This window comes from Clostridium sp. AM46-21 (assembly GCF_003480025.1).
GTDB lineage: Bacteria > Bacillota > Clostridia > Lachnospirales > Lachnospiraceae > Coprococcus > Coprococcus ammoniilyticus.
Window position 1 is genome coordinate 1 of the sequence record NZ_QUIB01000020.1, and the last position, 57,671, is coordinate 57,671.

Here is a 57,671-nt window from a genome sequence, read left to right on the forward strand (position 1 = left end):
TCCGTTCATCTGCGGTGCCATGCCCTGTGGCGGCATTCCGTTCATCTGTGGATTGTAGCCTTGTGGTGGCATTCCATTCATCTGTGGATTGTACATACCCTGTGGTGGCATTCCGTTCATCTGCGGATTATACATACCCTGTGGTGGTGTCTGCTGATACTGATTGCCACTGTTCATGATACGGTGTTCCTGTTCTTCTACTTCTCTGTATTCCTTCTCCAGAGCTGCAATATTCTCTAATCCCTTTGCAGCACTGTCAAACAGATGCTTGATCTCCTCCGGTGCTTCTTCCTTGTTCAGGTTGTAATAATATCTTCCGATCTCTGTATAGATTCTGTCAAGATTGGAATTCTCAGATGAGATCTTGCCTTTTATCTTTGTCTTCTGTGCAGCACACTTTGTGCTGTCAACTGCCTGATTAGCTAATGACTTTGTCTTTTCAAATGCATTCTGAAAAAAATTACCTGCCATTGTCAAATGACCTCCTTATGTTAATCATCAATATATTTGTTCAATGTCTCAACAACATCGTTCAGATTATATGGTTTTGCTATGTAATCATCCAGTTTATTCTCAAGAATACGTTCCTTATCACCAAACATGGCTCTTGCTGTTACTGCGATAATTGGAAGTCTCTTTCTCTTCTCTTTCTGCTCGATCTCACGGATCTCCTGTGTAGCTGCGATACCATCCATAACAGGCATCTGTACATCAAATAACGCTGCATCGTAAATCTTCTGCTTGAAGAGTTCAACTGCTTTCTGACCATTCTCTGCAATATCGTAAGAGAAGCCTGCCATACCAAGTAACTTACCGATTACCTGCTGATTAACCGGTTCATCCTCAGCTACAAGGATTCTTGCCTTGCTGTGTGCATTGATTGAAAATACAGCCGGTTCTTCTTCCTGCTCAATCTCTACTGATGCATCATCCGATGCCTTTACAACCTTCATAGGTACTTCTACGATGAACGTAGAACCAATGTCTTCCTTACTCTGAACCTGAATGTTGCCACCCATCAGTTCAACGATCTGCTTTGTGATTACAAGGCCAAGGCCGGATCCACCATATCTTCTTGTATCAGAAGAATCAACCTGGCTGAAACGGATAAACAGCTTGCTCATGTTAGCCTCTGAAATACCAATACCGGTATCTGCAACTGCCATACGGATCTTAACCTTATTTTCCCCTTCCATATCCATGGATGCGATCTTAACACGTACACTTCCCTCTGACGTAAACTTGATCGCGTTTGATAACAGGCAGTTTAATACCTGCTGAATTCTCTGTCCATCGCCCTTTACCAGCTTTGGAATATTGTTTCCAAATGAACAGTCGAGCTGTAACCCCTTATTATTTGCAAGTGGTACCTGAGCAGCAACCGTCTCCTCGATCGCCTGTTTGATATCAAATGTTTCTTCTTTGATCTTGTACTTTCCTGCTTCCAGCTTACTGATATCAAGGATATCATTGATCAGTCGGAGCAGTGTATCCGCACAGTTCTTTGCTGTTACAAGGTTATCTCTGTAATCTGCCTGAAGATCATCAGCCATCAGTGTAAGCTGGAGCATACCCAGAATACCATTGATAGGTGTACGGATCTCATGGCTCATATTTGCAAGGAACTCAGCCTGTGTCTTATAGGCTGCATTCGCATCAACAATTGCCTTGGACAATTTGTTCTCTGTATCTTTCTGATCTGTGATATCAATAACCACCATGTTAATGTAATCTGCTTCTGACTTATACATTACGGTGTTAAATACCTTCTGAAGAGATTCCATTGTGATCTCAACATCCATCAGATCTCCTTCTTTTGTTCCGGAGTTATTATATGCCGTAAACCAGGCATTGATATCCTGAAGGACCTCGATCTTGCTTTCTTTCAGGTTCTTGCCGGTGTAATCACTGACATCCAGCTTGAAATACTCACCAAAGATCTCGTTTGCATCTACGATCTGATAACTGACACCATTTACAGGATCATCTATGATCTTTGCCTGTGCAAAACCGATTGGCAGGTTCATAAATAACTTTTTATATTTATCTCCCTTTCCGCCACTTCCACTCGTACCGTCACCACAGATGATGAATACTCCTCCAAATGTTACAACTGCAGCAAGTATTCCAACGATCAGAGCACCCACTCCTACACCTGCAACACCTAAGATACCTGCCAGAAGACCAAGTACCGCACCGGCTGCTGCGACCGGTTTCCAACCCAACTCCTTAATTTTCTCCATTGATGCACCTCTATTTCTACTTTTTTGAATCTAATACTTTGACTCCACATGTTATTATATTATAAATGAATGTTAAGGTCAACGAGATGATAAAAAAACCTATAGATTTTTCATAAAATCTATAGGCCTTTTTTGATATTTTTTACTAGATATCACTAATGCACTGATTACACTATCTCCAGGAATCTGGCAGATATAAACAAATTTCAAGGTTCCATATGCCCTGTTTTTTATATATGTTATACATCTGTCAATTCCCGGCTCACAAAAGCGTACGCATTATGGTTATAATGCCTGTTTTTTATTTTGGATCGTTATCAAATACATCCTTCAAGATCTCATCTACATGCTTATAATAATCATCATCTAAAGTCTCCGGTTCTGTCTGCTCCACCGCTTCATCTACTGACAGGCTCCGGTCGTCCGGTTCTGGCAGATCACTTGTTGCATCCGACTCCGTTTCATTTATGCCGGCACTCTGTGTTCTGCGTTTTCTCCTGCCTGATGTTTTCTCCGCGTTCCGGTTCTGAAGCTGTCTTCTTCCACACAGGAAGCCAAACAGCAGCCAGCATGCAAAGGTAAGGATCAGTCCAAGTTTCAGACCAGGTGGAAAATATTTGAATTCGATCACATGATCACCCGCAGCAAGCTTCAATGCAATAAATGCATTTCCAACCTTGTCAATCTCATATTTTTCGCCATCGACATATGCTGTCCATCCGGCATCATATGGGATCGATGTGAACAGCAGTCCCGGATATGAGATCGTAATATAACCCTTCACATATCCATCTTCCATCTTTCCGATAAGAAGCTGCTGGCTCTGCAGGATATCATATGCCTGAAGGAAGGATTCCCAGTTCATATCTGCAACGATCAGCCGGGCAGTTCCTGTATTTGCCTGGGTATCGCGGAAACAATACTCAACCGTTACCTTCTGTCCCTTTACCAGATGTCCGACATGATAGGTCTGATTCTGAAGTCTTTCATAATTCTTCTCTTCATTGTCAATATAGATACGAACCTTGTTGATACCGGAGCAATTCGCCATGATATAAATATCATTCGTCTCATCCGTAATATCAAAGCTCAACTGGAAGTTACAGGTGCTGCTATCGGTACGCTTGTATGAATAATACTCACTCAGATCTCCCTGACGCGTTACCTCACAGTTATCACTGTATGTGGATACCTCCGGATATAATTCAGAGAATACTCCCGGCACACCGGTAGACAGCTTCACAAACTGGTTCAGCGTCTCAAACATATTTCCGATATCGCCATCATAATCCAACAGATCATTATTGACCATATAACCAAGGCTCAATGCATACGGATTCTCGTATAACCGTATACCATCCACCTCATTTACATAATTCACATCAAAATAATTATACTCGCCATCCCTCTGAAGCAGATATTTTATACCAAGCAGGGAATTGGATACTGTATTTCCACCATCAAACAGAAACTCATTTGCTCCTGTGTAATATCCCAGATCATGCATCATATCAACCAGATCTGCAGATACTGTCGAGCCAAACAGACAGACGCTTTTCAGATTATAAAAGGTCGGTTCGTCTACGATCTTTGTATTCATCATCTCTACCCGGTATGGCTTATCCTTGCAGTCCAGATAATCAATTGCATTCCGGATCTCCGATTCCAGACCAAAATACTGACTGATATCTACATAACCATTGCTGTCATATCCCTTAATTCCATTGATCGTTGTCTCAACCAGACAGACAATCAGAAGCACATAGGATATGATCCGTTTCCACATACCCTTCGTCAATGTGAAGCCGACCATGCATACTGCGTATGCTGTTATAAAGATCTCTGTCCATAACAAGGTTTCCTTTTCCAGTGTACACTTCTTTGTCGCCAGGATCAGGAATGCATATCCACAGGCAATTCCAAGCATAACTGACAGGATATCCTTCTTCTGAGCTTCATCAGCACTTCACAGCACATGGCAAGCAGCAGGAAAATGAACAGAAATGAAAAACGATTCGGGATTCCATACTGATCATGGAAGCCATGCCAGATATAATTCAAAAGCTGGTTGTTAAAACTTGCAAATATAACTACAAGTATGATCACATTTTTAACCTTATCCCACAACTTGATCCTACGGTTCAGCAGATATACAAACAGCAGAACAAAACAGATCGTTCCACAGTATATATTCAGCCCGCCGTCAAATTGCTGGTTCTTGATTGGCTTTGTCAGATAAAAAAGCTGTTTGATCTGATCCCAGATGCTTCCATACCATTCTGCTTTCGGAAATACACGATTTGCCGAAGCGGTTGTATTCAGTCCAAGGTACGCCGGGATCAGAAGAAATGCTGCCATTCCGGCCGCCAATAAGGAACAGCCCGCTAAACGGAAACCATCCGTAAAGAATTTCTTTATGCTCTTATGATTGGTCAGCAGGAATTCCATAACGAGGAAAATACAGATCATGAAACAAATATAATAATTACACATCAATCCATAGAACAGGGACAGCACATATAACTTATAATTCCCGGTTTCTGTCATCCGTTCAAAGCCCGCCATAATAAGCGGAAGGATCAGGATGCAATCCATCCACATTAAGTTCCAGGAATAACCGATAATATAATTGCTTAATGCATATGCCGTTGAAAAGATCAGAATCACTGCCTGATATTTCCCCTGTTCCTTACATTTTTCCCGCATATAATAAGCAAATGACATACCGGATAAAATGATCTTGATTCCGATAAACAAGCTCATCACAATATAGATATGCTCCTGCTTGAACAATACCACAAGGAAATTGATCGGGCAGGCAATATAATAGGCAATGATCGACAGCATATTGCTTCCAAGACCGATATCCCAGGTATAAAACAGACTTCCTTCATTTTGAAGCTTATCATAATAATCAGAAAAAAACGGAAGGTACTGATGCAGGCTGTCCACCATGGTCAGACTGTTCCCGCCAAATGGTCCGATCTTTTCTGCTATCCATACTCCCAGCAGGAAACAAGCCGGAAGCAGTCCGGCAAGAAGAATAATATAGTTTTTCTTCATAAACAACCGTATAGACGGCTTTTTTTTCTTAAAGACGAAACATTTGCCAAATACATAATTGATCACAACTACAAAGAACTGAATAATGATCTTGGATAAGAATTCATTACAGCGGAAGGAATCACATAACAGATTCGTTCCAACTACTTCGACCAGCATGGCAAGAAGCCTGGTTCCGACAAAGGATATAAATTCCCGGCTTAAAGTCACGGCATCCTTCTTACTACTCTCCGTAAATACAAAAAACTTATTTGCAAAAAATGCAAACAGGATCGCCAGCGATATCGCTATGACATTCGCTCCGCTTCTGGATAAGCCGGTGAACATCCGCAGAAGATAAAATGAAACAATATTTACAACTGTCGTGGCTACACCCGCTATTACATATCTTACAATCTCTTTTTTTAATAACTTCTTTATTGTGTCCATAACTATAACTCTCTTATATCAGTGCAGCCGAACAGATACCCCTGCCGGCTGCATGTTCATGTGTGTGTATTCTTTTTTATTTTGTATTACCCAGACCTGACAGCAGATAGATCAATGGAGAATTCCAGTAGATTGTTATCTCATTACAGGAAAATGACTGTGCATTGTCTGCATAGCGGCTCTCCGGTGCTTTGCCCAGAAGAACAGCCTTCGCATATGGATCTTCCAGATTACTGTCTGCTCCGCCAACTAACATACCCGGCATTGCTACATCTAATACCTGAGATGGTCTGTGGTGTGGATGAAGCGGAGTTCTTGTACCAAAGCCTGTTACATAACAATAGCCGACTGCATTCCTTCCAAGCAGGTAATCTCTCTGATAGGAAGCATATTTTACATAGTCTGCATCTGGCTTCAGCTTGTTTGCCATCAGAAGTAACATTCCCTTATTTGCAATGTTCATATTACTTCCCCATGCAAATGTCTTAGTTGGTGATACCCATACGCCAAAACCATTGTCTTTGATCTGTTCTACCGTCTTATCTACTTCATTGAAGAACAGTTCGTTTGCCTTAGCTGAACCGCCGTCATACTTAATATAATCGTACAGGGCATAATATCCGACATCTGCCCATCCAAGTCCGTAGTTTACAATATCGTCGCCCTCAATGATCGCATCGGCTGCTTTCTTATAGGAATCATCTCCGGTTGCTGCATACAATTCTACTGCTGCCCAGATTGCTTCATCACGGAAAATGGTATCCGGATATTCACCGGTTACAATATCATCCGGATTGGAGAATCCGTGCGCATCCATGTTGCCACTCAGATATTCGTATGCTTTCTTTGATGCTTCCAGACATTTTGCTGCAAAATCTGCATCGTATTCTTTATATAGAACAGACGCCTTTGCCATAACAGCTGTAAAATCTCCGGTGGCTGTATTTGAGATCGGACATGCGATCAACTGTGCTGTTTCTTTCTCCGGCATAACCGTCTCAGGAAATACATCACAGGTTACCTTGTGATATACACCACCATTGTCATCCTGCATTTTAAGCATCCAGTCCAGTTCATATCTTGCTTCATCTAAGATATCCGGAACACCGTTTCCGCTTTCCGGAATACCAATATCATCTGCCTTGTATTCATTATCCTCGTATGTCATAAACAGATCCTGTACCGTCTTGGCACCGGATACAACATAACGGCCATAATCTCCGGCATCATGCCAGCCGCCTGTCACATCGATCTTCTTATCAGTCCCGTATACAACCGCTTCTCCTGTATGGCAGGCAGGATGTGCAAATTCGCCTGCAATGCTGCTGTCAAGTTCTACTCCACAACGCTGGTTATACAGCATCAGTACAACATCCTTATACAGGTCACCATAGATATCATCACCGATCTTGAACTCTGCGGATTCTTCTCCATCATCTGTCTTGATCTTATAGGTTCCTGCATCCTTTACGGATGAGAAATCTGCCTGCTTGCAGAACATCTCTGATGGTGGATCGTAGGTAGCTTCTTCCGGCAGATCTGCTGAATATACGGACTTGTTTGATGTTACATCTATTACTTCAAATGACTTTGCATTTTTTTCGATCACAGTAGCAACCTTGGAATCGCCGGTCAGATAACCAACCTGGTTCACATTGATAGCCATAGGATCCGGTGTTGCTTCTACCTGCTGTGCGCCGGAAGCATCAACTGCCTCTAATAAGATATTATCAAAATAAATATTATGCTCTGCTTCGTCTCCGGTCATACCTTCCTGCTTTCCCATATTAAAGCAAAGACGAGGTGCAGGATCGGAATCCTCTTCCATCGTAAACTGTGCTGTAATGTGCTGCGTCTCCGGTCCGATCGTGATCACATCACTGGTATATGCATGATAATCTCCGCCATTGATCTGTAATCTCCATTCGATCGTACGCTCAATGTCGCATCTTACATCAAAGGAATATTCATAAACGCATCCCTGATACAGACGAAAGCCATCGTAATAGATCTGGTTTGCATAATCCGCACTTCCTGTCTTTTTGATGTTGATGTGAAGCTCTCCATCCTCATTGGTCATTTCTTCATTTCCACCATTCGTATAGGTGTGGAAACCATCCGTATCCTTATCATCAAAATTGATATTGATGACTTTATCACCATCTGAAACACCCAGTGCCTCTGTTGTTGGCTCCTCTGTTTCCTCTTCGGTTGCCTTCTCCGTTGTCGTTTCTTCTTCCTCAGTGGACTCGGCTTCCGTCGTAACCTCTGTCGTCTCAGCGGTCGTTCCATCTGCATCTTTCTTTGTACCACTGCAGCCTGCAAGCAGTGACATGGTCATCGCCGCAGTCAGACAAAGAACAGCAACTTTTTTCATTTTTCTCATGTTTTATTATCCCTCCATATTTTCTTTATGTACGATACCTTCTCAACTGTACATATATTTATAACACGTCGCCTCCCGGCTCCATATGTCTTTCACTTTTATACCATAACAATTAGCCAGCTCTTACTGCTCCGGATATCGCACGACATCCTGATACCGCATATGTCCGCCAAAGATATCAAGTGCGCTTCCGATTGTAAAATCAACCCGGTTTCTGCCAAGCAGCTTCAGTTTATCCAGATCCTCAAAGGACGCGATCCCGCCTGCATAGGTCACAGGGATCCTGCCCCAGTTTCCAAGCAGCTCGGCAATATGTGTCTCGATTCCGGACGCCTTACCTTCCACATCCACCGCATGGATCAAATATTCATCGCAGTAACCGGCAAGCATATCCAGTGTTCCTTCCGTCATTTTTACCTTTGTGAACTTCTGCCAGCGATCTGTCACAATATAATAACCATCCTCGCATCGTCTGCAGCTCAGATCCAGTACCAGATGATTCTTGCCAACTGCCCGTCGGATGGCTTCCAGATTGTCATAGTTGATCTCTCCATTTTTAAATACATACGATGTAACAATCACATGGGATGCCCCCATGTCAAGAAACCGTCCGGCATTTTCCGCATTGATACCGCCACCGATCTGCAAGCCTCCCGGATATTCCGTAAGTGCCAGCTCTGCCTGATAGCAATCCTCCTCATAATACTCGCTTCCCGCCGGATTCAACAGGATAATATGTCCACCCTGTATACCCGCATCCTTATACATCCGGGCAAATGCTGCGCCATCGTACTCAGATACAAAATTCTCTTTTGCAGCATTTCCTTCATCCTGAAGGCTGCTGCCAACGATCTGTTTCACTTTTCCATTATGTATATCGATGCATGGACGAAATTTCATATTTTCTCCCAGGCAATATGCCTTTTTTCATTTTTATATCGTTACAATGTCTGCAAATACAAAGTGTCCGCAGACATTGTTTATTCTAACACAGAACCTTCTATAATCCAAGTGTCATATAAAAACCTGCGGCAGTTGTCCATCTCATGCAGACTCAGATCATGACTCATAACTTACACAAATAGAAAAGGCCGATGCAAGCTCATCGACCTTCTCCTATACATATCACTCCGACATAGACCTGTTCCACGCCAGCCTCCTGTAATGCTTCCGTACATGCCTGCACTGTCGCACCTGTCGTATAAATATCATCTATTAATAAGACCGTCTTCCATTCCGCCGGAAGTGCCCGGACCTCTAATGCCTGTTTTATATTATTTGCACGTTCAAGCGGTGATAATTCCTTCTGTGGTGTCGTATCCGACACACGGAGCAGATGTCCGTTATCTACCGGAATATCCAGTCTCCGTCCTACCACATCTGCCAACAGCTCCGCCTGATTATATCCCCGTTTCCGTAATTTACTTCTGTGAACCGGTACGGGCAAAATGATCTGCAGCCGTTCTGCAAGTCCCGCTTTCCGGATCCGTTCTGCAACAAGACTTCCATAATATTCCACATATTCCCGTTTATTGTGATATTTGATCGCGAGCACACTGGATGCGACCGGTTCCACATACCGGAAGACCGGATATGCCCGTTCAAAGCTCCGGGTATGCGTCCTGCAGTCTGCACAGTATTCCAACTCCTCGTCATCCAGACTTTTTCCACATTTCATACATGTGGGTTCTGTCACATATGGCAGCAACTCATGTTTTCCGCAGATTCCTTTTGCACCATACGGCATAACCTCATCACAGATCGGGCATCGTCTTGGAAATACCAGATCTATCATTGCCCGGTTCCATTTGTTCTGTATCTGCATATATAGCCCCCTTTATTGCTTTTCCTGTTATATCATGTGCTTCGCACATTCAATGCATTCGGAAATTATCCCTCTCCTGATTTATGCCAGTTCTACCAGTCGTTCTGCAAATGTCGTATACCGCTTCTGTTCGTCGATATTATCAATCATCGTCTTAACCAGACCTATATTGCCTACGATCACAACACCCTTTCTTGCCCTTGTAACTGCCGTATAGAGCAGATTCCTGTTCAGCAGCTTTGCCGGACCTGTAAGAAGCGGAATCACCACGACCGGATACTCACTTCCCTGTGATTTGTGTATTGTGATAGCATATGCATGTTCCAGTTCATCAAGCTGGGAGTAAAGGTAATCTACCAGTCTTCCATCATCATATTCGACAACAATCTTCTGATCAAACTCATCAATCTCTTTTACAAAACCGACATCCCCATTGAATACACCTACCCCCTCTTCCTTCACGAAGCGTCCTTTTGCATCCATGATCTTCCATTCCAGCTTGTAATTGTTCTTGATCTGCATGACCTTGTCGCCCTTACGGAATACAACGTCATTTTTCTCTTTCTCCGGTATGCTTCTGTTCGGTGGGTTCAGGATCTCCTGCAGCCGTTTATTCAGATTCTCAACACCCAGCTCATACTTCCGCATCGGAGTAAGCACCTGAATGTTCATCGGATCGACCTGGAAGAACCCAGGCAGACTGTCTAAGATCAGATGTTTCAATTCTGCGATAATATCCTGTGATCCCTGTCTTGGTATGTAGAAGAAATCCCGGCTTTTATTATTGATCGCAAGCTGTTTTCCCGCATTGATCAGATGGGCGTTCGTGATAATGTCACTGTTCTCGCCCTGTCGGAATATCTTATCCAACACTGTTACGGAAAATACTTCCGAACGAATGATGTCCTTTAATACATTTCCCGGTCCGACAGATGGAAGCTGGTTGGAATCCCCTACCAGCACCAGTCTGGTTCCCGGCATGATCGCCTGCAGTAAACTGTAAAACAGGCTGCTGTCTACCATCGACATCTCATCTATGATAATTACATCCGCTTCTAACGGATTGTTTGAATTTCTTGCAAATGTATAGGTGGAACTGTTTCCTTCTTCATCAATCCCGCCACCGGACAGTTCCAGAAGCCGGTGGATCGTCTGTGCCGTATATCCGGTTGCCTCGGTGATCCTCTTTGCCGCGCGTCCGGTCGGTGCTGCAAGCAACAGTTCCAGATTCAATTTCTCAAACATCTTGATCATGGCATTGATCGTTGTTGTTTTACCCGTACCCGGTCCACCTGTGATCACTGCCACGCCGTTATTGACTGCATTCTTGATCGCAAGTTTCTGCTTTTCTTCCAGTGTAATCTTCTCTACTTCCTCGATCTGTGCAAGCATCTTATCCAGTGGACGATCCTCTGATGTGAAATCCAGATCGATATCTGACAATATTCTTGCTGAATTCAGCTCAATATAATAATTTGCCGCAGCATAGACCGCAATTACAGCTCCGTCAAGCTCCTTTACGATCGCCTTGCCTGCCATCTGAAGCTCTATAATCTGGCTTCCGATCTCATTTTCCAGTTCTTCATTATATGGCACATTGTCATCCACCAGAAGTGAATACGTCTTTGCCACCAGCATCTGCTTCGGAAGATACATATGCCCAAGCTGGCTCGCATTTAACAATGTATATAACAATGCTGCCTGATACGAAAATCCGAATCACTGCTGATCCCCATTCGTTCAGCGATCTCATCCGCCGTCTTAAAACCGACACCACTGATATCCTCAGCGATCTTATATGGATTTGACCGGATGATTTTATACATCTCCTGACCGTATTCATTGAAGATCTTCACTGCCAGATTGATCGATATTCCATATCCGGTCAGAAAAATGATCGCATCCTGCATCTCTTTCTTTTCATTATAAGAGACTGCGATCTCTCTTGCTTTCCGCTCCGAGATACCCTTGACCTCTGCCAGTCGTTCCGGCTCTTCTTCAATGATACGCAGAGAATCCATCTTAAATTTCTTTACGATACGTTTTGCAAGTGCCTCACCGACACCTTTAATGATACCAGAACCCAGATATCGTTCTACACTTACCATATCGTCCGGCATCTTGATTTCATAGGATGTAAATTTGAATTGGAGATCATACTGGGGATGATTGACATATTCCCCTTCTGCAGATATGTAGATTCCTTCACTGATACCGTGAAGGGTTCCGACAAAAATGTCTTCGCCGTCTTCACCTTCTACAGTGAAAACGGCGTAGCCATTGTCGTCATTTTTATAGATAACTTTTTCAACATAACCTTCTTTTATCACAACAAGTCTCCTGCGTTACTCTGTCTTACTGTTGAGTAATTCGATATATTTTCCTGTTCCGATAGCAACTGCACGAAGTGGATCTTCTGCAGTCATGGTTGTAATTCCTGTCTTTTCTTCCAGAAGCTCTTCCAGTCCATGGAGCAATGCTCCACCACCGGTCAATACGATACCTCTGTCTGCAATGTCTGCTGCCAGCTCAGGAGGTGTCCGTTCCAGAACGGAATGAACGGCTTCACAGATCTGGGATGCAGGCTCACGCAGCGCTTCTTCTGTCTCATCTGATGTTACTGTTACTGTCTTTGGAAGTCCGGTTACCAGATTCCTGCCACGGATATCCAGTGTGATGTTCTCTGGTCTTCTGAAACAGGTTCCGATCTTGATCTTAATCTCCTCTGCGGTTCTCTCACCGATCAGAAGATTGTGCTTCTTTCTCATAAAACGCACGATTGCTTCATCAAAATCATCTCCGGCAACCTTAATGGAAGCACTTACAACCGGGCCGCCAAGGGAAATAACGGCAATATCTGAAGTTCCGCCACCGATATCGACGATCATATTACCACATGGTCTGTAGATATCAATTCCTGCGCCGATTGCTGCTGCCACCGGTTCTTCTATAATCGATACATCTCTTGCACCTGCTGCATAAGTTGCATCTTCTACTGCTTTCTTCTCCACCTCCGTTACCTGCGAAGGCACACATACACTGATACGTGGACGTCTTCCAAAGTAACTTCTTCCCACTGCTTTCTGGACAAAATACTTTAACATCTTTTCTGTTATTGTGTAGTCTGATATAACACCCTGACGAAGTGGGCGGATCGCTACGATATTTCCCGGTGTTCTTCCAAGCATCAGTCTGGCTTCTTCACCGATCGCTACTATTTTATTTGTATCTCTGTCATAGGCAACTACGGACGGCTCTTTTAATACAACGCCCTTGCCTTTTACATATACCAATATACTGGCGGTACCTAAATCTATACCGATATCTGAACTTGCCATGATTGGTCCCCTTTCTGGTTACTGTTAATCCTGTACATCCCTTAATATTACAAGAGATGCCTTTCTTCCGTCAAGCCATTTCATGCTGACTTCGGATAAATCCATGATCTTATCGAACTGTCTGATATAACTTCTCCAGCTCACTTCTTTCCGTTCGGTCAGAAATGGCTTCTGCACCGTTGATACACCTTTAAATGTATCATTCAGATCACGGATCAGTGTCTTACTATCTTTTCCTGTAAAATCATATCCAAGCATATCGTTTAACGGCTGATTGGAGAACAATACCTCTCCGGTCTCTTCATCACGGATAAAGATGCCGATCTTGATATGGTTATATGTATCTACCAGAAGCTTATTTACCATTCGAATGTTGCCATCACCCTCTATTCTGGCAAGGATACCCTGAATGACGTTTCGAATATCCTCGAAAATTCAATATCATCCTCTGACCATATCTTATCTGTATGATTGTTCGCCATAACAATACAACCGCTGATGATATTATTGATCTCTATGCTGAGTGCGACAAAACTCGTTACACCGATCTGCTCCATATTGCTCTGGAAGTTCTTAAAGTTATGGTTCTTATCTGCTACAATGCAGTCGTAAGAACGTTCCTTGCTGTGTGCAAAGAATTTCTTGCCCCGCTGCCATTCTTCCACATATTCTTCTGCAGACATGTTCTTTTCTCTTGACCAGATATGACTGCACATATACTCTTGATCTTCGTTCAGGGAATAGATCGCCATAACATCGATTCCCAGATAATCACTGGTTCTTTCCAAAATATTGCTGATTGTCTTATTATCATCACTGTCCATGGAACTGAGTGCTTCTGTCAGAATCTTCTGTCTCTGGATCTTCTCTTCTAACAACATCTCAACAGATTTGCTCCGTTCTGCTTCTTTGGACAGGACCTTGTCATTATATGCATATTCTGAGAAGATATTGCACATATTCCACTGGATCTTATAGACCTTCTTCATCTTTGTAACATCTGCTGTATCATATCCGCACAGGATCCAGGTTGCAATGTGTTTCTCTCCAATCTTAATCGGGGCTCCGCAGATAATACTTCCATCTATACCGTCATCCATCTCCATAATGACCGGAACATTGTTCTGAAGGATCACCTCATTTAACTTCACAATGATACTCTTATACTGAGGTTTTTCAAAAAGATCATAAAAGCTTCCCATATGCAGAGACGGTCCTGCCGGTTCTACAAGCTGATCTCCCGCCGGAGATACAACCGTTGAATATAGCCCGCTTAAGCTTGCAAATGCTTTTACAATACTGTTCCATTTGTCTTTATCGATACTCTCGCTCGTATATTCATTCTCATCTACAGTCGTGTTCATAATGTAAGAAAGCTTGTCTTCATACTCTTTCTTAGCCTCCTCTACACTGTTCTGCAGCTTCTTGTTTTCTGTAATATCTGTTATAAAGAACTCAATCGTATAAGAAGAATCCCCTGCCTGTGTGATACTGTTCTGGGAACGAACCCATCTGACATTTCCATAATCATCTACGATACGATACTCGTCCTCATAATCGGATCCACCACTCTTTAACACATTCTTCGCATTCTGAATAACTCTTGCGCGATCCTGTGGATGAATATAGTCTTCTGTCAGTTTATTTCCCGCCATAAGTGCATCCACATTCATTCCAAGTAATCTGGCATTCGGTGTAATGTATTTCAATGTGCTGTGTCCTCTGCTAATGGATTTTACCATCACAAGACTCTTGATCTTGTTCATAACAGATAATATATATTCACCTTTTTCCCCATCATAGGAATGCTTTTTTTCTTTTACAAATAATAATTCAATGCCATCAGCACATCCATCCGGCGACTTTACGATGTGACAGTTCAGCATCATAGTAGTGATTGCACTCTCTGCCGATACAAAACGTACCTTCATCTCAAAATCCGTATGTCCTGTATTCTCCGCCTTATAGAGATTCCCGATCAGAATATCATAGTCATTCTTAACTATAATATCGCGAATCCCTACTGCTCCACTGTAAAAGTCACCTTCTTTATATCCGAATTCCGTTATATTCTTTGTTACATAACGAGTCTGCCATCTGCTGTCCGGCTTGTAGAGATACAGTGCCAGAATGCCCGCATGGTTAATGATACGTTCCAGACTCATACTTCCGATTGCTACATCGGAGCGCAGTTCAAACAGTACCATATATGCCTTTTTCCCGTTATATTCAAACTGATTGACAAATCCACTTACAACCAGTCTTTTTTTCTTATTTATATTCAGCAGAAGCCGATGCCAGATAATCGTTTTCTTCTCATTTAAAATTGGCCAGAACTCATCACTGGACATAAACTTATCCGGCTCCATCGTGATCGAATCGATCTGGTTGCCGACCAGTTTTACTGCCGCATTATTGATACTTAAAACTTCTCCATCCTCGCAGAATACAACTGCGGGATATTCAATATGGCTCAGAAAATCTGAATAATTGCTGATTTTGCCTATCTCCAAATGTATCCCTCTTTTCTCTTATGTAACCCCATAGACACATAAAACTTTTCCATGTCAGCCATAGAAAAGTTTCATGTATGCTAAATATCGCTGTTAATATTATTCCTCTGTTTTGTCGTCTTCCGTTCCGGCAGCTTCTTTATCATCCTCGGATGACACCATTGAAGTTGCTTCACTCTTCAGACCTGTAAATGCCTTATCTGCAATATCCTTTGTTACACAACATGCATCTACAACACCATCTAAGGCAGCCAGAAGTTCTCCCATATATTTGCTGACTGCATCACATTCCTTCTTTACATTCTTTCTGAGAACGTATGCTTCGCTGGTCGCTTTGTTTGTAATAGCTTCTGCTTCCTTCTGTGCATTTTCCTTCTGGGTTCTGCACTCATAATCTGTCTTTGCACTTAAAGCTTCTGCAGCTTCATGTGCTTTATTTCTTGTACGCTCGCTGTCGTTGTAAGCCTGTTCCTTCAGACTTGCGCAAGTTGCTTCCGTCTCATCATACATCTGCTTACACTTTGCATTTGTCTCTGTCTCAAGTGCATTGCAACGATCGGTTGTATCCTTCTCCATTGCTTCACACTTTGCAGTCATCTCTGCATGCTGTGCCTCACACTCTTTATTCGTCTGGGCGATCAGCGCATCTGCGCTCTCTCTTGCCTCTAAGAGTGTTCTTGAAATGGATTCATATCTTCCTGCGGATTCGAATTCCTTCTGCTTATAAGCGTTTACCTGCTCCTTCAGAGATTCAATCTCGCTTTCATATTCTGCATTCTTTGCTTTTAAGCCATCAATTGTCTTATTTGACTCTGTCAGATTTACTTCTCTCATAGTCTTAAGGCTTAATACGGCTTCGCTGAGCTTGTTTACATTTGCCTTTAACTCATTGACTTCCTTTTCATGATCAGCCTTTAACTCTTCAATATAATAATCAACTGAATTCTTATCATATCCACCAAATGTTACTGTCTTAAATGATGCTTCTGTCTTTACTTCTTCCTCATCAAAATTATTGTCTTTTGCCACGATGATCCCTCCAAAATAATCTATTATTTAAGCATCTTCCTGTCGTCAGGGCGATCATTGCGCCTGCCATCGTCGTCTATTTCTGTGTGTTATACTTATGCATTCCAGTACAGATGCTCATTTTCTGTAAGCACTAATTGAAATGATTATAACACACCCTTATAGTTTTGCACAATTATTTTTTCTTAATTTAGTTACAAAGCACATATTTTGTGCTATATTGGACAAGGAAATCAAACCGAACTGTTAGGAGGAATTTTTATTACTATGAAACACACAAGAAAATGCCTGACCACTGCATTTATGATCCTGATCTGTCTTTTTGCTTTTACCGGCTGTGGTCAGAAAAAAGTTACCGCATACCAATCGTATGTAAAAAATCTTCTCGATGTTAATTATAAAGGTGATTACACCAATTATGTGAAACAGAATAAAGGAAATGAAACCGATGCACTTGCACTGTATCAGGACTGCCTTTCCAATCTCGCAAACCAATTGATCACACATTATAATCTGAATACCAACCAGTCTGTTGAAGTAAACCAGACTTTTACCACTGTTGCTGCCGCTATTTACAATGATGCACGATATGAAGTATCGGAAAGCTATAAAGAAAACGGGGACTACTATGTGGATGTAACCATATATCCACTGGCAATCCTTGACCAGTCCTACGATGAAATTATTGCTTATATTGAAGCCTTTAATAAAGACGTAGACGACGGTGTCTATAATGACGTTAAGAAAGAGGAATATGATAAAAAGTTTGCAAACGGTATTGCATCGATCCTTTCTTCTCATACCGAAAAACCACAGTACAAGGATCCTGTAGTCATCAAGGCACTTATCAACGATGACGGTGAATACTACAGCATCTCATCCGACAGTCTGAAGGAGATCGACCAGGCAATGATCGCCACTGAGACCGCTGACGCTACGGAAGCCGACACTTCCAAGGAATAAACGGGCGAAAGACAACAGCACCAATTTTTCATCTAAAAAAAGAACAATACCCTTTCACTACGCAGAACACTCTCGTTCTATTTCTCACGTAGCGGTACTAAACTCCCACCTAACGGTGGTTCGTTAAGGACCGACGTTCGTAACTGAGACCTTAGCGAGGCTCGCCGAGGTTAGTTCGAAGTTATACAGAGTAAAAAGGTCTGCTACATGAAAGATATTGTTCTTTTTTCTATCTATACATACTACACGCTGTTGTCTTTCTGCCTATTGATAAAATACTTACAGAATAGTTATATGAAAAGGCTTCGTCTGTCAGAAACAGGACGAAGCCTTTTGGTTTATTTCTCGCGGAATGTGAATTCCTCGTTTGCAAGTTTGAATTTGCTGCCATCGATCAGCATCATGTCTGTACCGCTGTTGATGATCTTGCCACCAAGATAGGTGTGGTTGGTTGATTTGTTATCACGCAGATAATAAACACCATTGACGTTGATGATATATGCATGACGACGGCTGACAGAATTGTTGTCTGTTACCTGATAATCAACACCCTGTGCAGACTTACCGATACAGAAGATCGGTTTGTCGATCTTAATCCGCTCACCGGTTCTGGTTCTTACGATAACAGGACCCGGTTTGCTCTTGGATGCATTCGTCAAAACAGTCGTTGATGTAATGTCTGAATCATCATCAAATCCGATATCATTACCGGAATAATCCTTAACTTCCTTTGCCAGTTTAAAACTTGGAATTGATACAACGGTTGTCTGTAATGGAACTTCCGTATCTTCTATTGCCTCTGCTTTCTGCGGTCTGACAATGAAATGCTGCTCATCCTCCGGATGAACATTGTTGTCGTTCTTCATATCTGTGATCATCTTGTAGAACTCTGACAGATAGAAAGATGGATTATGATCAAAGAATTTGATCAGTTCATATCCACAGTCTGAAGCTTTCTTATTCGCAAAGTCAAGCTTGTTTACCAGATCTCTGACAAACTTCTCCATATTGCATTTTTCCATCGGTTTATCGATTGGAAGGAATACAAGCTGAACACTCATATCTTCCAGATTCAGATACATGTATCCAATATTCAGGATAACCTTACCGAGTGGCATATCATTCGCCTTCAGGTACATCAACTGGTCAGCTATGCTGAACATAATATCCACCAGTTCGTCCCTGTGAATCTTCTTTGTAATAAACTGATTCATCGTAATCATGGCCGGAATCGAATATGTAAGCGCTCTCTGTCCGTCAATATACTCTTCATGGCAAAAGCTGTTGTTTCCTACAAATGATGTATTGTACAGCTCGACTTCATTATGAAGGATCTGGACATCATCTTCAATCTTAAAATATAATTTGTACTCATCGCACAAATATGTCTTCTCTGTGCTCATAATAACACCCTCCGCAATTATTCTCCAGCCACTCAAGTCCCATTTACTCTACAGTAACAGACTTGGCAAGATTACGCGGTTTATCTACATCCAGCCCTTTTGCATCTGATGTATAATATGCGATCAACTGCAAAATAACAGCCGCTGCAAATACAGTAAATAAACTATCCTGCTTAGGTATTCTTATATGCTTATCACATATCTGGGTGTCAGTAACTTCGTCACCCATACTAATTAGAATAACATATGCTCCCCTGGCTTTTACTTCCCTTATATTTGAAACCATCTTCTCGTATACAGCCGGCTGTGTCGCTAACGCGATAACCGGTACATTCTCTGTGATCAGAGCGATCGTACCATGTTTTAATTCACCTGCTGCGTAAGCCTCCGCATGAACATAGGATATCTCCTTCAACTTCAGAGCCCCCTCCAGTGAAAGAGTATAATCCATTCCCCTTCCGATAAAGAATGCATCCGGAGCCATCTTTATATAATTAGCAACAGTCTTGACTTCATCTGCCTGAAGCAGGGTTTCTTCTATTACCGGAATTGTTCCCAACAGTTTGCTGATAAATTCCTTTGCCTGCTCTTCTGAATAAATTCCTTTTACAAGTCCAAGCCTGCAGCCGATTAAATACATTGCCGCCATCTGAACCGAATATGCCTTTGTACTTGCAACTGCAATCTCCGGTCCGGCATGTGTATATAACACATAATCACTTTCTCTTGCGATCGTAGACCCTTTTACATTTACGATCGAAATAACCTTGGAACCACATCTTTTTGCCAGACGCATTGCTTCCAATGTGTCAATTGTCTCTCCCGACTGGGAAGTTACGATAACCAATGTCTTCTCATTGATCAGTGGTTCTTTATAACGGAATTCTGATGCGATCTCCACATTTACCGGTATACGAAGCTCTGATTCGATCATTGCTTTTCCTACGATTCCGGCATGCATAGCAGTTCCGCATGCAATGACTGTGATATTTTCACAATTTTTAAATACTTCATCATCAATCCCGTCTTCTGTAAAATCAGGGAGTGAATTCACAATTCTTGGTGTGATCGTATTTCTCAGGGATTCCGGCTGCTCATAAATCTCTTTTAACATGAAATGTGGAAATCCACCTTTCTGAGCGGCTGTAATATCCCATGTAATCTCTAACATCTGTGGTTTTACTTCATTGCCTTTCAGATCCTCAACCCGGATTCCTTCCTGTGTCATTGTAAGGATATGATATTCCGGCACAACAAAATAATCTTTTGAGAATGAAATGATCGCTGTCAGGTCTGACGCAATGATAGATCCTTCTTCGCTGTGTGCTGCTACCATCGGGCTGACATTTCTTACTGCATATATGATTCCAGGTCTGTCTGCAAACATAATGCAAAGCGCAAATGAACCCGCAATTATCTTAACCGCCTTCCGAATCGCTGCGATCGGATCACCATCATACAAAGTATCCAGCAGGGCTGCCACAACTTCAGAATCTGTTTCTGATACAAGCTTATCTGCCAGTCCATACTCTCTTATGATGTCACTGTAATTCTCAATGATACCATTGTGGATAAGAGCAACATTTCCACATCTGTGCGGATGCGCATTCGCATCTGTAACTCCACCATGTGTTGCCCATCTTGTATGTCCGATACCGCAAGTCGATGAATAATCTCCATCCTTACACAGTTCCCTGAGTTCGCTGACTCTTCCTGCCTTCTTCCGGATCGTTAATGTATCATCGTCATTTAAAAGTGCAATACCCGCACTGTCATAGCCTCTGTACTCTAACCGCTCCAGTCCATCGATCAGGATATCCTTCGCCGGCTTTCTGCCTGTAAAACCTATGATTCCACACATATATTCAATTATCTCCTTTCGGCTTATGATGCATATTTCTTTTTCTGTTCGTATATCTGTCTTTATCGTCCGCCAGATATTTTACTGCATCATCAAATTATCCGGTCATGCTGCTTTGTTTTGGAATCTCTTCCATATTTGGCATGCATGTGCGCATCCGGACTCTGCGTAGAGGCATCCGCCGAATTTTCGATAACCTCTATCCTCGTCACCCTTTTCGTCGTTGATCCAAAGGGACATGGCGCTAAGATTTCTAAATCTTTCAAAATCTGCTTTCCTCCATACTATAAGCAGACATTAAAATTTTATCATAGACCACCCAATAAATCAACGACTTCATATCTGTAGGGCTGCGTTTTCTATTAATTAGCTGATGAATGAACCACCTGGCAGATTCTTCTCGGTTGTAAGAAGGGACAGATTGCCCTCTGCATCCTCTGCACACAGCAGCATACCTTCTGATACAACTCCTGCAAGCTTGCATGGCTTCAGGTTTACGATCGCAACAACGCGCTTTCCAACCATTTCTTCCGGTGAATAGGAGCCTTTAATTCCCGATACGATCTGTTTCACATTGTTCTCACCGAATTTAACCTGAGAACATAAAAGTTTTCTGGAATTCTGTACTTCCTCACATGCAATGATCTCGCCGATCATCAACTGCATCTTCTCAAATTCTTCGATCGTGATCTGCTGTTTATTCAGAACAGACGGATCATTGTTAAGTGCAGCGACCTTAGCTTCTGCCTGTTTCATTTTCTTCTTTTCTTCGGAATTCTCTTTTTCTTCCTTCTGCTTCTTTGCTTTCTCGTAGATAGTTTCTTCTACCGGAGGTGCAAACTTGGCAACTTCTGCCATAACTTCCTTTACGTCCAGTCTTGCGAACAGGATCTCAGGAGTTTCTGTTACCTTGTTTCCGGATGGATAAAGTCCGAATCTTCCAAGCTCTGTTACCTTTCTCTTTGCAGCATTTAACTGGTTTAGGATCTTAACAGAGGTATCCGGCATATATGGCTCCAGAAGGGACGCACCGATCACGATGCTCTCAACCAGATTATATAATACGGTATTCAGACGATCCTGCTTTGTTTCATCTTTTGCAAGTGCCCAAGGCATGGTCTCGTCGATATATTTGTTGCATCTCTTGAATAAGGTGAAGATCTCTGAGATTGCATCTGCAACCTTTAACTTATCCATGCATTCTGCGACCTTGATACGGCAGTTTAATACGACATTCTTCAGATCTTCATCTACTTCTTCTATTACTCCGGTATTCGTAACTACGCCGCCAAAGTATTTGTTTGACATAGAGATCGTACGATTTACCAGATTTCCAAGTGTGTTTGCAAGCTCGGAATTGATTCTTTCTACAACCAGCTCCCATGAAATGATTCCGTCATTCTCAAACGGCATCTCATGCAGAACGAAGAAACGGACTGCATCCACACCAAACAGGCGGACCATATCATCTGCATACATTACATTTCCCTTGGACTTACTCATCTTACCGTCATTCTGGATCAGCCATGGATGTCCGAAGATCTGCTTTGGAAGCGGTACTCCAAGCGCCATCAGCATGATCGGCCAGTAGATCGTATGGAATCTTAAGATATCTTTTCCGATCAGATGTAAGTCAGCAGGCCAGTATTTTTTATATAATTCATCGTTATTACCGTCTACATCGTATCCAAGACCTGTAATATAGTTTGATAATGCATCGATCCATACATAGATAACATGCTTGTCATCAAAATCAACCGGGATACCCCATTTAAAGGATGTTCTGGATACGCACAGATCCTGAAGTCCCGGCTTGATGAAGTTATTGATCATCTCGTTCTTTCTGGACTCCGGCTGAATAAAATCAGGATTCTGCTCAATGTGCTTCATCAGTCTGTCCTGATATTTGCTGAGTTTGAAGAAATATGCTTCCTCTTTTGCTTCCTGTACCGGTCTTCCGCAGTCCGGACATTTGCCGTCTACAAGCTGTGAATCTGTAAAGAAGGATTCACATGGAGTACAATATTTTCCTACATATTCTCCCTTATATATGTCACCCTGATCGTACAGCTTCTTAAAAATCTTCTGAACCTGTCTCTCATGGTCTGCATCTGTTGTTCTGATAAATTTGTCGTAAGATGTGTTCATCAGATCCCAGATATTCTTAATCTCGCCTGAAATCTCGTCAACGAATTCCTTTGGAGTCTGCATGTTCTCAAAAGCCTTATTCTCGATCTTCTGACCATGTTCATCGGTTCCGGTCTGGAATCTTACATCATATCCTGCGAATCTCTTGTACCTTGCAATGCTGTCAGCCAACACAATCTCGTAGGTGTTGCCTATATGAGGTTTACCTGATGCATATGCAATGGCGGTTGTAATATAATACGGTTTTTTTGCCATTTCAAAAACCCTCCTTGATAAAACTACAAACACGAATGAAATGTCTGCGCTATTTTTTCTGGCAATCTTATGTGCTCAGATAACAAAAATTATATGCCTTTTTTGTGCAAATTGTCAACAGATTCCATTTGTTTTTATACAGTTTTTGCAACCTTCATCTCTAAATAAAATTATGTCTTTTTTTTCGGATTTCTTTTATGCTATAGTATGTCCGAACAGTGCGATCATGTAATACCGCACGACACATCTGTGGATCTGCCGTCATCTGTTACTGTTTAAAATTATACTTTTATTATTGAGGTTATTCTGTCATGAAAAATTTTTTAACGAAAACACCTGTTGTTATCACACTTGCACTCATCTGCTGTGCCTTATGGGGAAGCGCCTTTCCCTGCATCAAGATCGGCTACCGGATGTTTTCAATCGGCGGAAATGATACCGCATCCCAGATTCTGTTCGCCGGCATCCGTTTTCTGCTCGCCGGACTTATGGTTATCCTTATCTGCAGCTTCATATATAAAAAGCCTTTGATCCCACATAACAGGACAACGGTCAAACGTATCTTTATCCTGTCATTGTTCCAGACTATCCTGCAATACGTCTTCTTTTACATCGGTTTGGCAAATACGACCGGAAGCAAGGCAGCGATCATTGAAGCGACAAACGTCTTTCTGGCGATTCTTGTATCGGGTCTGTTATTTAAAATGGAAAAGGTTACATCCAAAAAGATGCTTGGATGTCTGATTGGATTTATCGGAGTTGTTATCATCAATCTGGGAAATGGTGTAGACGCGCATTTCTCTCTCACCGGAGAAGGCTTCATCCTGTTATCAACAGTGGCTTATGCTTTCTCTTCAGTTATCATCAAATATTTTTCCGATAAGGAGAATCCGGTTCTGCTCAGCGGCTGGCAGTTCTTTGTCGGCGGCTTCGTGATGATCCTTTGCGGACTTGCCGGAGGCGGACATATCGCAGGAGACTCCGCTCCTGCTGTCCTGCTTCTGCTCTATATGGCGTTCATCTCGGCCTGCGCCTATACATTATGGAGTCTGCTGTTAGCGCACAACCCGGTATCCCGGATCGCCGTCTACGGCTTCTCGAATCCGGTCTTTGGCGTACTGTTATCAGCTCTGCTTCTGCATGAAACATCTGCCTTAAACATCCGCTGTCTGGTCGCACTTGTTCTTGTCTGTGCCGGCATCATCCTTGCAAATAAAGAAAAAGCCGTATAAAAATACCATCTTTCATTCAACAAAACCTTACACTAAAACTTTTATAATGCTATGTTCTGTCAAATAAAAGATGGTATTTTATAAATTTTTTTATAAATTTCTCACAACGCCGAATATCAGCGCCGCCATGATCAGTATATAGATTAAAACCGTGTCCGCTGAACCCAGCCGATATGCGTCTCCTTTTATGTAGTTCAAATCTCCCCTGACTATCAGATATATGATACATGGTCCTGCAATGTACAAAAACGGATTATAGGAAAAGGATGTCCGTATCTCTCCTTTTAATAAAGACAGGCATGCTCTGGTTATCCCACAACCGGGGCACTGCCATCCGGTCAGTGTCCGGAATATGCAGGGTACTGCCAGACCGGTCAGTCTGACAAATACCGCATACAGGATTCCTGCTAAAAGAATAATGCTATCCCGATATATAATCTTTCGGACACGATTTTTCTTTTCTTCCATATATGTTTCTTACTGTCCGTTATATGGGTTGTTATTATCATTTCCATTGCTGTATGGATTATTGCCGCTCTGGTTGTAACCACCATACTGCTGGCTCTGATCATAGCCACCATACTGCTGATTCTGGTTGTATCCGCCGTTATATGGCTGCTGATTCTGGTTGTAACCGCCGTACTGCTGGTTCTGATTATAGCCGTTATACTGCTGGTTCTGATATCCACCATTATATGGCTGGCCATATCCGTTCGTGCCGCTGTACTTATTAATCGCATCCTGTGCCAGTGCGTAGTCGATAATTCCAAGTCCAAATAACTGAAGAACTACAAACAGGATACCGCTGTTGCTGGATGGCATACCGCCTCTGCTCTTAATGATATCGACCTTTTCACCCATCTTGTAAGCCCAGTACCATCCATAAATACCACAGGTAACAAGTGTAAGCAGCAGTGCCATTCCGCCACCTGCCAGTTCATTCTCACCCGACATCTCATTTGTATCGTCTGTAATACATACAAACCAGTAAAGTCCATAAATACCACAGGTAACGATCGTCAATAAGATACACATACCAATACTTCTTTGTTTCATACTTTCCTCCTTGCCGATGCTCCTTCCGCATCTCTGATTTCATATAATAAAAAGTATAAAATATTTATAAACTGCTGTCAATGAAGTCTGTACCAAAATATTGCTTATTCTGCTATATTTATGCATAATGTACCAGTATCTATCTGTTATCGTCCTGTATGTTTGCAAAATAAATACAAAAAAATTGAAAAAAAATACATATCGTGATACAATTTGTTTTTCCGTTATTATTTCAATAACAATATTATAAATATGCCCTGCTTCTCTATTTTATGTTATATGAATATATGCAATTTTTCTGTATAATTTATGCATATATGCGAAGCAGTGACGGATACATACTATTTTAAAGAAGAGGTGTCAGTTATGAAAAACATGTTAAACTTCAAGGAATTCACAGCAGATGAGCTGATGGATATCCTGAACCTTGCTCTGGATATGAAGAAGAATCCGGAGAAGTACAGCGAATCCTTAAAAGGAAAGAAACTTTATACTTTATTTGAAAAGACATCAACCAGAACCTTTCTTTCATTTGCAACCGGCATTACCGAGTTAGGTGGTACCTACTACAACCAGTTATGGAAGGACTCCAACTTTGTACTCGGCGAGCCTGTTTCCGAGATCAAATATGTCTGCCGTAATGTTGATATCATCATGGCACGTCTGATCAAAAATGAAACTGTTGAATTATTTGGCAAGAATGCTACGGTTCCATTTATCAACGGCTGTGATAATTCCTACCATCCATGCCAGATCCTTGCAGATGCCCTCACGATCCTTGAGAAGTTTGGAACTCTGGATGTCAATCTGATGTACATCGGTGCAAAGAACAATGTATTTAACTCCCATGTTGAATTCTTCTCCAAGATGAAGAAGGGTACGTTATACGGACTGACTCCACTTGTAAATGAGACAGCCTGTGGTCCTGATTTCTATGAAGAAGCAAAGAAAAGCGGCCATTATATCGAGCTTGATCCTGCCATGTCCATGGAAGAAGCAAAGGAATATGCAAATAAGATGGATGTCCTCTACACAGATACATGGGTAGATATGGAATTCTTCAACAATCCTGCTTACCAAAAGCAGAAGGAAGAAACCCTTGCAAAGATGATGCCTTACCAGTTAAACGGCGACTTCACAAAAGACAGCAAAGCGATCGTATTCCACGATATGCCAATGCATGTCGGCTTCGAAATCTCTCAGGATGTCGTAGATAAGAACCTCGATCACATCCTAGACGAGGCAGAAAACCGTCGTCATGCTGAAAAGGCCGTAATGTACACACTCTTAAATTCATAAAACCATGGAATGTTGATAACCGCCTGTGGCGATATAACAGTATGCCCCCCGGCGGTTATTTACATTCCATGGTTTTACCGGAAAAACCGGTTGCATGGCATTCAGGCAGGTGCTATAATCGGGGATAGCAAATTTGTAAGGAGGCCGCCATGAAACATCTGATAGACCCAATGGATTTAAGTTTGGAAGAGCTCGATCACATTTTAAATCTTGCTCAGGATATTATTGATCATAAAGAAAAATACAGTGAGTTATGCAAAGGCAAAAAGCTCGCTACTTTATTTTTTGAACCAAGTACAAGAACTCGTTTAAGTTTTGAAGCCGCCATGATGGAATTAGGTGGTAATGTACTTGGTTTTTCTTCTGCCAGTTCATCATCCTCATCTAAGGGTGAAAGCGTTGGTGACACAGTAAAGGTTGTAAGCTGTTATGCAGATATCATAGCCATGCGCCATTTTAAGGAAGGTGCTCCGATGCTTGCATCCATGAAATCCGATGTACCGATCATTAATGCAGGTGACGGTGGACATAACCACCCAACACAGACACTGGCTGATCTTTTAACGATCAAACGTGAAAAAGGAAGACTGGACAACCTTGTGATCGGCTTCTGCGGAGATCTGATGTTTGGACGTACCGTTCATTCTCTGATCAAAGCAATGTCCCGTTATGAAAATATCAGTTTTGTGCTTATTTCACCGGATGAATTAAAAATTCCTGATTATATCCGCACAGAAGTGATCGAGAAGAATAATATACCTTATAAGGAAGTTTCATCTATGGAGGATGTGATCGGAGAACTGGATATCCTCTATATGACAAGAGTACAGAGAGAACGTTTCTTCAACGAAGCAGACTACATACGATTAAAGGATACCTACATACTGGATAACAGTAAGATGGCACTTGCCCGTCCGGACATGTGTGTCCTGCATCCGCTGCCACGGGTAAATGAGATTGCTGTTGAAGTGGATGACGATCCAAGAGCATGTTATTTCCGTCAGGTATTAAATGGTAAATATGTCCGTATGGCATTAATTGCCACACTGCTTGGTTTAGCATAGGAGGTACAAACAGATGAACATAGACAGTATTCAAAATGGTATCGTACTTGATCACATTGCTGCAGGCAAGGCACTCCAGATCTATAATGACCTGCATCTCGACAAGCTGGACTGCTCCGTAGCAATTATCAAAAATGTCAAAAGCCAGAAAATGGGTAAAAAGGATATCTTAAAGATAGATCAGGATATCGACATCAACCTTGATGTCCTTGGATATATCGATCCGGATATCTCCGTTAATATTATCCGTGACGGAAAACTGGTGGAAAAGAAAAATATTGAGCTTCCGGAACGTCTGGTAGGTATCAAGAAATGTACCAATCCGCGCTGTATAACCTCAACCGAACAGGGAATCCAGCATATCTTTAAGCTTACAGACAGAGCACACCGGATTTATCGTTGTATTTACTGCGAAGCAGATAAATAATTTTACTTGCTATTTACTTTTCGCAAAAATATGCTATAATCTAGAAGTTATCTGTGCGGTAAAGTATCGAAAAAACGACAGAAATTTTAACCGGACTTTTTAAATATGTTTATAAATATTTAGAGGTGCAATATGGAACAATATGTGATCAAAGGCGGTCAGCCTCTTGAAGGAGAGGTAACTATTGCAGGTGCAAAGAACGCAGCTCTCGGAATCCTTGCTGCTGCCGTAATGACCGATCAGGAAGTTATAATAGAAAATGTACCAAATGTAAGAGATACCCGTGTCCTTCTTCAGGCAATTCAGGGTATTGGTGCGACAGTACGCTACATAGACGAACATACCGTATCCATCTGTGGCGCCGCTATCAATCCAAACAGTGATCTGTGCGTAGATGATGAATTCATCCGTAAGATTCGTGCATCTTACTATCTGTTAGGTGCATTACTTGGAAAATACAAGCACTCTCAGGTTGCATTACCTGGTGGCTGTGATATTGGTGCAAGACCGATCAATCTTCATATAAAAGGATTTGAAGCACTTGGTGCACAGGTTGATATTACAAATGGAACCATCTCCACTTATGCCGAAGAACTGATTGGAAGCCATATTTATATGGATGTTGCATCCGTTGGTGCAACGATCAATATTATGATGGCTGCAGTTCTCGCTGAAGGTAAAACCACCATTGAAAACGCAGCAAAAGAACCACATATTGTCGATGTTGCCAACTTCTTAAACAGTATGGGCGCAAATATCAAAGGTGCAGGAACTGATGTCATCCGTATCCGTGGTGTTAAAGAACTTCATGGTACTACTTATTCCATCATTCCGGATCAGATCGAAGCCGGTACATTTATGGTAGCCGCTGCTGCAACAAAAGGTGATATACTGATCAAGAATGTAATTCCAAAACATCTGGAAGCTATCACCTCCAAGTTGAACGAGATCGGTGCTCATGTAATTGAATATGATGACTCTGTAAGGGTTATGTCTGATAAACGTTTGAAACCAACCAATATCAAAACACTTCCTTATCCGGGATTTCCAACGGATATGCAGCCGCAGATGGCTGTCACACTGGCACTTTCAAACGGAACCAGTATTGTAACAGAAAGCATATTTGAGAATCGATTCAAATATGTTGCCGAGCTTGCCAGAATGGGCGCTCACATCCGGGTAGAAGGCAATACCGCTATCATTGATGGTGTAGAATCCTTCTCTGGTGCAAATGTAGCTGCTCCGGATCTTCGTGCCGGTGCTGCTCTTGTGATTGCTGCATTAGTTGCAGATGATTTTTCCGTTATATCAGATATTAAGTATATCCAGCGTGGATATGAGAAATTTGATGAAAAGATCCGTGGTCTGGGCGGAAAGATCGAAAAAGTTGATACTGACAAAGATATTCAGAAATTTAAATTAAAAATCGGATAAATATACACATGAAAAAAGAGATGCCTGCTCCACTATATCGGTCAGCATCTCTTTTTATTTTCAAATTAACAATCACATTTTCACAGCCAAATATTTTTGGCCTGTCCCGCTGTCCTATTTTCTATTCCAACCTATATGTTCTATATTGTACGCACATCCAATTTTTTCTGTGAAATCACTAATTTTTTGACGAAAAAGGGGTTTGTTTTTTCTGAGATTATGGTAAACTAAAATCAGTATTGTATTTTTTCAGGTTTATATATTTTTATCACAAAAATCGAATCGTGCATTTATATACAAAGGAGAGCATCATATGAATAACAAACGGCTAAGTAACAGACCATACCGATCCGCCATACTGGCGATCGCAGCACTTATCTGCTGTCTTGTGGTCTGTCTTTTCATGAACAGCGGACTTTCTGATGCCGCAGGAAAATCCGGTCATATCAAAGATGGAGTAACGAATGTTTATTTCCGTGATGCCCCCGGCGGCAATCCTGTAACGGATCACGGCAGTAACATTATGTTAAATGGGGGGCACAAGCTTACAATCCTGAACACCTCAAACAGCTCCTGGTATAAAGTATCCCTTGTTTATAACAAGACAACCTATACCGGCTACGTATCCGCTTCATATGTCACTATCGACAAAACAGACTCTTCTGATAAAAACAATACAACAGCAACGACAGAATCCTCAGGGAAAAAATCCGACAAAGATTTTGAATCCTATATGAATGATCAGGGATTTCCGGAAAGCTATAAGGCGCAGCTCCGGGAACTGCATGAGGCTCATCCATCCTGGACTTTTAAAGCTGTCCAGACAGGAATCGACTGGGATGATCTTGTAGATAATGAACGAAACAAATCCGGTCAGATCAAAAATCTGGTTCAGGGAACCAGCAGTTATCCACGCTACAACTGGCGTTCCACGACGATCGGTTACAACATCAAAACCGATACATGGGCATCCTTTGATGGTAACTGCTGGTATGCCGCATCGGATAAACTGGTCTCCTATTATCTGGATCCCCGTGTTTATCTGTATGAACGGTTCGTATTTGCATTTGAGAATCTCTCTTATGAAGATTCTCAGTCCAAATCCGGCGTGGAATCCATTTTGAACGGAACCTTTATGTACAAATCCAAGCCATCCGGTTCCAACAGTACATATTCCGAACTGATCATCAAAGCCGGAAAGGCAGTCGGTGTCAGCCCATACCACATTGCCTCCCGAATCAAACAGGAGGTTGGCTCATCACTCAGTTCTGCCACAAATGGAAAGCATTCCGTATATCCGGGAATCTATAATTTCTATAACATCGGCGGTTTCGACAGCGTAACCGGAAACGCCGTTACAAATGCACTTAAATGGGCATCCTCCGGTTCTACCTACGGAAGACCGTGGAACACCGTATACAAATCCATCTATGGCGGTGCTCAATACATTGGAAATAATTACATTCTGCAGAAGCAGAATACTTTGTATACACAGAAATTCAATGTCACAAATACCTCCGCCTTATACTCCCATCAGTATATGACCAATGTTCAGGCGGCTTCCTCTGAAGCCTCTAAGGTATACGATGCCTACAGTGGCGCAGGCACACTGAACAATTCAATCACATTCTGTATCCCGGTATACAAAAATATGCCGGATACCATGGTCAGCAAACCGGCAGACAGCGGCAATCCAAACAACTATCTCAAATCACTGAGTATTGATAACTATTCCCTGACACCAACATTTGCAGTCAATACAACAACCAAGTATTCCCTGATCGTATCAGAGAAAACAAGTTCTGTTACGATTTCTGCAAGTCCGGTCAACAAAAACGCTTCCGTATCCGGAACAGGAAAAGTCAGTCTGTCAAAGGGTACGAATACAGTAAAAATTACAGTAAAAGCCCAAAGCGGCGCAAAACGTACTTATACATTAACGATCGTCCGTGGTAAATCTTCCGGTAATTCCGGCTCAGATCCTGAATTTGATGGTAACTATACTGTATCTGACGGAACCATAACAGGCGTAGCGGTATCAACCACCGTATCTGCATTTGTCTCCAATCTTGGATGTACAAACGGAACTGTCAGTGTAAGGACTTCATCCGGTGAAGAAAAGACATCCGACCGTATCGGTACCGGTGACATTGTAAAAATAACTGTTTCGGGCAATACCAGCACCTATACCGTTATTATCTTCGGTGATGTAAATGGTGACGGCATTATCAATGCACTGGATCTGTTAAAGATACAGAAGCATATTATCGGCGCTTCTACCTTAAAGGATCCATACCTGAAAGCCGCAAATATCAAACGAAGTGGTATGTTATCTGCTCTCGATCTGTTAAAAGTCCAGAAATATCTGATGGGCGCAGCACAGATCATGCAGCAGTAAATGAATAGATGATAAAATACAGGAGATATATAAAATGAAAACAAGAAAAAAATTAGCAGCATTATGTATGATCTTGGTTCTGGGATTAAGCTGTCTGGTATACGGAAACAGCATACACTCCTATGCAGCATCTACCCAGTTCTCGATCTCGCTTTCATCCTCATCCATTCAAAAGGGTGGTTCGGTTACAGTAACCGTATCGATCAGTTGTTCTGAAGCACTGGGCGCTTACAGCTATTGTCTGTCCTATGATTCCTCCTTACTGGAATATCAGTCCGGCGATGGCTATGGCGGAGGTGGAACCGTATCCTGTGCCGGATATGGCGATGGAAATATTACTTCTGCTTCCAACAGCTTTACATTTTCTGCTATAAATACAGGATCTGCCTATGTCAGTACGGGAAGCTCCGATGTCTATACATGGGGCGAAGAACATGCCGGAGCATCAGATGCAGGTGCTACGATCACAATAACAGCCGCTGGCGGCAACAGTACAACAGAAGCAACGACCAGCGAACCAAATACAACAGACACCCCGGCTACAACAGAAACAAATTCTTCCGAATCTACAACAGAAGATACGACAGACACTTCTTCCGAGGACACAACGGAAGATACCACAGAGGAAATGTCTGATAACTGTTATCTGTCTTCGATCCAGATCACACCAGGTGAATTAAAGCCTGAATTTGCAAAAGATACATATACTTATGAGACAACCGTTCCCGGAGATACCACAAGCCTTGTGATCAATGCGATCCCGGAAGACAGCAAATCATCCGTTTCCATTACCGGAAATGAAGATTTTGAACCGGGAAAGACCTCTCATATCTCTATCAAGGTTACTGCGGAAACCGGCGATAATCATATCTACGACATTGCGGTTAATGTGGAAGAACTGGTAGATACAAGAGCGATCATCCAGATTGATGGAAAAGATTATTATTTTACAGAAGATTACAGCAAGCTTACTATTCCTGAAGGATTTGCCGAAATAAAAGAGAAATATAATGATACCGAAATCATTCTCTATCAGTCTCCAAACGGACTGGTTAAATGTGCTTATCTGACAGATAAGGACAGCAAAAACGGAGCATGGTATATCATTGATACTACCGCAAAATCTGCGGTTCCATTTATCAATGTTGCATCTGCTTACAAAAGCTTTATCATTCTGACAGCCGGCGAAGACGTTACAGTGCCGTCGGGTTACACGGCTTTCACCTATAAGTTTAACAAAAATTCCGTAACCGCCTATCACAAATATGAAGATGATACGATCCTCGTAGTATATGCCATGAGTCCGGACGGTGAACCTGGATGGTTCTACTATGATACCGTTGAGAAAACATTTACCCGATTTGTCGCTTCAGCAGTTTCAACAGAAGCAGTCACGACTGCTTCTGCGACAGATGCCAACAATGGTTCTTTCTTTGATCAGCACAAGGACAAGGTTATCACTATATGCATCATCGTGATCGTAGTTATGTTCTTCCTGATCATTATCCTCGGAATTATGCTGATCCGGGTGATCAAGCAGGGACTTCCTGACGATGATCCTGACGATGATCCTGATGGTGATGCAAGCAACGGTTCCGATAACGATACCGACGACAATGCAGGCAATGATTCCGATAACGATACCGCTGACAACGCAGGCAATGGTCCTGATAACAATACAAGCGGCGATGCCGAAAACGTTCCCGACAATACCAGCAATAATGCTGCCGATGATACACCAGACAACACAGATCACAACACAGGCAATGATACAGGTATCGATACTGATAATACCTCGGATGATACTGCTTCTGCAAATGATACAAAGTCAGAAGATACGATAGCCGCTGCTGTTGTTCTGGACGAAACACCAGCAGAAAATGCCGATGATACAAACAACCAAAAGCCTGCGGACATTCCGGTAACAGATGGCATGACAGAGCTTACTGCTAAGCCATCCGTAAAAGCTGAAGATGTCACTTCCACCAGATTAAGCAGCGAAACTAAAAAAGCAAAGGAAGAAAAAGAAGCAACTCCGGCAGATAAAATCATCAAAAAGGCGGCTCAGTACTCTTCCATGAATACGGCTGATCTGTCAGAGGTATTCAATATGGCAGAAGCGATCGTGAATCACGAAGAGCCAAAGAAAAACACCGGCTCCTTGCAGTTTAAGCCGATCAAGCAGAATGTACCGGATAGTAAAGAAGAAAAATAAGACCTACCAAAAGTTGTTATTTCCTGATTAAGGTTTCTAATCACGTTTGCCTACCTTTGTTTCACTCAATTTTATATGCACATGTCTCTGCCGCGATAAAAACTTTTGCGGCGACGACATGGCACAAAATTGAATGAAACTCAGTCGGCTACACTATGGATTATGAAACCTTAATCAGAAATAACAAACTCTGGTAGGTCTTATTTTTATACCACCGCTTTGTCATAATATTAAATCAATCTCATGCGGCAAAAACGTGATTATACACCTTATTCAAAAGTTGCAAGCCCTCAACAGGCTTTTTATCTATACCTCTTATAAATATGCCTTCAACATATCAACTTTGTCGAGTCTCTCCCATGGAAGGTCGAGGTCAGTTCTTCCGAAGTGTCCATATGCTGCTGTCTGCTTGTAGATTGGTCTTCTGAGGTCAAGCATCTTGATGATTCCGGCTGGGCGAAGATCAAAATGCTCACGGATGATCTCAACCAGCTTCTCATCGGATACCTTTCCTGTTCCGAATGTGTCTACCATGATAGATGTAGGTCTGGCAACACCGATCGCATAAGACAACTGGATCTCACATTTATCAGCAAGTCCTGCTGCTACAATGTTCTTTGCTACATATCTTGCTGCATACGCTGCGGAACGGTCAACCTTTGTACAATCCTTTCCTGAGAAAGCACCGCCGCCGTGACGGGCATATCCACCATAAGTGTCTACGATGATCTTACGTCCTGTAAGTCCACTGTCACCATTTGGTCCGCCGATAACGAATCTTCCGGTTGGATTGATAAAGAACTTGGTATCTTCATCTACCATATCAGCAGGAAGAACCGGATCAAATACATACTTCTTGATATCTTCATGGATCTGTTCCTGTGATACTTCCTCGCCATGCTGAGTTGAGAGAACTACCGCATCGAGTCTCTTTGCTTTTCCATTCTCATCATACTCTACTGTTACCTGAGTCTTACCGTCTGGTCTGAGATATGGAAGTGTTCCATTCTTTCTTACTTCTGTCAGTTTTCTTGCAAGCTTATGTGCAAGTGCGATCGGATATGGCATATATTCCGGTGTTTCATTTGTTGCAAATCCAAACATCATACCCTGATCTCCGGCGCCAATTGCTTCGATATCATCATCGCTCATCAGATGCTCTTTTGCTTCTAATGCCTTATCAACACCCATTGCAATATCTGCTGACTGCTCATCAATTGCTGTGATAACACCACAGGTATCACAGTCAAATCCGTATTTTGCTCTGTCGTATCCAATCTCACGGATCGTCTCACGAACGATCTTCTGAATGTCTACATATGCTTTTGTTGTAATCTCACCCATTACAAGTACAAGACCTGTTGTGATCGATGTCTCGCAGGCAACACGGCTCATTGGATCCTGCTCCATCAATGCATCCAATACTGCATCGGAAATCTGGTCACAGATTTTATCCGGATGACCTTCTGTTACTGATTCTGATGTGAATAATAATTTTTCCATCATTTCCTCCTTGTATAAATACTATCTATAGTTACTGCCATGCGTATTCGTTCACATAGCTTTTGATTTTTCTTTTTTCAGACAAGTTATCCCCACCTGGTTTTATGCAAAAGAAAAATCCGCTCTGAGCGGATTGATAAAATCAAACCTCTCATTGTTCGACGTCTGCATATCACAGACTCGCTCAGGAAGGCACCTTCCATACAGGTCTTTCTTTCACCTGTTCCGGGGTTGCCATGGCTTCATAGTCCCTTATGACTCCACCATTCTGAATAAGAGCATTTATAAATATTTATTTGTATTCAAACTGCAATGCAGTTCTGAAACAGCTATACTCTAACTGATATATTTCCATAAGTCAATAGGTAATTTCTGTTTTGCGACAAAAATTCATTAAAGCTATCCTATAAAACCGCCTTGCTGAGCAGGTATAAGATGAGCAAATGTGCCGGATAGAACACATAAAATGTATATTTAAGAACTTTATTCTTCCGACCATACTCTCCGTTGTACAGACTGATCGGCAGGATTGCCAAAACTGCATAGAGCTGCCTTATTCCGTAAAACAGGAAATACAGCACTGCCGATACGATTGCAAACCCCATATTCTGACGCAGCTTCCAGCCAAACGGATAATGTCCGGTCACAAGACCGGCATTTCTGAATACTTGTTCCGCCGTGTCATCCTTGGTCGAATAATAAATTAATACGATCAGAAGAATGCCCGCCATTCCATAATCAAAATGCAGAGCCTCTGAAACTACCATAATGACAACAATTCCGATGACTGCGCCTATCTGATTCCATTTTGCTACTTTTCCAAGATAAAGCACAACCAGCCCCGCCGCAAGTGTAAAGAAAATATTCTGCTTCTGCAGATCAAATACCTGTCCGGTCGATGCCAGATCAAATGGAACTTCCGAAATCAGCGCAAACAAAAAAAGCCGGATAAAATATTTTCTGATATCCGACGTATGCCTGTACCCTTCTACCAACAGGAATGCGAATATAGGAAATGCGAGCCGTCCTACAGCCCGCATTATCCAGTTATTATTCATTAGAACAAGTCCTACATGGTCACATAACATAAATATGCACGCCAGAAGCTTTAACTGATTTGAAGTTATCCCTGTCTCTGTCCTCTTATCCATGTTTTCCTTAAATTCTCTTACGAAGTGCCTTTGACAACCGATCCAGTTCCTCATTGTCTGACTGACCCGGAACCCATGTAACTGTAACCGTATCCTTAATGAATCTTGGCACAAGATGCATGTGAAAATGGAATACTGTCTGTCCTGCAGCAGCGCCATTGTTCTGAATAATGTTCAGTCCGTCAGGATTTAATTCTGCTTTCTGAGCCTTGGCAACCTCTGTCGCAATCGTAAAGATCTTTGAAGCAGTATCCGCGTCCATGCTATATATATCATCATAATGTTCTTTTGGTATAATTAAAGCATGACCTTTATTTGCAGGATTTACATCAAGTATTACTCTACATATGCTGTCTTCATAAACTGTTGCTGATGGTATCTCACCATTTGCAATCTTGCAAAAAATGCAATCGTCCTTACCCATAAAAGTTTCCTCCTTAATTGCTTTTTCCATTTTACTCCATTATGTGATATTTTACAAGCTTTATGTGGTTTGGAAGGTTGCATAAGCCTTCAGATCTTCCTCAACCCGTTGTTTGATTTCGTTTATAATCTCCTGACATTGTTTTTTCTTCATTCCTGCCTGCACTCCTACTGTCAAAAGCTCCGTTTCTCCCGGATCTTGTCCATTTCCATCAACAGATGTTGTATGCTCACCATAATAGGTTGTGCTATACGTCAGATCATATGCCGGACTCAATCTCCATGTTTCTGATTCAGTATCATATACAAACGAAAAATTCTTTGAATGATCATCCCTGTTATGTGCAAATACATTAAAACACATTCTGCGAAACATATTTTCAACATCCATTTTATTATCTCGCGTCATTATTCTTGTTAATTTCATCAGGTCATGGTAGTCCAGACTTGGCTGGTTAAAATCAAGTTCTAACAACGTTGCCGCCGTTGCCATATGAACCTTGCTCCCATCCGTTTTTCTATTAAATCTCCGGGTTCCAAAGTATCCTGCATGTCGCTGCGATGGAAACAACCTTGTCTCACTCATAACGATTCCACATTTTTTTGCACAGACCGAATAATCATATTCCATTTGTCCAATATCTGCCCTGTCAACATGTGCTGGAAATTTTATGATCCAATCTTCCCCACGCATCTGGAAGACTATCTGCAAATATTCCAAACAGCCCGCCGAAATAATCTTTTTTCAGCACAAATACCTGCTTTTTCAGCGGCAGCGAAAAAGGGCTGATTGAAAATCCATCTTCCAGCCATTCATCACTATATTCAAAAGCAGCTTTTCGGTCTGCTGTTAACACCATCGTTCCCACCAAACGATCCTCATAGCAAACCTGAAGCATCCTATCTTCTATTTGTCTTATTCATAACCTCCTGAATATCCTTGTACGGAACCCGTGTAAACAATTCCCGAAGCTCATCTGCTATATCCAGTGCAACCGCAATCCGCGTCAATCCCAACAGAGAGATCTGTCCGGTTTGCTCAAATCGTTTGATTGATCCATAGCTTACGCCACTTTGTTCCGCTAACTGCTGCTGTGACAACGATCTACGCTTTCGTATATTGCGAACTCTTTCTGCCAATTTCTTATCTAATTCATCCGGTGTCTCCCATACAAAAGGTTCCATGTATCTTTACCCCGCAAATTATTTATATAGATAATATTTTATCTATATATCCGTCATTTTTATTATAATTGATAATATATTATCCATATTTATTATATACTATTATCTTATCACTTTCAATTTATCTTTATTCAAAAAATGAAATGTACTTATAACCAGTCGAATAAAAACGAAACATATCATGTATTTTTCATGCCGATCCAACTGTCTATAAGCACATTTCATTAATAAAGCATCTTATAAAATGTATTCTTTCTGTCATTTGTCTGTGGAAATTCTGTTCTTGCATGTCTGACTGCCCCGGGATCAATATCTGCGACACGCAGCTTCTCACTAACCCGAACTGATACATCCCGCCCAAGCCAGTCATATACATGAGAGCCCGGAATATAGTGAAACCCATCTCCATCTCCAACCCGGTTGACTGCGATCACATATGCCTGATTCTCGATCGCCCTTGCCTTCAAGAGTGTTTCCCATTGTTCCGCCCTCGTTTCCGGCCAGTTTGCGATCACCATGATAACTTCATACTGATCTCTCATTGCAGAGAAAATCTCCGGGAAACGAAGGTCATAGCAGATATATCCACCTATCCGAATATCCTTTACCTGTGCCTGTGCAAGCTTTTCTCCTGCCCGATATACCCTATCCTCACCACTATATGAAAATGGATGAATCTTCGCATAATCAAGCAACACATTTCCTCCATCCACAAGCACCAGCCGATTCTCGTAAGCCTTTTCTTTCATTTCATCATTCACCAGGCTACCATCTGCCATAACCGCACGAATATACCCAAATGCCATCGGCATCTTATATTTTCTGCTGTTCTCCATAAAAAATGAAACACTGTCCGGGATGTTATCCGCATCCCAGCTTTCCGCATACAACCATGGCCGCATCGTGAATCCTGTCAGTGTCATCTCCGGAAATACCAGAAGCTCTACTCCATTTGCACTTGCTTCTTCCATAACTTCAAGGCAGCATTTCTTTGCTTCTTCCCTATTCTCAAATCCAATATTCAGTTCTGTAACTCCAACTCTAAGCATAGCCGCTGCCTCCTGCCTGTTTTTCTTTATTATATTCTTATATAGTATATTTATATCTGCTTTTTTTCAACCCTTAAGCCTCCCGCTCCAATTGTCAACCTTAATGTTTATTCTATGGTTGACATTTTAGAATATACCATCTATAATGTTATCCAGTGGGTGCCATTTAATAGTTGACATTCAATTTGTTATCGGGAAGCGGATAGCTTAGCCCTGCTATCCGCTTCATATTTTTGTCAATCCCCCTTAACCTCATCCAATCGAGGGATGGCATCCATTGTACCTATATTATTTATTCAACAAGGAGAACACACACATGAAAAACAAATTCACAACCGTGGAGATTACAATGATGGCTGTATTCGCAGCAATCTTATGCGTATCTGCATATTTAAGTATCCCAACTCCACTCCCAAATGCAGCACACATTACGTTACTGAACTTTATGATCATGCTCATTGCACTGGTATTTGAAGTCCGCGACTCAACAATTATCGTTGCCTTATGGATGATCCTCGGTGCAGTCGGTGTTCCGGTATTTATCGGCGGTGGCTCCGGTATCGGTTATCTGACAGGAGTATTCGGTGGATATACATTCTCATTTATCATCGTTACTATCTTTGCAGGTCTGACAAAGGGTAAGAAATACAATCGTATCCGTTATACGATCGTTGCCATTTTAACAGCAGCACTTATCGACATCATCGGTATGTTATGGTGGAAATTCAACGGAAACTTAACCTGGAAAGTCGCTTTCCTTTCAGGCTTTGTTGCATTTATTCCACTTGATCTTGTAAAAGCTATCATTGCTGCACAGATTGTTCCATTATTCAAGAAGCTGATGCCGGAAGCAAATGTAAACACAGACGCAAAGAAAGAAGCAGCATAAAAAATATTATATAGTTATAAAACAAGCAGGAATCTTTAAAAGATTTCCTGCTTGTTTTTATTTTATAATAACTTAACCGCTGCCTCTGCAACAAATATATTATATTACTCTTTCCGACTTTTTTAGATTGCCTTAACCTTTACATTCTTGCTCAGTCCGCACTTACGGAAAAGCTTCTTATATGCGCTAAGCTTGCTCTTTGGTACTTTGACTGTTGTCTTTGAGGTGATACCGGCAAAGGTTTTCTTGCTCAGCGTTTTGGATGTCAGCTTGGTTGTTTTGATCTTTAAAACCTTTAAATCCCTGCTGTTAGCAAAAGCATATGATCCAATTTTCTCAACTGATGTTCCAAGGGTGATCGTCTTTAAAACTTTTGTTCCGGCAAATGCCTTGGATCCAATTGTTTTAATACTTCCTCCCATCACAATATTATTATTTCCATCATATTCAGAGAATGTTGCACCTGCAAATGCTCCGGAATCAATGGAAGTCAGCTTATAAGTCTGATTTCCATATTTTATTCCTTTCATATAGCTTTTCCAGACTTTTGTGCCGAAAGCACCTCCATTGGTCCATGCTCCAAGAGATACTGTCCGGTTTCCGGCCTTTGTACTTGTAACACGGAAGGTACAATATGGATAATTATAAGTATCCTCAACAAAATAGGCTCCATTTTTGACTGGTTTTGTCTTCTTCTTTATGGATACCTTCAAATTTTTATCATAGTAAATTCTATCGTTTTCCATATTCTTTGGTACGATAATTTCTGTCAATTTATTCTCATAGCAAACAACAGAATCACATAAAGGACTTGCACTAAAATCCAGTTTCGTTAACCTGTTATTTGTACACTTTACCCATACTAAGGCATTATTATGACTGGTATCCAACTGGGTCAACTGATTCTTTGCACATTCCAGCTTTACAAGCTGTTTATTATTTGTAAGATGCAACTGAGTCAGCTTATTATCAGAACAGACCAAACATACAAGTTTTTCGTTTTTATCAACATTCAATTTTGTTAGTTTATTGGTCTCGCAATTCAAGTCTACAAGATCAAGATTCTTGGTAACATCAAGCTTCGTAAGTTTATTACTCCTACACCACAGAGTATGAAGTTTTGTATTTTTTGTAAGATCGAGCTTTGTAAGTTTATTACTCCTACACCACAGATCATGAAGTTTTGTATTTTTTGTAAGATCGAGCTTTGTCAATTTGTTTTCGTCGCAAAACAACCCTACCAATTTTGTATTCTTACGGAGATCCAGCCCAGTTAAGTTATTGCTGTCACAAGCTAATATCTCCAGTTTTACATTTTTGCTGACATCTAACTTTGTCAGTTTATTATCACAACAACTCAGTTCTTTTAATTTCGTTAATTTGGATACATTCAATTCTTTTATGCCGTTACGACCACATTCTACGAATTCCAGTTTTGTATTTTTGCTGACATCCAGCTTTGTCAGTTTATTGCTGCCGCAATCTAATTTTACTAACTTCGTATTTTTGCTGACATTCAGCTTTGTCAATTCATTGCCGCCGCAATCTAATTCTACTAACTTTGTATTTTTGCTGACATCCAGCTTCGTCAGTTCATTGCCGTCGCAATCTAATTTTACTAACTTCGTATTTTTGCTGACATCCAGCTTTGTCAATTCGTTATACCTACAAGACAAATATTCCAATTTGGAGTTCTTGCTAACATCCAGCTTCGTCAGTTCATTACCAGCGCACTCCAATGTTTGTAACTCTGTAAATATATTGATACCGGTCAGACTTTTACATGTATAGCCATATTCTTTACTCGTATAACTCAGACATATTGTCTTTACGCTCTTAATCTCTGACTTTGACAATACACCATCCTCATTCAGATCGATATTCTCAGAAATATATTTCCGAAATCCTTCATCCGGGAAATTCGTTGAATTGATCTTCACATCCCCCTGTGCTGCATCAACTTTCCTCATTCCTGGATTTCCCAATAACAGTGGTACTGCTACTAATGCTGCCAGTCCTCCGGCAATCAGCAGACGTTTTAATTTTGTCTGCAAAGCCAATTTGTTCATTTGTTTTTTGTTTCTCATATTGTCTCTCCTTCCAATTCCTTCTTTTTACTCCGGGTTGACACAAGCGCAAAAAAGACCCGAAACAGGATAATCTTCCATTATCCTGTTCCAGGTCTTCTCAACTGCAGTTCTATAATTTACGGTATGCAAAAAAGCGCTATTTAAGCGTGCTGTGCTGTGCTGTGCTTAAGCCCTTTCCTTTCTGCATCCTTTGTCAATCCCTTTCGCAAAAAATTTACGAATTAAGTGTAGCACACCAAATGGTGAATGACAATTGTTAAAAACGTAGATTCTATATGTGATTCTATATGACATGTTTACTCAAAATGCATTTCATCCATATCCCAGTTTTCATAGAATTTTTTATTTTCATCTCTGAATCTTTCAAATAAAATAATATACGTTTCAACAATCTTCTGGAATACATTTTCCGCCAAAGATCCATCATAATCATGTGCAAGCTGATTCCTTATTTTCAACATCTCAAGCCAGCGATCATCATCTATCAAGCGGTTCGTAAATGCTGTTTGTAAAACTTCCCGTGGTGAGCCAAGTGCAAAATTCGTAATTTCAAGTTTCTTCACCAGAATATCTTTCATTACTTTCCATGAAATATCAAACGTAAGATTGAAGTTCTGAATCGTTCCCTCCAGTACGAAATCCTGTTCCGGATCTGCATTTTGACTTTTTTTCAGATTGTTCAGGCAATTACAAAATGTACGATATCTGTTAATAAATTTGTTTTCCATATAAATCTATATCCTCCAATAATTGCTTATTCCTTATTGAGTCATAATCAAATATGTCTATCTTCCGAAGCGTTTCTACATCCTCCATATCCCGTTCCAATTTCAGTATATCCGGGCATCCATACACAACAAAATCAATATCGCTATACTCCGTTGCTGTTCCTGTGGCAAAAGAGCCAAACAATTTTAAATGCTCTATATTATTTTTTTTGCAAATTTCTGTTACTTTTTCAATAATCCGTTCAACCGGCATCACATTCATATCATTCTCTCCAAACCATGGCATTGCAAGCAAGCGATTTTGCACTCATTATTTCGTGAGCATAGCTCACTCAATGCATTCTGCAAAATCAGCATCCTTGCGAGCAAATAATTTTGCATTCATTATATCATGCATGTAACAAAGTAGGAAATAAAAAATGGATATATCTACCTTATTATGGAAGATATACCCATTTTAACTTAATATTAAATCTACAGATTCCGGTGCAGCAGTCGATGTTCTTTTCCGGCAAGGAAATGATCGTACAACTGACGGACTGCCGGGTTTTCCTCGGAGAAACGGACATTGGAGCTTGCGTCCGCATTGTACATACCTTCCATACGGCTCCGTCTGGTTCTTGGGCCTGCGCCGGATGGCTGACCGCCACCCATGATACATCCACGTCTGCACGCCATAACTTCAACGAAATCATAGCTTGCTTCGCCGGATTGGATACGGTCAAGCAACCGTCCTGCATTTGCAAGACCATGTACAACTGCGATCTTCACTTCTCTGCCATCTAACTCGATCGTTGCTTCCTTCGTTCCTTCAAATCCCCGGACACCTGTATAACTGATCTCACGGATCGTGTTATAGGATTTGTCCTCCGCAAGACGACGGAGCACTGCTTCTGTTACACCACCTGTCGTTCCGAAAATCTTGCCTGCACCGGAAGCCACCGAAAATGGTGCATCTGCGGATTCATTTTCCAGTTCGGTAAACTGCAGTCCCATCTGCTTAATCATCCGCACAACCTCTGTCGTTGTGATGACATAATCGGTATCCTGTCTGCCATCCGTGAAATTATCCGGTCGGAGGATCTCTCCCTTCTTTGCTGTACAAGGCATGATCGATACAACCATCGTTCTCTTACCATCTTCTTTATCTTTCTCCGCAAAATAATCCTTGATCACTGCTGAGAACATTCCTTGTGGAGAACGGCAGGTTGACAGATGATCTGCAAATTCCGGATATTTTTCTTCACAATATCTGACCCAGCCCGGACAACAGGATGTAAATAATGGCAGCTTCTCATCCGACGCAAGACGCGCCGCAAATTCTTTGGATTCCTCCATAACCGTAAGATCGGCGCCAAAGCTTGTGTCAAATACCATGTCAAAGCCCATGATACGAAGTGCTGATACCAGCTTGCCAAAACAGTTCTCGCCCTTTGGTATACCGAAGTTATCTCCAACTGCCACGCGGACTGCCGGTGCGATCTGTGCGACCACCCGGATGGACGGATCTTCGATCGCATCCCAGATATCGGTTACATTGGTACGGATCGAGATTGCTGCGGTCGGGCAGACAACTGCACATTGTCCGCATCCTACACAGTCTGTCTCTGCAAGCGGCTTGTCAAATGCCGGCTGCACCTTCATTTTCGAACCACGGAATGCAAAATCGATAACACCAAGTCCCTGAATCTCATCGCAGGTACGCACACAATCACCGCACAGGATACATTTATTTGGATCCCGGACGACAGATGGTGAACTCATATCGATCTTTTCTTCTTTTTTATTATTCAGGAAACGAACCGCATGCACACCAACCTTATAGGCAAGTGACTGGAGCGCACACATGCCATTCTTCTGACAGGTCGTACAGTCTCTGCAATGAGAGGATAACAACAGCTCGATAATAAGCTTTCTGTACTGCTGCACTTTCTTTGTATTCGTATAGATCACCATGCCCGCTCTCGGCGTCTCGGAGCATGCTGCAAATATTTTTCCTCTGTCATCTTCTACCACGCACATACGACATGCGCCATAGATGGATAATTCTGAATGATAACAGAATGTCGGGATGTCGATCCCCGCCTTTCGGATCAGAGACAGAACATTCTTCTCGCCCTCGATCGGCACTTTGATTGAATTGATCGTAATATAATCCATGTTCGTCTCCCTCCTTAATTCTCTGTATATACTGCATGGAACGCACAATTATCGATACATGCACCACACTTGATGCATTTGGCTGTATCAATGACAAATGGTTTCCGGATCTCACCTGTGATCGCACCGACCGGACAGTTTCTCGCACATTTGGAACAGCCCTTACATGCTTCCGGATCGATCTTATAGCGAACCAGTGCTTTACAGTTTCCGGTTCTGCATCGTTTGTCAACCACATGCTCGATGTATTCCTGACGGAAATTCTTCAGCGTACTAAGTACCGGAAGGGCTGCGCTCTTACCAAGTCCACAAAGGGCTGTGTCGGTGATCGCCTGTCCCAGTTCCTCTAACAGATCCAGATCCTCTAACGTACCATTTCCGGCAACGATCCGCTCCAGGATCTCAAGCATCCGCTTGGTTCCTTCACGGCATGGAACGCATTTGCCGCAGCTCTCGTTCTGTGTAAAGTTCATAAAGAAACGGGCTACCTCAACCAGACAGGTATTCTCATCCATAACAACCAGACCACCTGAACCGATCATCGCTCCTTTACTCTTTAATGAATCAAAATCCAGACTGACCTCCAGATCATCCGTCACCAGACAGCCACCGGATGGTCCACCGATCTGAACTGCCTTTAATGGGATGTCATCCTTTAAACCACCGCCGATATCATACACGATCTCACGCAGCTTTGTTCCCATCGGTACCTCGATCAGTCCCGTATTCTTTACACTTCCGGTCAATGCAAATGCCTTGGTTCCCGGACTTTTCTCCGGTCCGATCGACTTGTACCAGTCTGCACCATTTAAAATGATCATGGACACATTTGCATAGGTTTCTACATTATTCAGAACCGTCGGCTTGGCAAATAAGCCCTGCTCTACGGTTCTCGGCGGCTTGGTTCTCGGCATTCCGCGCTGTCCCTCGATCGATGCCGTGAGCGCACTTCCCTCTCCGCAGACAAATGCTCCCGCACCACGATTGATATGTATATGGAAAGAGAAACCGGAGCCTAAGATATTCTCACCAAGGAAGCCAGCTTCCTCTGCCTGTGCGATCGCTGTCTTCAAACGGCTGACTGCCAGCGGATATTCTGCTCTTACATAGACATATCCCTCCTGCGCACCAACCGCATATGCAGCAATGATCATACCCTCTAACATCTTATGCGGATCGCCTTCCATCACGCTTCGATCCATGAACGCACCCGGATCTCCCTCATCACCATTGCAGACAACATATCGGATCTTCTCCGCCTGTCTGGCAACCTGCTGCCATTTGTATCCGGTCGGGAAACCACCGCCTCCACGTCCACGCAGATTGGAGTCACTGATGACCTGAATAACTTCCGGAGGCTCCATGGTAAATAACACCTTACGAAGTGCTTGATATCCACCGACCGCAAGATATTCATTGATATTTTCTGCATCGATATGTCCACAGTTTTTCAGTACCAGTCTGGTCTGTTTCTTATAAAATGGAATTTCTTCCTGCTGTCTGTAGACAATACCATCCTTGTGATACATCAGACGCTCTACCGGTCTTCCGTGCAAGATCGTCTCGTTGAAGATCTCCTCGCAGTCTTCTTCCTTTACTTTTATGTAGATATAATTATATGGCTCGATCCGCACAAGCGGCCCCATCTCGCAGAAACCATGACAGCCGCTTTTCTTCACGCCGACATGACAGGATTCTTTTATAACTGTATTCTCCGCCTCCGGGACAAATTCTACCTTCACGCCCTCCGACTGCTTCGCCATCTCGCAGAACCGGTCGTATATTTTCTGAGAGCCACCCGCCAGACATCCGGTTCCTGCACAGACAAGGATCCTGTGCGAATCCGCATGCAACATCTCTTCTGCCTGTTTTACTGCTGCGTCAAGCTCCGATACATTTGTTATTCTATTCATCCGCACCCTCCTTCAATTCTGCTATCAATGCAGTTACCTTCTCCGGTGTCATAGCCGGATGAACAACATCGTTTACCGTCATGACCGGTGCGAGTCCGCATGCGCCAAGACATGATACTGTCTCTAATGTGAACATCATATCATCTGTTGTGTGTTTCTCTTTTGACAATCCAAGTTCTTTATACAATTGATTTAAGATATCCATGGATTTTCTGACATGGCATGCGGTTCCATCGCACACCTTAAGAATGAACTTTCCTTTTGCATCAAATGAAAAATTCTCATAGAATGTTGCTACGCTATAAGCTTTTGCCTCTGCGATATTCAGTTTGTCCGCCACATATCGTAATAATTCCGGCGGAAGATACTTATATTCGCTCTGAATATCCTGAATGATCGGGATCAGAAATCTTGGCTCTGTCCCATATGCAGCAATAATCTTATCAGCCTCATCGTAGTAAGATTGTTCCAGCATGTATTACCCTCCGTGCTTTGCCCCATTGTTGGGAATTTTTATCAATACCTCATATACAGATGATAACATTTTTCAATAGGATTTGCACGAAGATTTTGGATTGAAAAATAAATCCCCGCCTGTCTCCGGCACGATGGTGGATAGTGTTTCAACTCATTGCACTTTCTATTCGGTTCGCACGCTTATTTGTCAGCAGTCGCCCAAACTCGCCTTATCAGGCTCAAACATGGGCTTGATGCTGACAGCTAGTGCAAACCTCATAACGAAAGTTCCACTGATGTTGAAAACACTACCCACCATCATGCCGGAGACAGGCGGGGATTTTTATATTGCTAACATTTTACGATCAATAGTTTCTCACCCGGTGTTACCTCGTCGCTTTCCAGATGGTTGATGGTTCGGATGGAATCCAGGCTGGAAAAATATTCTTTGGCAATGGACCAGATACTGTCGCCTTCTTTTACAACATATCCAACCATACCCGGCATGGCTGCCTTCTTATTCCAGTCAATCGGCAGAATATTCATATCGGTAATGACGTCCACAGAACCCGGTGCAAATACCGTAACATTCATATTGATCACCGCCTTGATCTCCACCTCATCGGAATTCAACATCTGGGCTGTAATCTGGTCAACGGATGGATTGATACGGATTGAATCCTGATTGACAAATGGTACGGATTCCACTTGATAATTAAATGGTATCGCCGTTTCAATCTGCTGTAACGGCTTGCTATCCTCTGCTGATACATAGAGTATTTCAGCTTTTACCGCACCTGATATATCAATGCAGTCCTCTCCTGCTTTTACCTCATCGATCTCAACTGTTCCGGTTGCATATACGATCTGCAGTATCTTCGGGAAGCTGCTCTTGATTCGCTCTTTATGTACGACCTTTGTCTTAGCATTATTTTTTATCTGAAGATTCTCAAATGGAAACTGTTCACAGATCGTTTCTACATTTGCCGACGGAGAGAACATATCCCCGATGATAGAAAGCTCCATATCTTCGTAAATCTTCATATCTGTATGGAGATTATATTCAACCTGAAGCACACGGTCTTCTCCGTCATTGTCAGCACGCACACTGACTTCTCCTTTTCCCATCGTGATGCGGTCATCCAGGATCATTCCTTCATTTGCTTCTTCGCAAGGGATCAGACCTTCAAATTCCCGGCTCTCATTCAGATACTGCATTGGTACGCCGGGCTCCTCCGCCAGATAGATTACAAACAGGTCCATCTGTCCTTTCATATTTATTCCCCCATCTACAACCTTTGTCTCGATGCCATAGAAGGACACCCGGCTCCAAAGCACCCGACCGATGTTTGGTTTATTGGCAGCGATCTCGAAATCTTCTTTTACCTTCAATATATCTTTTACAGATGCCACATTATTTGTAAATGGAATCTGCTCATTCCTGCATTCGATTCCCGATCCGTTTAACAGTCCGGTTGCCCCGGACAGCTCTACGGAATCCATAGCCCACAGTTTCATGCCAACCAGACCGCGAACTTCAAATTTTCTTGAATTGATCATGGTTATGTACAGATCTTCCAGCACGCAGCTGACATCGACCTTATCACCGGCAAGTATGCCATCCATATTGATGGATTCCTCAAATGGAACATCACCCTCATAGGTTTCAAACCGAACATCTTCACCAACTGTCTGATACAGGACTTTAAATACAACTGTTCCTGATATCCGCACCTTATTCTCCAATGTCTCTACATCATCTAAAAGGACATTTCCTGTACTTGCAATGATCCGTTCCATATCGTCTTTTGCATCCGGTACATTAAAATCATCATTGATCGTAAACTGCGAATACTTAGAAGTCTTTAAAATCGTTGTACTGAGTTTATTTTTTACAAGTTCCATATGATACCCCCATACTATTTTCTAATTTTTAAATACAACCGGTGTCGTTGTCCGTGCGATCCGAAGAACTATATATGGATACGATACCGTATCCTTACTTACTGCATCTGATGGTGTCGCCGTCTGCCTGAGAACCGATTCGATGTAAATAGCATTTTCATCCATATACATCTTATCTACAACCACGCCAACATCATCCCGATTCTGCCTGCCGCTGCAGATCACGATATATGTGTAAGTGTTGTTTGAGTATGTCAGATTAAACGGTTCTTCTTTCTTGCTGTTAATGACGCTCAACAACTCCTCCGGCAGCATGGTGTCGTCACAGATATCGTAAGTCAGTGCTTCACCATCTTCTTTCACCTTATAAAAACTGCATCCGGCAAACAAACTCAGCCCGGCCACCACAGTCAACAGCCCTGCCAGAATACGCAGCCATCTTTGTCCTCTCATCTCACCGCTCCCTTCCCAATGTCTTTTTTCGGCTCTATCTTTACCCTTGTCAATCTCTATACCATTATTTATATGTCCTGCTTTGCAAGTCTATGCATGGAAATTTTGCCGGAGCTTTCTCCTTTTTTAAGGACATACAAAAAGCACCTTAACGATCATTAGCTAAGGTGCTTATCTCTACATTCCCATTTCTTCTATCTCTTTTAACATAAATTCTTCTAGTTTCTTCTTGTCCGGCAAGTATAACATATAAGTTGAAACAACATATAGGTTTCCGGCGCCAACCCACACTGGACAGTCACAGGCAAACTGTTTATAATGGATTGTGTATGCGTATTTGTGCATTTAAGATGGAGAAAATGATATGAATTTAAGGACTTTAAGACTTTTAGAATATAATAAAATTGTAGAAATGCTGACCTCCTACGCGGCATCCCCGATGGCAAAACGAAAATGTGAACGCCTGAAGCCCCGCAAGGATCCGGTACTGATCCAGACCTTACAGCAGGAAACAAGAGATGCGCTGATCCGGCTGAATACACAGGGCAACCTGTCATTTGCCGGTCTCCGTGATATCGGCGCTTCGATCAAGCGACTGGAGGTTCAGGGAGCACTCGGCATCAAGGAACTGTTAGATATCGGAAGTGTCCTTGATATGGCACTATCCGCCAGACAATATGGCAGCAGCGATGATAACGAGGAAAAGGCACATGACAGCCTCTACTCCCGCTTCATGGAGCTTGTTCCGCTGGAACATTTAAGTCAGGAGATCCACCGCTGTATCCTGTCAGAATCCGAGATCGCAGACGATGCATCGTCCGGTCTGAAGGCGGTCAGACGGAACAAAAAACTGACAAATGAAAAGTTACATAACCAGTTGAACAAACTTGTAACCGACCAGAGCAAGCAGACGATGTTTCAGGATAACCTGATCACGATGCGTAACGGAAGATACTGCATCCCGGTCAAACAGGAATATAAGAACAGTTTTCCTGGCATGATCCATGACCAGTCATCCAGCGGAAATACAGTATTTATCGAACCTCTGGCGGTAGTTAATCTGAACAACCAGTTAAAAGAGCTGGATAATCAGGAGCTGGCAGAGATTGAAAAGATCCTTGAGAATCTGTCGGTTCAGGCTGCATCCGAATATGAAAATATTAAATTTGACTTTGAGACATTGACCGATCTGGACTTTATATTTGCCAGAGCGAATTTTGCAAGATCCTATAAAGGAACCGAACCGATCTTTAATACGGACGGTATCGTGGACATTAAACAGGGGCGCCACCCACTTTTAGACAAACACACCGTTGTTCCGGTCGACATCAAGCTGGGCGAGGACTATAATCTGCTGATCATTACCGGTCCGAATACCGGTGGTAAGACCGTATCCTTAAAAACACTAGGTCTGTTTACTCTGATGGGACAGTCCGGTCTTCATATTCCGGCACTGGATGGTTCCAGGTTGAATGTATTTGATGATGTATTTGCTGATATCGGAGATGAACAGAGCATCGAGCAGAGTCTCTCGACCTTCTCCTCCCACATGAGCAATGTCGTATATATTATGAACCATGTGACACCGAACACACTGTGCCTTTTCGATGAGCTTGGCGGTGGAACCGATCCGGTCGAGGGTGCAGCACTTGCGATCGCGATCTTAAGCAGCTTAAACGATCAGGGCATCCGCTGCATGGCTACCACGCACTACAGTGAACTGAAATTATTTGCCATGTCGACTCCGGGCGTTCAGAATGCAAGCTGTGAATTCGATGTAGCAACACTGATGCCGACTTACCGGCTCATCATCGGTATTCCCGGCAAATCAAATGCATTTGCAATATCTAAGAAATTAGGCTTATCCGACGATATCATCGAACGGGCAAAGACAAATATCGACAGCAACAAGGTTGATTTTGAAACACTGCTGTCCGACCTGGAAAACAGCCGAAAAGAGATTGAACGGGACAAAGCGGAGATTGCGCAGTTTAAGGAAGAAGCCAGACAGCTTCAGAAACGGGCAAAAGCAAAGGATGACGAACTCTCTGCCAAGAAGGCTCAGATCCTTGCAGATGCAAGAGAGGAAGCGGCTGATATCCTGGAAGAAGCAAAGGAAATGGCAGATTCAGCCATTAAAAATTATAACAAATGGACAACAAATCCTCATAAGGCAGATGCGAGCACGATGGAGAATGAACGAAAAAAGCTCCGTACCAAGATGGACGATTACCGGAAGATGACACCGGAGAAACGCAAATCCATAACCTCCCATCATACGGCAAAGGATTTCAAAGCCGGAGATACCGTGCATGTTATCAGCATGGATACAACAGGAACGGTTACTGCTCCTGCTGATTCAAAGGGAAATATCAAGGTTCAGATGGGCATCTTAAGCTCTCTGCTTCCTGCTTCTGATCTTGTGATCATCGAGACACCAAAGCAGAACAACGCTCAGGTATCGATCAATAATAAACGTGGAATGGGCAAGGCTTTAAATATCCAGCCGGAGATCAATGTACTCGGTATGACTGTAGCCGAAGCTACCTCTTTGGTTGACCGTTATCTCGATGATGCCATGATGGCTCACCTGCACAAGGTAAGGATCATCCATGGAAAAGGCACCGGAGCACTCAGAAAAGGCATCCATGACTATCTGCGCAAGCAGTCATACGTCAAATCCTTCCGTCTGGGTGAGTACGGGGAGGGCGAAGCCGGCGTTACGATTGTAGAGTTATAAAATACACAACAACAAGGAGAACTATATGGACAAAGAAAAAATATTGATCGTTGACGATGACGAAAACATCGCCGAACTGATCTCACTTTATCTGAATAAAGAATGTTATGAAACACAGATTGCCGCAGACGGAGCTTCTGCCTTGGAGGCATTTGTCGAATTTATGCCAAATCTCATCCTATTAGATGTCATGCTTCCGGGCATGGACGGCTATCAGGTATGTACGGAAATCAGAAAGCAGTCCAATGTACCGATCATCATGTTATCCGCAAAAGGTGAGGTATTTGACAAGGTGCTCGGACTTAAGATCGGTGCCGATGATTACATCGTAAAACCCTTTGATTCCAACGAACTGGTTGCCCGCGTCGGTGCATTGCTTCGCCGCTGCAACTCACGGACGGATAATTTCCAGAACTATAATCCGACAAATGCCGATCATATCGGCACCTATGTCGAGTATGATAATCTGGTCGTTAATATTTCAAATTATACCGTTACATTAGAGGGCAAAAATCTGGAAATGCCGCCAAAAGAACTGGAACTGCTGTATTTCCTTGCAAGCCGTCCAAATCAGGTATTTACCAGAGAACAGCTTCTGGACAAATTATGGGGCTACGAATATGTCGGTGACACCCGTACCGTTGATGTACACATCAAACGTCTGCGCGAAAAACTGACCGATAAATATAACTGGTCCATTTTTACAGTATGGGGAATCGGTTACAAATTTGAGGTTAAATGACCATGAAAAAAACGATTTTTGATAAGATTGTTGTCGGCTTTGTCCTGCTGGTCATTGTAATCTTCAGTGTACTTGCTCTGTATACCGTCAATATGACACAGTCAAAGCTGCTAAGCAACACAGAACAAAATCTGAAAACAGAATCCAAGCTTATCATCAGCACCACCGTAACGGATTATATGAACGGCCTGATCGATAAGGATACGTTTTATCAGAAGCTGGATGAACATGCTGCTGATATGAACGCAGAGATCTGGCTTTCTACTGCAAATGGCGAAATCATATACTGTTCAAACAGTGAAAGTCCTGCTGCAAAAGATATGATGATCACTGATTTTTATGACCGGACGGATATATATTCCCAGACAGTAAAAACCGGTACGCTGAACGGCTGCTTTTCAGCCAAAACCTTAAGCCTCAGTACCCCTGTTTATCAGGATAAATCCTATGCAGGACTGCTGTCCATTCACTTGTCACTGCAGTTTATCAAGGATATTGCGCAAAAAACATTTGCATCCACCTATATGCCATTTCTGGTCATTGTGGTGTTGTCTCTGATCGCCTTAATGCTGATCACGAACAGTACATTAAAACCAATCCGTGAAATCATTGCAACCTCCAAGCAGTATGCCGCCGGAAATTTCAATGCGCGAATTGATGTGCATACCGATAACGAATTTGGTGAACTTGCACGATATATGGAGGAAATGGCAGACGAGCTGAGTCGTTCCAATGAATACCGAAAGTCTTTCATTTCCAATATATCCCACGACTTCCGTTCTCCTCTGACCTCGATCAAAGGATATATTGAAGCCATGATTGACGGAACGATTCCACCGGATAAGCATGAGAAATATCTACAGATCGTATTAAATGAGACAAAGCGTCTGACCAAGCTGACACAGGGACTTCTGGAACTGAACAACTTCGACTCCTTTGATCTCCAGCTTGATAAGTCGAATTTTGATATCAAGAGCATTATTCTTCCTACGATCAACACCTTTGAAGGTCGTTGCCAGGACAAAGGCATTTATCTGCATGCAATCTTCCATACCGACAATACCATTGTCTATGCGGATCGTACAAGAATCCAGCAGGTTATCTACAATCTGGTTGACAATGCGATCAAATTCACCCCGGAAGGCAGGCAGATTACGGTTCAGGTCACAGAAAAATCCGATAAAATCTTTGTCAGTGTCAAGGATGAGGGTGTCGGAATTCCACCGGAATCGATCAAGAAAGTATTTGACCGTTTCTATAAAACGGATCCAAGCCGCGGAAAGGATAAGACCGGAACCGGTCTCGGACTTGCCATCACAAAAGAGATCATCAAGGCGCATGGTGAGAATATCACCCTCACCAGTAAGGTTGGCGAAGGAAGTGAATTCATTTTCTCTCTCCCTATGCAGAAGGAAATGCAAATTCCGATCAAAGCCGTACATGTGAAGAAGGAAGAAGATACACAATATATCTCCAACGGAAAGTTCCGTATTAAGAAGAACTAACAAAAGCCCCACCCGCTCTTGCCTCTATGATGGATAGGAGTTGAAACTCGCTACACTTTCTATTCGGTTCGCACGCTGATTTGTCAGCAGTCGCCCAAACTCGCCTTATAAGGCTCAAACAAGGGCTTGATGCTGACAGCTAGTGCAAACCTCATAACGAAAGTTCCACTGATGTTTCAACTCCTATCCATCATAGAGGCAAGAGCGTGTGGGGCTTTATTTTATGTCTTACTCAAAATGTCTCCATTAATAGGAGGCATTATTTATATCGTTCTGCCATCTCATTTACAGCATCACGGATACGCTCGCGGAGATCTGCAGGCTCTATGACCTCTACGCTGGTTCCGTACTGCATCGCCCAGTGAAACATGGCATTCTGGCTGCAGGTCACACGGATAAACGCCTTATTGGCATCTGTCTCAGGATTAAAGTTATCTGGATAATTGTTCTGAACAAATTTTGGTGACAACACTTCAAAGTTCTTATCAAACCAGTCTACAATATCACCCATATTCCCTTTTTGAACCTTTAATACAATCGTAGCTGCGGGATCACTGAACATGTAGAGATGTTCCGCCATATGCTGTGGCAGATTCAGTCCATGCTCCATCCCTTTTACCAGACTTTTATCCTTGACCTTTTCATCTAATATCTCAATCTCCGTCATACGATCGATCCGGTAATTCGACAGATTGTCATATTTATCATAATTGCAGATCAGATAATATTTGCCCTCATTTGCAACCATCTGATATGGATTTACGATATACTTCGTATCCTTTCTTGGATGAAGCTGTTTATCGATACCATAGGTGTTATAGAGAAATGCAACCTTCTTGCCCTCACTGATCGCATCATCGATCATCTCAACATTTAACATGGTCTGACGGTTATCGGTATGTGATAACCCCGGCAGATTGCACACATGCTGTACCTTCGCACTGAAATACACATTCGAAAGCCCCTTGATCTTCTCGATCAGCTCCTGTGCCTGATTTCTCGGTATCGTCTTTGAAAATAAAATACTGTCGATCAACATTCTAAGCTCAGCATCATCAAATTCATGATTGTAATACCAGTCCTTTGTCAGGATCTCGGTCTCTCCGTTTTTATTTTCACGTTCAATCTCCGTACATTCCAGATTATAACCAAAATCCACCAGATTCATCAGATTGCTCTTGACGGATTTCCGGTCAACCTTCATTCCATATTCGGTTTCCAGCTTCTTTATGATATCCTTCTGATCCATTGTATGTTCGGAATCCGTATATTTCCGAAGAATCTCAAGGATACAGATATTCATCATTTTCTTTCCATCTACCATGTATGTACTCATAAATACTCCTTTTTACCACTCATAATGGTGAAGCTGTCCCTTCGTCTCAAGCTCTGGGAAGCCCTGCTGTCTGAGTGCCTCATATAACACGATTGCTACAGAATTTGCCAGATTCAGGGAACGGATCTCCGGGAACATCGGAATCCTGACTGCTGTTTCCTTATAGTCTAACAGAATCTCCTCCGGGATTCCTGCACTCTCTTTTCCGAACATGATGTAGGCATCTTCCTCATAGTTTACATCTGTATATTTCTGTTTGGATTTGGTCGTTGCCATATAGATCTTTGCGCCCGGATTCTTTTCAAGGAAATCATTGAAATCATCATAGATCGTTACATCTAATTTGTCCCAATAATCCAAACCCGCACGCTTTAACTGCTTCTCGTTGATCTGAAAGCCCAGAGGCTCGATCAAATGAAGTCTTGCACCTGCTGCCACACAGGTACGTCCTATATTTCCTGTATTTGCCGGCATCTCCGGCTCATGAAGTACGATATTTAACATGTTTTTCTCCCTTCGCTCTTATGGTGTCAAAAAGCTTTCCTCTCCATCGTGGATGATCACGCGGTCATGTCCGGTTGTTGTTCTGCCGATCACAGCAGCCTCAAATCCGGCTTCATACAGACGATTACTTAACATTCCACCATCTGCTGTGACAAATAACGCTGCTCCACATCCATCGATCCGGTATGGATCATCCCCGGTAAATTCACAGATCTCAATGGTTTCCTGCATGATCGGTATATGGTCATGGCTGATCCGAAGCCCGACATTTCCAGCCTCTGCCAGTTCCCATAATGCGCCATATACTCCTTCTGTTGAGATGTGGCGTGCATATATACTGCCACATGCCATCGCAATA

The 57,671-nt window shown here is 42.3% G+C and carries 46 protein-coding genes, 1 pseudogene and 1 riboswitch (1 of these 48 running past the window's edge); of the genes and pseudogenes, 12 read left to right on the forward strand and 35 right to left on the reverse strand.

Going from position 1 to position 57,671, the window contains the following annotated elements; genetic code table 11:
* From DW959_RS12455 to DW959_RS12505, 12 genes and pseudogenes are all read right to left on the reverse strand, one after another.
* Positions 1 to 471: hypothetical protein (locus tag DW959_RS12455; RefSeq protein WP_118500713.1), on the reverse strand; the 471-nt coding region annotated here is incomplete at its 3' end.
* Positions 472 to 491: 20 nt separating this feature from the next.
* Complete coding sequence (locus tag DW959_RS12460; RefSeq protein ID WP_117808567.1) at positions 492 to 2,243, reverse strand: ATP-binding protein; 1,752 nt, start codon at positions 2,241 to 2,243, stop codon at positions 492 to 494.
* Between the two features lie 301 nt (positions 2,244 to 2,544).
* Positions 2,545 to 5,735: pseudogene (locus DW959_RS14730) on the reverse strand (GtrA family protein).
* Positions 5,736 to 5,811: 76 nt separating this feature from the next.
* Positions 5,812 to 8,121, reverse strand: coding sequence for a glycoside hydrolase family 9 protein (locus tag DW959_RS12475; protein WP_117808565.1), 2,310 nt, complete (start codon positions 8,119 to 8,121; stop codon positions 5,812 to 5,814).
* A 123-nt stretch (positions 8,122 to 8,244) separates the two neighbouring features.
* Positions 8,245 to 9,021 carry a phosphoribosylformimino-5-aminoimidazole carboxamide ribotide isomerase gene (hisA, locus tag DW959_RS12480; RefSeq protein ID WP_117808564.1) on the reverse strand — a complete coding sequence of 259 codons (777 nt, stop codon included), beginning with the start codon at positions 9,019 to 9,021 and terminating at the stop codon, positions 8,245 to 8,247.
* A gap of 202 nt (positions 9,022 to 9,223) precedes the next feature.
* A complete protein-coding gene (locus tag DW959_RS12485) occupies positions 9,224 to 9,946 on the reverse strand; it encodes a ComF family protein (protein ID WP_117808563.1) in 723 nt (240 codons plus the stop codon).
* Between the two features lie 81 nt (positions 9,947 to 10,027).
* Positions 10,028 to 11,641 carry an AAA family ATPase gene (locus tag DW959_RS12490; protein ID WP_347475359.1) on the reverse strand — a complete coding sequence of 538 codons (1,614 nt, stop codon included), beginning with the start codon at positions 11,639 to 11,641 and terminating at the stop codon, positions 10,028 to 10,030.
* Positions 11,623 to 12,276, reverse strand: a complete 654-nt coding sequence (locus tag DW959_RS15155; RefSeq protein ID WP_347475360.1) for a helix-hairpin-helix domain-containing protein — start codon at positions 12,274 to 12,276, stop codon at positions 11,623 to 11,625. Before DW959_RS15155 ends, DW959_RS12490 begins: the two co-directional genes overlap by 19 nt.
* 15 nt (positions 12,277 to 12,291) lie before the next feature.
* A complete protein-coding gene (gene mreB / locus DW959_RS12495) occupies positions 12,292 to 13,284 on the reverse strand; it encodes a rod shape-determining protein MreB (protein WP_021944010.1) in 993 nt (330 codons plus the stop codon).
* Between the two features lie 24 nt (positions 13,285 to 13,308).
* Positions 13,309 to 13,650 (reverse strand): PAS domain-containing protein, encoded by a 342-nt coding sequence (locus tag DW959_RS14735; RefSeq protein ID WP_243023404.1) that lies wholly within the window; start codon positions 13,648 to 13,650, stop codon positions 13,309 to 13,311.
* 20 nt (positions 13,651 to 13,670) lie between these two features.
* Positions 13,671 to 15,797, reverse strand: coding sequence for a PAS domain-containing protein (locus tag DW959_RS12500; RefSeq protein WP_243023405.1), 2,127 nt, complete (start codon positions 15,795 to 15,797; stop codon positions 13,671 to 13,673).
* Between the two features lie 99 nt (positions 15,798 to 15,896).
* Entirely contained in the window at positions 15,897 to 16,826 is a 930-nt protein-coding gene (locus DW959_RS12505; protein WP_021944012.1) for a hypothetical protein, read from the reverse strand.
* A 267-nt stretch (positions 16,827 to 17,093) separates the two neighbouring features.
* On the opposite strand from DW959_RS12505, the gene DW959_RS12510 reads away from it, so the two are divergent.
* The gene (locus DW959_RS12510) at positions 17,094 to 17,789 is read left to right on the forward strand and encodes a hypothetical protein (RefSeq protein ID WP_117808561.1); all 696 of its coding nucleotides are present in this window, start codon (positions 17,094 to 17,096) and stop codon (positions 17,787 to 17,789) included.
* A gap of 338 nt (positions 17,790 to 18,127) precedes the next feature.
* Here the strand turns inward: DW959_RS12510 and DW959_RS12515 are convergent, their stop codons facing one another.
* The 3 genes from DW959_RS12515 to metG form a co-directional block, all read right to left on the reverse strand.
* Complete coding sequence (locus DW959_RS12515; RefSeq protein ID WP_173784002.1) at positions 18,128 to 19,192, reverse strand: DUF6382 domain-containing protein; 1,065 nt, start codon at positions 19,190 to 19,192, stop codon at positions 18,128 to 18,130.
* A 43-nt stretch (positions 19,193 to 19,235) separates the two neighbouring features.
* Positions 19,236 to 21,053 (reverse strand): glutamine--fructose-6-phosphate transaminase (isomerizing), encoded by a 1,818-nt coding sequence (gene glmS / locus DW959_RS12520; protein WP_021944015.1) that lies wholly within the window; start codon positions 21,051 to 21,053, stop codon positions 19,236 to 19,238.
* Positions 21,054 to 21,419: 366 nt separating this feature from the next.
* Positions 21,420 to 23,456, reverse strand: coding sequence for a methionine--tRNA ligase (gene metG, locus DW959_RS12525; protein ID WP_117808559.1), 2,037 nt, complete (start codon positions 23,454 to 23,456; stop codon positions 21,420 to 21,422).
* A 311-nt stretch (positions 23,457 to 23,767) separates the two neighbouring features.
* Between metG and DW959_RS12530 the strand changes: the two genes are divergently transcribed.
* Positions 23,768 to 24,688 carry a DMT family transporter gene (locus tag DW959_RS12530; RefSeq protein ID WP_117808558.1) on the forward strand — a complete coding sequence of 307 codons (921 nt, stop codon included), beginning with the start codon at positions 23,768 to 23,770 and terminating at the stop codon, positions 24,686 to 24,688.
* 90 nt (positions 24,689 to 24,778) lie between these two features.
* On the opposite strand, the gene DW959_RS12535 is transcribed toward DW959_RS12530, so the two are convergent.
* Both DW959_RS12535 and DW959_RS12540 read right to left on the reverse strand, forming a co-directional pair.
* On the reverse strand, positions 24,779 to 25,156 hold the full coding sequence (locus DW959_RS12535) for a DUF2752 domain-containing protein (protein ID WP_117808557.1): 378 nt from the start codon (positions 25,154 to 25,156) through the stop codon (positions 24,779 to 24,781).
* A 9-nt stretch (positions 25,157 to 25,165) separates the two neighbouring features.
* The gene (locus tag DW959_RS12540; RefSeq protein WP_117808556.1) at positions 25,166 to 25,744 is read right to left on the reverse strand and encodes a DUF4234 domain-containing protein; all 579 of its coding nucleotides are present in this window, start codon (positions 25,742 to 25,744) and stop codon (positions 25,166 to 25,168) included.
* A 366-nt stretch (positions 25,745 to 26,110) separates the two neighbouring features.
* On the opposite strand from DW959_RS12540, the gene DW959_RS12545 reads away from it, so the two are divergent.
* The 6 genes from DW959_RS12545 to DW959_RS12570 all read left to right on the forward strand — a co-directional run bounded on the left by DW959_RS12545 (position 26,111) and on the right by DW959_RS12570 (position 34,581).
* A complete protein-coding gene (locus tag DW959_RS12545; RefSeq protein ID WP_021944020.1) occupies positions 26,111 to 27,043 on the forward strand; it encodes an ornithine carbamoyltransferase in 933 nt (310 codons plus the stop codon).
* 149 nt (positions 27,044 to 27,192) lie between these two features.
* A complete protein-coding gene (gene pyrB / locus DW959_RS12550) occupies positions 27,193 to 28,107 on the forward strand; it encodes an aspartate carbamoyltransferase (RefSeq protein WP_117808555.1) in 915 nt (304 codons plus the stop codon).
* A 13-nt stretch (positions 28,108 to 28,120) separates the two neighbouring features.
* Positions 28,121 to 28,534: an aspartate carbamoyltransferase regulatory subunit gene (locus tag DW959_RS12555; RefSeq protein ID WP_008400467.1), complete on the forward strand. Its 414-nt coding sequence runs from the start codon at positions 28,121 to 28,123 to the stop codon at positions 28,532 to 28,534.
* A gap of 132 nt (positions 28,535 to 28,666) precedes the next feature.
* Positions 28,667 to 29,968, forward strand: a complete 1,302-nt coding sequence (locus tag DW959_RS12560) for a UDP-N-acetylglucosamine 1-carboxyvinyltransferase (protein ID WP_021944022.1) — start codon at positions 28,667 to 28,669, stop codon at positions 29,966 to 29,968.
* 313 nt (positions 29,969 to 30,281) lie between these two features.
* Positions 30,282 to 32,366, forward strand: coding sequence for a dockerin type I domain-containing protein (locus DW959_RS12565; protein WP_118484826.1), 2,085 nt, complete (start codon positions 30,282 to 30,284; stop codon positions 32,364 to 32,366).
* Positions 32,367 to 32,400: 34 nt separating this feature from the next.
* Positions 32,401 to 34,581, forward strand: a complete 2,181-nt coding sequence (locus tag DW959_RS12570) for a cadherin-like beta sandwich domain-containing protein (protein ID WP_118616311.1) — start codon at positions 32,401 to 32,403, stop codon at positions 34,579 to 34,581.
* A gap of 315 nt (positions 34,582 to 34,896) precedes the next feature.
* Here the strand turns inward: DW959_RS12570 and metK are convergent, their stop codons facing one another.
* The 7 genes from metK to DW959_RS12600 all read right to left on the reverse strand — a co-directional run bounded on the left by metK (position 34,897) and on the right by DW959_RS12600 (position 39,892).
* The gene (gene metK, locus DW959_RS12575) at positions 34,897 to 36,084 is read right to left on the reverse strand and encodes a methionine adenosyltransferase (RefSeq protein WP_117808553.1); all 1,188 of its coding nucleotides are present in this window, start codon (positions 36,082 to 36,084) and stop codon (positions 34,897 to 34,899) included.
* 148 nt (positions 36,085 to 36,232) lie between these two features.
* Positions 36,233 to 36,363, reverse strand: a riboswitch (SAM riboswitch).
* A gap of 125 nt (positions 36,364 to 36,488) precedes the next feature.
* A complete protein-coding gene (locus DW959_RS12580) occupies positions 36,489 to 37,235 on the reverse strand; it encodes a TraX family protein (protein ID WP_118484824.1) in 747 nt (248 codons plus the stop codon).
* Between the two features lie 7 nt (positions 37,236 to 37,242).
* Positions 37,243 to 37,659 (reverse strand): HIT family protein, encoded by a 417-nt coding sequence (locus tag DW959_RS12585; protein WP_021944027.1) that lies wholly within the window; start codon positions 37,657 to 37,659, stop codon positions 37,243 to 37,245.
* Between the two features lie 60 nt (positions 37,660 to 37,719).
* Positions 37,720 to 38,352 carry a HipA domain-containing protein gene (locus DW959_RS12590; protein WP_347475361.1) on the reverse strand — a complete coding sequence of 211 codons (633 nt, stop codon included), beginning with the start codon at positions 38,350 to 38,352 and terminating at the stop codon, positions 37,720 to 37,722.
* Positions 38,309 to 38,518: a HipA N-terminal domain-containing protein gene (locus DW959_RS15160; RefSeq protein ID WP_347475362.1), complete on the reverse strand. Its 210-nt coding sequence runs from the start codon at positions 38,516 to 38,518 to the stop codon at positions 38,309 to 38,311. Before DW959_RS15160 ends, DW959_RS12590 begins: the two co-directional genes overlap by 44 nt.
* 40 nt (positions 38,519 to 38,558) lie before the next feature.
* On the reverse strand, positions 38,559 to 38,843 hold the full coding sequence (locus tag DW959_RS12595; protein WP_118616313.1) for a helix-turn-helix domain-containing protein: 285 nt from the start codon (positions 38,841 to 38,843) through the stop codon (positions 38,559 to 38,561).
* Between the two features lie 224 nt (positions 38,844 to 39,067).
* Positions 39,068 to 39,892, reverse strand: coding sequence for a nitrilase-related carbon-nitrogen hydrolase (locus DW959_RS12600; RefSeq protein ID WP_117822524.1), 825 nt, complete (start codon positions 39,890 to 39,892; stop codon positions 39,068 to 39,070).
* Between the two features lie 316 nt (positions 39,893 to 40,208).
* On the opposite strand from DW959_RS12600, the gene DW959_RS12605 reads away from it, so the two are divergent.
* On the forward strand, positions 40,209 to 40,781 hold the full coding sequence (locus DW959_RS12605; protein ID WP_117822523.1) for a biotin transporter BioY: 573 nt from the start codon (positions 40,209 to 40,211) through the stop codon (positions 40,779 to 40,781).
* A gap of 122 nt (positions 40,782 to 40,903) precedes the next feature.
* Here the strand turns inward: DW959_RS12605 and DW959_RS12610 are convergent, their stop codons facing one another.
* The 8 genes from DW959_RS12610 to DW959_RS12645 form a co-directional block, all read right to left on the reverse strand.
* A complete protein-coding gene (locus tag DW959_RS12610; protein ID WP_117822522.1) occupies positions 40,904 to 42,868 on the reverse strand; it encodes a leucine-rich repeat protein in 1,965 nt (654 codons plus the stop codon).
* A gap of 299 nt (positions 42,869 to 43,167) precedes the next feature.
* A complete protein-coding gene (locus tag DW959_RS12615) occupies positions 43,168 to 43,599 on the reverse strand; it encodes an HI0074 family nucleotidyltransferase substrate-binding subunit (RefSeq protein WP_117822521.1) in 432 nt (143 codons plus the stop codon).
* On the reverse strand, positions 43,580 to 43,861 hold the full coding sequence (locus DW959_RS12620; protein ID WP_117822520.1) for a nucleotidyltransferase domain-containing protein: 282 nt from the start codon (positions 43,859 to 43,861) through the stop codon (positions 43,580 to 43,582). Before DW959_RS12620 ends, DW959_RS12615 begins: the two co-directional genes overlap by 20 nt.
* A gap of 212 nt (positions 43,862 to 44,073) precedes the next feature.
* Positions 44,074 to 45,759, reverse strand: a complete 1,686-nt coding sequence (locus DW959_RS12625; protein ID WP_118616315.1) for a [FeFe] hydrogenase, group A — start codon at positions 45,757 to 45,759, stop codon at positions 44,074 to 44,076.
* Between the two features lie 14 nt (positions 45,760 to 45,773).
* Positions 45,774 to 47,615: an NADH-quinone oxidoreductase subunit NuoF gene (locus DW959_RS12630; RefSeq protein WP_243023406.1), complete on the reverse strand. Its 1,842-nt coding sequence runs from the start codon at positions 47,613 to 47,615 to the stop codon at positions 45,774 to 45,776.
* A gap of 49 nt (positions 47,616 to 47,664) precedes the next feature.
* The gene (locus DW959_RS12635) at positions 47,665 to 48,147 is read right to left on the reverse strand and encodes an NAD(P)H-dependent oxidoreductase subunit E (protein ID WP_117822517.1); all 483 of its coding nucleotides are present in this window, start codon (positions 48,145 to 48,147) and stop codon (positions 47,665 to 47,667) included.
* Positions 48,148 to 48,479: 332 nt separating this feature from the next.
* Positions 48,480 to 50,033, reverse strand: a complete 1,554-nt coding sequence (locus DW959_RS12640) for an SPOCS domain-containing protein (protein WP_118616319.1) — start codon at positions 50,031 to 50,033, stop codon at positions 48,480 to 48,482.
* A 21-nt stretch (positions 50,034 to 50,054) separates the two neighbouring features.
* Positions 50,055 to 50,486 (reverse strand): protease complex subunit PrcB family protein, encoded by a 432-nt coding sequence (locus DW959_RS12645; RefSeq protein WP_118616321.1) that lies wholly within the window; start codon positions 50,484 to 50,486, stop codon positions 50,055 to 50,057.
* 364 nt (positions 50,487 to 50,850) lie between these two features.
* Here DW959_RS12645 and DW959_RS12655 point away from each other — a divergent pair, with 364 nt between their 5' ends.
* From DW959_RS12655 to DW959_RS12665, 3 genes are read left to right on the forward strand one after another with little or no spacing between them, the layout of a single operon-like run.
* Complete coding sequence (locus tag DW959_RS12655; protein ID WP_118616323.1) at positions 50,851 to 53,226, forward strand: endonuclease MutS2; 2,376 nt, start codon at positions 50,851 to 50,853, stop codon at positions 53,224 to 53,226.
* 25 nt (positions 53,227 to 53,251) lie between these two features.
* The gene (locus tag DW959_RS12660; protein WP_117808537.1) at positions 53,252 to 53,968 is read left to right on the forward strand and encodes a response regulator transcription factor; all 717 of its coding nucleotides are present in this window, start codon (positions 53,252 to 53,254) and stop codon (positions 53,966 to 53,968) included.
* Between the two features lie 2 nt (positions 53,969 to 53,970).
* Positions 53,971 to 55,473, forward strand: coding sequence for a HAMP domain-containing sensor histidine kinase (locus tag DW959_RS12665; RefSeq protein ID WP_118484146.1), 1,503 nt, complete (start codon positions 53,971 to 53,973; stop codon positions 55,471 to 55,473).
* Between the two features lie 259 nt (positions 55,474 to 55,732).
* On the opposite strand, the gene DW959_RS12670 is transcribed toward DW959_RS12665, so the two are convergent.
* The 3 genes in view from DW959_RS12670 to DW959_RS12680 are tightly spaced (at most 18 nt apart) and all read right to left on the reverse strand, a layout consistent with a single transcriptional unit that may run on beyond the window.
* Positions 55,733 to 56,809 (reverse strand): WYL domain-containing protein, encoded by a 1,077-nt coding sequence (locus tag DW959_RS12670; RefSeq protein ID WP_242996158.1) that lies wholly within the window; start codon positions 56,807 to 56,809, stop codon positions 55,733 to 55,735.
* 12 nt (positions 56,810 to 56,821) lie between these two features.
* The gene (trmL, locus tag DW959_RS12675) at positions 56,822 to 57,313 is read right to left on the reverse strand and encodes a tRNA (uridine(34)/cytosine(34)/5-carboxymethylaminomethyluridine(34)-2'-O)-methyltransferase TrmL (protein ID WP_117808535.1); all 492 of its coding nucleotides are present in this window, start codon (positions 57,311 to 57,313) and stop codon (positions 56,822 to 56,824) included.
* A gap of 18 nt (positions 57,314 to 57,331) precedes the next feature.
* Positions 57,332 to 57,671 carry the 3' end of an AIR synthase family protein gene (locus DW959_RS12680; RefSeq protein ID WP_117808534.1) on the reverse strand. 605 nt of this gene lie beyond the right edge of the window, so only the last 340 of its 945 coding nucleotides appear in the window; the start codon falls outside the window, past its right edge; the stop codon is at positions 57,332 to 57,334.

Bases quoted from the DNA above. Each gene is read 5' to 3' on its own strand.
- DW959_RS12460 (WP_117808567.1), bottom strand. From the start codon at position 2,243: ATGGAGAAAATTAAGGAGTTGGGTTGGAAACCGGTCGCAGCAGCCGGT.
- DW959_RS12475 (WP_117808565.1), bottom strand. From the start codon at position 8,121: ATGAGAAAAATGAAAAAAGTTGCTGTTCTTTGTCTGACTGCGGCGATG.
- hisA (WP_117808564.1), bottom strand. From the start codon at position 9,021: ATGAAATTTCGTCCATGCATCGATATACATAATGGAAAAGTGAAACAG.
- DW959_RS12485 (WP_117808563.1), bottom strand. From the start codon at position 9,946: ATGCAGATACAGAACAAATGGAACCGGGCAATGATAGATCTGGTATTT.
- mreB (WP_021944010.1), bottom strand. From the start codon at position 13,284: ATGGCAAGTTCAGATATCGGTATAGATTTAGGTACCGCCAGTATATTG.
- DW959_RS14735 (WP_243023404.1), bottom strand. From the start codon at position 13,650: ATGGTAAATAAGCTTCTGGTAGATACATATAACCATATCAAGATCGGC.
- DW959_RS12510 (WP_117808561.1), top strand. From the start codon at position 17,094: ATGAAACACACAAGAAAATGCCTGACCACTGCATTTATGATCCTGATC.
- DW959_RS12515 (WP_173784002.1), bottom strand. From the start codon at position 19,192: ATGAGCACAGAGAAGACATATTTGTGCGATGAGTACAAATTATATTTT.
- glmS (WP_021944015.1), bottom strand. From the start codon at position 21,053: ATGTGTGGAATCATAGGTTTTACAGGCAGAAAGCCGGCGAAGGATATC.
- metG (WP_117808559.1), bottom strand. From the start codon at position 23,456: ATGGCAAAAAAACCGTATTATATTACAACCGCCATTGCATATGCATCA.
- DW959_RS12530 (WP_117808558.1), top strand. From the start codon at position 23,768: ATGAAAAATTTTTTAACGAAAACACCTGTTGTTATCACACTTGCACTC.
- DW959_RS12535 (WP_117808557.1), bottom strand. From the start codon at position 25,156: ATGGAAGAAAAGAAAAATCGTGTCCGAAAGATTATATATCGGGATAGC.
- DW959_RS12540 (WP_117808556.1), bottom strand. From the start codon at position 25,744: ATGAAACAAAGAAGTATTGGTATGTGTATCTTATTGACGATCGTTACC.
- DW959_RS12545 (WP_021944020.1), top strand. From the start codon at position 26,111: ATGAAAAACATGTTAAACTTCAAGGAATTCACAGCAGATGAGCTGATG.
- pyrB (WP_117808555.1), top strand. From the start codon at position 27,193: ATGAAACATCTGATAGACCCAATGGATTTAAGTTTGGAAGAGCTCGAT.
- DW959_RS12555 (WP_008400467.1), top strand. From the start codon at position 28,121: ATGAACATAGACAGTATTCAAAATGGTATCGTACTTGATCACATTGCT.
- DW959_RS12560 (WP_021944022.1), top strand. From the start codon at position 28,667: ATGGAACAATATGTGATCAAAGGCGGTCAGCCTCTTGAAGGAGAGGTA.
- DW959_RS12565 (WP_118484826.1), top strand. From the start codon at position 30,282: ATGAATAACAAACGGCTAAGTAACAGACCATACCGATCCGCCATACTG.
- DW959_RS12570 (WP_118616311.1), top strand. From the start codon at position 32,401: ATGAAAACAAGAAAAAAATTAGCAGCATTATGTATGATCTTGGTTCTG.
- metK (WP_117808553.1), bottom strand. From the start codon at position 36,084: ATGGAAAAATTATTATTCACATCAGAATCAGTAACAGAAGGTCATCCG.
- DW959_RS12580 (WP_118484824.1), bottom strand. From the start codon at position 37,235: ATGGATAAGAGGACAGAGACAGGGATAACTTCAAATCAGTTAAAGCTT.
- DW959_RS12585 (WP_021944027.1), bottom strand. From the start codon at position 37,659: ATGGGTAAGGACGATTGCATTTTTTGCAAGATTGCAAATGGTGAGATA.
- DW959_RS12590 (WP_347475361.1), bottom strand. From the start codon at position 38,352: ATGCGTGGGGAAGATTGGATCATAAAATTTCCAGCACATGTTGACAGG.
- DW959_RS15160 (WP_347475362.1), bottom strand. From the start codon at position 38,518: ATGGTGTTAACAGCAGACCGAAAAGCTGCTTTTGAATATAGTGATGAA.
- DW959_RS12595 (WP_118616313.1), bottom strand. From the start codon at position 38,843: ATGGAACCTTTTGTATGGGAGACACCGGATGAATTAGATAAGAAATTG.
- DW959_RS12600 (WP_117822524.1), bottom strand. From the start codon at position 39,892: ATGCTTAGAGTTGGAGTTACAGAACTGAATATTGGATTTGAGAATAGG.
- DW959_RS12605 (WP_117822523.1), top strand. From the start codon at position 40,209: ATGAAAAACAAATTCACAACCGTGGAGATTACAATGATGGCTGTATTC.
- DW959_RS12610 (WP_117822522.1), bottom strand. From the start codon at position 42,868: ATGAGAAACAAAAAACAAATGAACAAATTGGCTTTGCAGACAAAATTA.
- DW959_RS12615 (WP_117822521.1), bottom strand. From the start codon at position 43,599: ATGGAAAACAAATTTATTAACAGATATCGTACATTTTGTAATTGCCTG.
- DW959_RS12620 (WP_117822520.1), bottom strand. From the start codon at position 43,861: ATGAATGTGATGCCGGTTGAACGGATTATTGAAAAAGTAACAGAAATT.
- DW959_RS12625 (WP_118616315.1), bottom strand. From the start codon at position 45,759: ATGGATTATATTACGATCAATTCAATCAAAGTGCCGATCGAGGGCGAG.
- DW959_RS12630 (WP_243023406.1), bottom strand. From the start codon at position 47,615: ATGTTGCATGCGGATTCGCACAGGATCCTTGTCTGTGCAGGAACCGGA.
- DW959_RS12635 (WP_117822517.1), bottom strand. From the start codon at position 48,147: ATGCTGGAACAATCTTACTACGATGAGGCTGATAAGATTATTGCTGCA.
- DW959_RS12640 (WP_118616319.1), bottom strand. From the start codon at position 50,033: ATGGAACTTGTAAAAAATAAACTCAGTACAACGATTTTAAAGACTTCT.
- DW959_RS12645 (WP_118616321.1), bottom strand. From the start codon at position 50,486: ATGAGAGGACAAAGATGGCTGCGTATTCTGGCAGGGCTGTTGACTGTG.
- DW959_RS12655 (WP_118616323.1), top strand. From the start codon at position 50,851: ATGAATTTAAGGACTTTAAGACTTTTAGAATATAATAAAATTGTAGAA.
- DW959_RS12660 (WP_117808537.1), top strand. From the start codon at position 53,252: ATGGACAAAGAAAAAATATTGATCGTTGACGATGACGAAAACATCGCC.
- DW959_RS12665 (WP_118484146.1), top strand. From the start codon at position 53,971: ATGAAAAAAACGATTTTTGATAAGATTGTTGTCGGCTTTGTCCTGCTG.
- DW959_RS12670 (WP_242996158.1), bottom strand. From the start codon at position 56,809: ATGAGTACATACATGGTAGATGGAAAGAAAATGATGAATATCTGTATC.
- trmL (WP_117808535.1), bottom strand. From the start codon at position 57,313: ATGTTAAATATCGTACTTCATGAGCCGGAGATGCCGGCAAATACAGGA.